We start from the raw sequence: 57,671 nt of genomic DNA on the forward strand, positions 1-57,671 counted from the left end.
GGGGTGCGCGGCGTGCGCCGCCTGGAGGTCCGGGTCGGACTTGTACAGCGCGTAGCGCAGCCGGTAGTCCTCCAGGGTGACGGTCTCGCGGTTGAAGTGGGCGGGCACCTGCCGGTCGGTGTAGCGGCGGTGCCCGCCCGCCGCGTCGACCGGGTACTCGTAGATGTAGTCCCCGAGGTGGAGCACGAAGTCCACCGCCTCACCGGCGACGTGCCGATACGCCGTGTAGTACCCGTCGAAGTACGCCTGGCACGCGACCGCCGCGAACGACAGCTGGGAGCTGTAGACCCCCGGCGCGGTACGGGTCCGGCCCACGGGGCTGACCCAGGTGCCGGTGCGGAACCGGTAGTAGTAGGGGCGCTCGGTGAGGAGGCCGGGCACCTCCACGTGGACGGTGTGGTGGAACTCGGGGTGAGCCGTCGCCGTGCCGCGCCTGACGACGAAGAGGAACCGCTCGTCGTGGGCGACCTCCCATTCCACCTCCACCCGTTCCGCCGGCAGCCCGCCGTCCGGTTCGTACGGACTCGGCGCGAGGCGCGTCCACAGCAGGACCGACTCGGGCAACGGGTCACCGGAGGCCACGCCCAGGGTGAAGGGGTTTCCGGGGATCCTCCTGGCCTCCAGCTGCGCGGCGGCCGCGGCGCCCGAGGCGGGCAGGTGAGTGGTGAAGGCCAGTGTTGCGGCGGCGCCCGCGACGGTGAGGAACCGGCGGCGGCCGATGCGCTGGGCGGCGGCCCGGAGCTCGGGCAGGTGAGTGCTCATATGGGGCGTCATATGCCCGCTCCAGCGGTGTTCTTGGCCGCCCCGTCCGGGTGGTGTCGGGGACGCTGCCCCGGTCGCCTGACGCCGCTCCACCATCACGCCGGTGGCGGCCTGCGGGGGTGGTGAAGTTCGCTAGGTTGGGCGCCATGAGCAATCTCGATCGTCAGGCCGTTCCCTCGGTCTGCGGTGGCCGCGGATTCGTCGTCGCCGAGCCGGTACGGGAGCTGCTGAGCCCCCGCCACGTCCGGCTCGGCGAGTCCACGGAAGTGCGCCGGCTGCTCCCGAACCTCGGCCGCCGCATGGTGGGCGCGTGGGCCTTCGTCGACCACTACGGCCCCGACGACATCGCCGACGAGCCCGGCATGCAGGTGCCGCCGCACCCGCACATGGGGCTGCAGACGGTCAGCTGGCTGCACGACGGCGAGGTGCTGCACCGCGACAGCACCGGCAGCCTGCAGACGATCCGCCCCCGTGAGCTGGGCCTGATGACCTCGGGCCGGGCCATCTCCCACTCGGAGGAGAGCCCGCGTCCCCACGCCCGCTACCTGCACGGCGCCCAGCTGTGGGTGGCCCTGCCCGACGCCCACCGCCACGTCGAACCGCACTTCCAGTACCACGCCGCACTGCCCTCGGTCACGGGGCCCGGCCTCACGGCCACGGTGATCCTGGGCGAACTCGACGGTGCCCGCTCGCCGGGCACCACGTACAGCCCCCTGGTCGGCGCGGACCTGGCCATGACGCGGGGCGCGGAAACGAACCTGCCGCTCGAACCGGACTTCGAGTACGCGGTCCTCTCCATGTCGGGCGAGGCACATGTCGACGGCGTCCCCGTCCTCCCGGGGTCGATGCTCTACCTCGGCTGCGGCCGCACCGGACTTCCGCTGCGCGCGGAGTCGGACGCGGGCCTGATGCTGCTGGGCGGTGAGCCGTTCGAGGAGGAGATCGTCATGTGGTGGAACTTCGTCGGGCGGTCCCACGAGGAGGTCGCACAGGCGCGCGATGAGTGGATGAACGGCACTCGCTTCGGTCAGGTGGAGGGCTACGCAGGGGGTCGGCTGCCTGCGCCCGAACTCCCGCCCGTGGCGCTGAAGCCACGGGGGAGGGTTCGCTGACCTGCGCTGATACGACATGCTGACGACTGGCAGCCGTCGTGTCCGGCGCGAGCTCCGTGGCATGCGCCGGCCCGGCCCGGACCGAACGGTCCTGGGACGGGCGCGTTTCGCCTGCCGGTCAGCTCGACGTACTGGCGAACATGCCGGGCTTGTACGAGCCCCCCGGGTTGTGCACGATCACGTTCATCCGGGTGGCCGCGTTGATCAGGGACACCAGGCAGACCAGCGCACCGACTTGGTCGTCGTCGTAGTGCTTGCGCACCTCGGCCCAGGTCTCGTCGGACACGCCGTGGTCGCCGAGCCGGGTGCCTTCCTCGGAAAGCGCCAGCGCGGCCCGCTCGGCCTCGGTGAACACGGTGCTGTGCCGCCAGGCGGCGACCAGGTTCAGTCGGAGCGCGGTTTCACCGGCGGCTGCGGCCTCCTTGGTGTGGACGTCGACGCAGAAGCCGCAGCCATTGATCTGGCCGACCCGCAGCTCCACCAGTTCCCGCAGGGCCTTCGGCAGCGTCGACCCGTCCAGGGCCGATGAGGTGTTGTAGAAGCGCTTGGCGACCTTCGCGGCGGTCGGGCTGTCGAACAGGTTGAAACGAGGTTCCATGACGTCGTCCTCACTCGTGGTGGTGCGTGATTGCTGCACTGGACGAACACAAGATGCCGACGGTCCGATCCTTGTGACGGCGCGGTGATGTGGCGTGCGTCACCCGTCGTGGGTGTCACAAAGCGGTGGGGGCCGGCATCTGGTGTACGGCGCAGTCGAGAGCGAACGGGCAGGAGCCGACGATGACCGACGGAACCATGAGCGACCGGACAGGGGACACATCCGAACCGGTCGCTCGTGGCGACCGCATGGACAGCATCACCGAGGCCTTCGTCGCGTACCGCAACCTGCTGTTCACCGTCGCCTACGAGATGCTCGGCTCGGCCACCGACGCCGAGGATGTCCTGCAGGAGACCTGGTTGCGGTGGGTGGGCGTCGATCTCGACACCGTGCGGGATCAGCGTGCGTACCTGGTCCGGATCACCACGCGCCAGGCGCTGAGCCATCTGCGCACGGTCGGCCGGCGCAAGGAGTCCTACCTCGGCCCCTGGCTGCCCGAGCCGCTGCTGACCGCGCCCGACGTGGCCGAGGACATCGAGTTGGCCGACAGCGTCTCGATGGCGATGCTGCTGGTGCTGGAGACCCTCACCCCGACCGAGCGGGCGGTGTTCGTACTGCGAGAGGTGTTCGACCTGGCCTACGACGAGATCGCCGAAGCCGTCGACAAGAGCCCGGCCGCAGTCCGCCAGATCGCCCACCGGGCACGGACCCACGTCGCCGCGCGCCGACCGCGCGGGGTCGCTTCCGCTGCCGAGACCCGCCGCACCGTCGAGGCGTTCCAACGGGCGGTCGAAACGGGCGACCTGCAACGCCTGCTCGACATCCTCGCGCCGGACGTCGTCCTGCTGACCGACGGCGGCGGAGTCGTGCAGGCCGCACCGGCGCCCGTCGTGGGGGCCGACCAGGTGGCCCACGTGCTGGGCAGGATCGCCGCCGTGATGTCGCTGCAGCCGGCACAGGTCAACGGCGACCCGGCGCTGATCGTCCGGCTGGACGGCGAGATCGACACCGTCATGGCGATGTGTATCGCCGACGGCCTCATCACCGGGCTCTACGCCGTGCGCAACCCCGAGAAGCTGTCGCATCTGGAGCGGGAGACCATCTTGCGCCGCTAAGCCCGAGGTCTTCCTGAGGGCAGCAGGAGGTCGGTGTGCCGGCCCTCGCGGCCAAGATCCCCGACGAGCGAGGCTCTGCGGCCAAGGGTGAACTGGCCCGTCATGCGCCCCTGTAACCGCTGCCCGGCGGGCATTCAGGGCAGGAGTCGAACGGGATGACTCCCAGCAACATCAGGAGCAGGAGGACGAGTGCCGTGACCAGCCCCAGGATGGCCAACAGCCCCAGCGCCGGCCCCAGCAGGGACCACAGGCGACTGCCCGGCCGCTCGGGTTCGGGCAGTTGACCGGCTTCCTTGTCATGGCCTGTCGCCACCAGGGCCCTCCCTTTTCGCCGGCACGCAGCGCAGAACAGGAAGCGTAATGTCACGCGGCACGCTGAAGGTAGGTCGTCACGCTGGAACAATCCCCTCATGACCACCAACGGGGTTCGCATCCGGGCGGGACGGCCACAGGAGGCCGCTGCGCTGAGTGCGCTCGCGCTGCGCTCCAAGGCTCACTGGGGGTACGACGACGCGTATCTGGCGGCCTGTGCGGACGATCTCCGGCTGGCGCCGGGAGACATGGCTGACCGCAGGGTGAGGGTGGCCGAGGCGGGCGGCCGGATCCTGGGGCTGGCCACGTTGGACGGGGAGCCGCCCCGCGCGGAGCTCGGCATGCTCTTCGTCGATCCGCCGTCGATCGGCCGGGGAGTGGGCCGGCTGCTCTACCGGCACGTGCTCACGGAGGCCGGGCGGATCGGCTGCGACCGGGTGACCATCACCGCCGACTCGCACGCCGTGCCCTTCTACGTCGCGATGGGCGCGTGGCGCGCCGACGCCTCGCCGTCCTCCGGACAGCTGGTCAGGATGGAGGCGTGTCCGGCTGGGGCGGATCCCTCGTGGGTGCGGGCGTGGACGGGGGGCCGACGGTCCGTCCACCTTGGCAATGTCGCGGAGTTCCACGCCCAGTTCCCCGGCGTTGCGCCCACGGACGGCGTCCCGCACTACGCCTGCCTGTCGGCCTTCGCAGGCCCGCATCCGGCCCTGGTGGTCCTCCCGCTGCCCGTCGAAGCGGCCTGGATGCGCGGCCTGGCCCGGCAGCTGGAGTGGGACGAGGTGGAGGTGCACTGCGTCGACGCCCCTGGCGGCGCCTTGACTCAGGCCCTTCTGGACCGGCCGGCGCTGACGCGGCGCATCCGGAACTCCGGTCTGCCGGTGCTGCCCTGGGGACGCACCGAGGCGTCCGAACGGCTCACCTCGGGGCCGCCCCTCCGGCTCGGCCACGAGTCGAAGGCCGCCTCCCACCGGCTCTTCAGCGCACTCGCCGCCGCTCACCCCGGCATCCGGGTGCCCGCTCAGGAGCCGGTCCACTCACGGCGCGAGCTGGCGGGGGCGCTGGCGACCCGGGCGTCGGCCGGGCTGACGAGCGTGGTCAAGGGCGAGTACGGCGTCGGTGGTTCGGCCACCTTCGTGCTCACGCCCGAGGACGTGCTGTCGGGCGGCGGCACGCGGGCTGTCACGCGGCGGCTCTTCGGCGAGGGCCTGCTGGTGGAGGAGTATGTGCCCGGCGCCGACCTTTACCGCAACCCGACGTTCGACGGGGTGATCGCCGAGGACGGGACCGTCCACGTCGTCGGCACGGGACTGATGGAGGTCTCCGGTACGGCCTACCGGGGGGTCACCGTCGGCCCGGGTGTCCTGCCCGCGGAACTGACCGCGACCGCGGCCGCGTTCGGTACGGCCGTGGGGGAGGCCCTGTCGGCGGAGGGCTACCAGGGCTGGTACGACGTGGACTTCGTCACCGACACGGCCGGACGGCTGGCGCCCACCGAGATCAATCTGCGGCTCACCGGCCCCGCCGCCGCCTTCGTTCTCCAGACCCGTCTGGACAGCGTGCGGGGAGGCCGTCACCTGGTGCGTACCCTGGACTGTCTCCCCCTGGGCGCGCGGCTGCCCGCTCCCGCCCTGCTGGAGCACTGCGACGGCCTGGTCCGCCGGTGCAGATCCCTGGGTGCCGTGCTGCTCACCACCATCCCCACGGCAAGTCTGGAACCCGTGCCGTACGTGGGGGTGGCCCTCGCGGCACGTTCGCGTCAGGCGCTCGACGAGGCCGAGGCGCTGGTCCGGTTCGGTCATGGCGCGCTGGGAGACTTGTTCACCGGCCCAGCCTCCGGCGCCACTTGGGCGTCACGGCGGCGAACGCGGCGACAACGGCTGCGGCGATCATGAGCGACACGTTGAACGTGTAGACGAGGGCTGCCTGTGCCGGCCAGTCCGTCTTGGCGGTGAGCCGGTAGAAGTTGTCCTGCGGCCACCACGCCACCAGAAGCCAGACCGCGGACAGGTGCGCGGCCGTGGTGAACCAGCCCGTGTGCCCGACCCGTGCCATGCCCGGCCGCCCCACCAGCAGGAAGGCCATGCCCGCGCCGAAAGAGACGTTCTCGCAGAAGTAGAGGACGCGGAAGTACTCCGCGTAGGGACTGGGCACCTCCGAGACATCCGTCGAGTACGGCCACAGGAGGTCGGTGAACAACCATGCCAGCAGCGCGAAGAACGCGGCGAGGACCAGCACGCCGACCGACATGCACCCTGTCGCCCGCTCCGGCGACGCAGGGCCGCGCACGATCCCTCCCTTGCTGCTGAGGGCCGTGCCTGCGTCGACCGGCAGGGGAAGGTTCTTGCGGTCCACCTTGTCGGCCCGGGTGCGGGGCAGCGACGGGACGGGCACCACCGCATGCGGCTGCGCGTCACCGGGGAGGGTGCGGCACACGTGCCGGTGGACGTCCACCGGGTCCAGTCCGCGGCCCTCGACGGGGACCACGTAGGCCACGACCTTGATGTCTCGAGGGTCCTTGGTCTCGACCTCGGCCACCAGGCCGGCGCGTACGTCCGGGTGGCCGTGCAGCGCGCGCTCGGCGGAGGCGTACGTGCCCTGTCGGCCCAGGAACTCCAGCAGGCCGTCCTCCCGGACACGTCCGTCGTCGCCGGTGTGGACGCCGTTCAGGACGATGGGCCCACGCGCGCCGGGAACGGGCCCCCGGACGGTGAGGTAGGTCTCGGGCAGCGGCACGCCGATCAGCGAGACCGGTTCGCTCCCGTGCTCCGACGGCTGCCGTCGCTCCGGCAGTTCGAAGTAGGTGCCGGCGCCGAACGCCTCGGTGACGGTGTAGGTGTTGACCACGCGCACGTCGCCGCCGAGCGCCTCCTTCAGGGCACGCTGTTCGTCGAGATACCAGACGTCGCCCGTGACGGTCACCAGGCGCAGCCGCGTCTTGTGGGGCGGCCTCTGGACCGTCAGCACCCGCGCGGTCGGCACACCGCAGGCCAGCACGGTCGCCTCCTCGTCGGCGATGAGCCGCCGCAGAGCCGTTGCCCGGGCGCCGGGGTCATGGGGTTCGTCGCCCTCGGGGAGGACCAGGGTGCCGCCGGAGCCCAGGGCACGCACCCAGTTGGCCGTGAACTCCGCGGACTCGGGCGGGGCGGTGTGCACGTGACGGTCGCGGGCGTCGAAGCCGTAGACCTGCTGCCAGGCGCTTCGAGCCACGGCGAGGTCGTGGTGGCTGACCGGGACGATTTTGGGCGACCCCGTCGTCCCGGCCGTGAGCAGCAGGCATGCGGTGGCGCCGCGGACGGATGGCGCGTCCGGTGCGTCGTGCGCGTGCGGCTGTGTCCCGCCCTCGTCCGTCGGCCCCGTTTCGGCGTCGACGCACACCACCCGCCGGTGCGGCCGGTCGCCGACCGCCATCCGGTACAGCTCGCGGGTGAGCACGACGTAGGGATCGGCGTCCGCCAGGACGCGGTGCAGTTCCTCCCTGGGCGTGGCCGGGTCGAGCGGCAGGTAGGCGCCTCCGACCCTGAGGACGCCCAGCATGGCGGCCAGAGCGGTGACGGGGTTGTCCAGCACGACAGCGGCCAGTCCGCCGTCCCCCAGGCCCGCGGATTGCAGGCGTTCGGCCTCGGTGTCCACGAGACGGCCCAGTTCCCCGTAGGTGATCCGTTCGACACCGCACACGATCGCCTCGGCCGACGGCGTCGTGTTCGCCCACCTGGTCACCAGCTCGTCCACGCGCTGACCGCCGACCGGCACATGTTCCACCGACATCAAGCCCCCCTGTCGCTCCGTGTGCTGGCAGAAGTATGCCCACGCGTCGTCCGCTTGGTGCGATTGCTCGGACATCGACGGGTGGCCAGAGGAGTCGGTGGTGAGGGCCACCGCGGTCACCCGTCGGGCCCGGACTCCCCGTAGTCTTCTGCGCGCCCGCAAGGAGACGGGCGAGGGGGAGGGCAGGACAGGTGGAGGCACTGGAACGTACGGATCCTGCTTCGGTCGGCGGCTACCCGCTGCTGGCCCGGCTCGGCGCGGGCGGCATGGGCCAGGTGTATCTGTCGCGCACACTCGCAGCGCGGCCACTGGCGCTGAAGACGATCCGGCCGGACCTGGCCGCGGTGCCGGACTTCGAGCCGCGCTTCGCCCGTGAGATCCGCAACAGCGACCGCGTTCGCTCGCCGTGGGCCGTGTCCGTGGTGGACTTCAGCCAGCCCGGCCACAGCCCGCAGTGGCTGGCCACGGAGTACGTCGCCGCCCCCTCCCTGGCCGACTGGGTCGCCGTCCACGGCCCGCTTCAACCGCGTACCCAGCGTGTGCTGGCGGCCGAACTCGCCGCCGCCGTGGCCGCCATGCACGCGTGCGGTCTGGCTCACCGGGACATCAAGCCGTCGAACATCCTGCTGGCCCGCGAACACCCCAAGGTCATCGACTTCGGCATCGCCCGTGCCGCGGACGACTCCCGTCACACCAGCACCGGCGGCGTCATCGGCTCTCCCGGTTACCTCGCACCCGAGCAGGCCACCGGGGGAATCACCACCGAGGCGGCGGATGTGTTTGCGCTGGGCGCGGTTCTCGCCTTCGCGGCGCTTGGACGCAGCCCGTTCCAGTACCCGGGTGAAGAGGTCTCCGCGGCGTCCCTGCTGTACCGGATCGTCCATGAGAACCCCTGCCTGGACGGGATACCAGAGGATCTGCTGAGCGTTGTGGCGCGCTGTCTGGCCAAGCAGCCCGAACAGCGGCCCACCGCCGCCGAACTGAGCGTGTCGCTGCGGGAGGCGCAGGTGTCCGGTGACTGGGAGAAGGCCCTGCCGCCGGAACTCAGTGCGGAACTCGCGGCCCGCGCGGCCGAGGTCGCACGCCTCTGCGCGGTGGCCCCCGCGGATGCCCCGCCGATCCCCTCGGCGGTTCCGTCGTCCGCCACGGAGCCCAGCCCTCCGGGGGCAGCGAGACACCTGCCCCTGGCCCGGCCGGGAGAATCGGCATTCGCCGCTCCCCCGGGCCGCATCCCCGCGAGCCTGCCCTACCCGCCTCCCCCCGGTGCCGGTGAAGCCGCTCCCCAGGCCGGCGAGGGGGGCACGCCCGGCGCCCGCACCTGGCAGCGGAGCCCTTGGGTGATCGCCGCGGCAGCAGGTGCCGTCGCGGCTGTGGTGGTCGCGCTCCTGCTGTCCCTGACCGACCGCGAGGGCGGCGGGACGAACGCCGGAACGGACAGTGGCGCCGGCACGACCGCCTCCGCGTCCGCCTCCGCGACTGCCGTCGGCCTGCCCGGGGAGTGGACCGGTGTCTGGACCGGCCAGGGGCCGGGCAACCCCGATGCCGACGGCCGGCTCTCTCCGCGTACCGATTCCTTCCGGGTGACCCTGAGCCTGCGCCACGCCAACCGGGGAGAGATCGCCGGCAAGCAGGTCAGCAACGTCACCGAGGTGGGCACCGGGCGCGAGGTGGGCTGTACGGAGGCCCTTGAACTGCGCGAGGTGCGGGGCGACACGGCGATGTTCCAGGCAGTGACCAGTCATCCCACGGACCGTGCGAACACCACACTGACCTGTGAGAAGGGACGCTTGTACGTGGTCCAGCTGACGGACGGCGTCCTCGTCCTCGGCGAGGAAGGCGCCCAGTCGGCCGGCGCGCCCTCCCGGCTGCGCCGGGACCCGGAAGGTTCCTGAGGGGCGCCCGGGGGAATCTCACCCTGGGGCCGGAGCCGCATGGCATGGCGTGACGTGGCGGGAGAAACGGGGGCTGGGGGTGGCGGAGAGCGGGGCGGCGCGCGAGCCGGAGGAGACCTGGCTCACGCAGGCAGAGGTCGAGCACTGGTGGCCACAAATCAGGCCGAGTGCATCGGGGACGTCGCCCGGGCGAACGGCGTACGAACCCGGTAGTGGGACTCCCGCTTCGCCTATCACGCCGACGACGTAGACCACCTCGCGTCCGCACTCGCCCGTGGTGGGGCCGAGGTGGAGCCGTGGCAGCGTGCGGATGCGGAGGAGAAGCCCGAGGTCTTCCTGACGGCAGCAGGAGGTCGGCGTGTCGGCTCGCGCGGGCATCCGACTGCCGATGGCCTGAACCGCGACGGGAGACGATCCCCATCGGTGCACGTTCCGGCATCCGAGCCTTGATCTCCAGGCGTCGCACGGCACCGCGTCGCCGGGCTCGGCTCCGCTCGTAGTGCCGCTCGAATCCACCGAAGTCGTCCACCACGGCCGCGGGCACTCCCAGGTCGCCGGCCTGTACCCGAAGGGCCTGCGCCCTCCTGTGCAGGGCGGGTGTGAGCTGATCGCCGAGCCGCGCGGCGACGGCGTCGGCCAACATGACCACCAACGACGCCGAGTCGAACGGGTGACGGGGCAGGGCTCTCATCACTCCAAGAGCATCCTGTGGCGGGCTTCCGGTCCATCCGGGGCATGCCCCTTGTTCTGAGGGAGTGCCGTGATCGGCTTCGCCGGGGTGTAGGCGAGCTGTTTGACGATGGTGGGGTCCTTCGCGGTGGGACTGGGGTCGGCGTGGCCGAAGACGACCGATACGACCGAGAGGCCTTTCGGGGCCTGGTAGGTGAGCTGTGTCGCGGCGCCGGGCCGGGACCGGCCCTCGGTGCGGGCCTTGCTGCCGTCGGAGAGCTGGACTTCCAAGGCGTAACCGGCGCCCCTGCCGGCGAAGGAGAGGCGCACGGTGTCCACGGGTGCGGTGAACTCGAACTGGAGGGGGATGGTGTTGCAGAGGTCGACGCCTTGAGGGCGGGCGCTGGTGAGGAAGCTGCCCAGCCCGGTCACCGTGCGCAAGGCCAGTGCCGTGGCGTCGGCGCACTCCGGGGGTGCCTGCTCAAGGACGGTGAAGACGGTGACACCGTCCTTGAGGTAACGGTCGGGCGAGACGAGCTGGTCTCCGCGCTGCCTGCTGAAGTCGATGATTCTCGCCCGGGGGGCGGGCCCCGATGCGGGAGCCTTCGTGGTCGGCGGGGTGCCGGGCGTGGACGGCGGTGTGCCTCCTCGCACCAGGAGTGCGGCGCCGAGCACGGCGCCGGCCATGATCAGGACGCCGAGGGCCACACCGGCGGCGGTGAGCAGCCCGGCGTTGACCCTGGCGTTCTGTACGAAGACGGCCTGCCGCTCCGCGGTCGCCTGCCCTGCCGCCGCGGTCACCTTGATGGTCCGGCGCACTTGGGGGCCGGAGAGGGGCGCGGTGGCCTGTGCGGTCAACTCCGCCGAGGCCGTGGCGCCCGGCGCCACGGTGAGGGTGCGGGGCGTGAAGGCGAAGGAGACCTTGTTCTCCGGGTCGCTCGCCCGCAGGGTGACGGGCAGGGTGACGTTGCCCGTATTGCCGACCTCCACCGCGTACCGTGCGGAGGGACCGCCCTCGGCGACCTCGGGACGCACGGCGGTGGTCGGTGTCGTCACCGGAGGCACGGTGAGCGCCAGCTCTTCGCAGCGTGATGCGGGGTGTTCCCCGGTCTTTCGTACGAGGACGCCCAGTACATGGCGCCCGGCGTACGGCTCCCCTTGGGCCGGGACGGAGACGCGCACGGTGACGACGCCGGTCTGGTGGGGGTTGAGCTCCACGGTGGGCGGGTCGGCGCGGAAACAGTCCGGATCGGGCAGGCCGACGACCGTGGTCTCGTAGTGGCTGACCAGAGTGCCGGTGTTCACGACGGTGACCGAGACGTCGGCGGACTGTCCGGGGCCCACCGTGATCTCCTCCGGGGTCACGGTCACCGTGAGCGTGCTGGTCATCTGTAGGGCGTCTCCCTCTCCGTGGGGTGCCGGCTCCGGGCCTGCGTGCATCACCGGTCGGTGCCTTCCGGACCAGCCGGGCGGGCAGTTCCGAAAGACACCGCCCTATCCCTCGATCCTGGGGTTCACCCAGGAGCACCAGTCCTGCGCCGACGAACCGGTCGCTTCGGCGCGCAGCCGGATCCCGGTGGCGCCGACGGCCGCGGCGAGATCGACGTCCAGCTGGTACATCACTCCGTCCCTGCCGACGTCGTGGGTACGGCTGAGCTCCACGGTGGAACCGTTGGCGAAGACCGCCGACACCACGAAGTCGGCCTCGCCCGCCGACGGTGGCTCGGCCACCGCCATGAAGCCGATCCTGGCCTTGAAGCGGTCGCCCGGGACGACCGGCACGGGCAGCGTGAAGTCGCCCTCGATCCAGCCGTTGTCCACCCACTGGGGGTGGGTCTCCAGGTATTCGGGGGAGGTGTTGTCCTCCAGCAGGAAGCTGCCGGCCGGCCGGAGCAGGGCGAAGCCGCGAGTGTGCTCGTCGACACCGCCGTTGTGGTCCGAGGTGCCGCTCCAGGGGATGGGGCCGGCGCCGGTGCGCCATGCGGCGGAGGGCGCCAGCGGGATCAGTGGCGTCGAGTCGCGGCTGAACCGGACCGTGACGGTCTTGTTCGCGTTCATCGTCACGGCACAGGTCGGTGTCGTGCCCGCGCAGTCGCCGCCCCAGCCGCCCATCCGGAATCCGGGGGCCGGCTCGGCGGTGAGGGTGATGGTCTCCCCGGCGTCGGCCGTGTAGGAGCAGGTGGGTGGACAGCTGACCGGGCCGCCCGTGACCTTGCCGCCTGCCGGCGTCTGCACGGTCAGCACCGGCCTCTCCGTGATGTCGATCGAGGCGCCTGCCACGGCCTTGCGGCCGTCGGCGAACGTCGCGGTGACATTGATCTGGAACGTGCCGGCGGTGCCCCATGGGTGGCTGGTGACCAGGCCGGTGCCGGTCATGCCGTCACCGAAGTTCCAGTCGGCGGTGGTCGGTGCAGGGCTGCCTGCCGGGGAGCTGACCTGGAGCGCCACCTGCTCGCCCACGTCGGCGGTCTGCTTGGACAGGGTGATGGAGACGGTCGGGGAGCCCGTCTGCGGCGGTGTGGAGGGTGGTGACGTGACGGGCGGGGGAGGGGAGTTCGGCCGGCCCGGGGATGCGGGGGGCGTCGGCCGGGGCAGTGTGGTGGGTTGTGAGCCGGGCGGTGGGGCGGGTGGGGAGTGGGGTGGTGCGGTGGGTGGAGGAGCCGGATTCGGCGCCCCGGTGGCCTGGGGCGGCGGCGCGCCGCCGGGCGGTGCGGTGGCGTCCTGTGACGGTGGTGCGCTCGGGTCGGGTGATGACGGTGTGTCCGGCGGGCGGGGGGACGGCGGGGTTCCGGCCGGTCGATCGTCACGAGGCTGCCGGGTGAGTCCCTTGTCCTGGTTGTCGGGGTCGTACTTGGGCACCTTGAGGACGTCGCCGTCGAGCCGGATGATGCCTGCCCGTTCGCTGGCGGGGTCGTTGAAGAACACCACACCGTCGCGGCTGAGCAGTTGGAACGGTGACGGCGGGTCGAGGACGCGCGGCTGCGCCACGACCCTGGACGCGGCGAGGTCGACGATCCACACCGCACCGGCGACGAAGTCGGGGACGAACAGCCGCCCGCCGCTCTCCACCGCGGCACCGAACCCCGCGCCGGAGCGGCCCAGGGTGACGGCCCGGCCGCAGCCGGACGCCGCCAGCTCACAGACCGTCAGTACGCCCCGGGACACCACGTAGATGCGTGGCGCGCTGGGCGAACCGCTGACCACCACTTCGTCCCCACCGCGTAGTTCGAGCGGCACGGTCCTGACCGGCTCGTCCGCGTGCCGGTCCAGCAGTGAGGCGCTCCGTCCCGCCACGTCCACCAGCACCGGGGAGCCCCCGGCCAGCACCAGCAGGCCGGGGCCCGGCTTCTTCACCCCACGCCGGGTCTCCCGTTCACCGCCCCTGACGATGTTCAGGTCGCCCGCCTTGACGTCCAGGGCCCACAGCGCGCCGTCCGGGTCCAGCAGGGTCGCTTCGCGTGGCGCGTCCGACGCCAGGGGCTGGAGGTCACCACGCCGGGCCAGCGTCGCCGGATCCGCCTCGGCCAGCACACCACGCGCGGTGTCGACCGCGTACAGCACATCGTCACCGGCGAAGACCCGCAGTCCCTCGGCGGCACCGGGTACCGGCCTGGCGCCGAGCGCACCGCCGGAGAGCGACGGGGTCACCTTCAGCGTGGCGCCGTCGACCCGGCGCACGGATCCCCGTACCGCGTCGACGGCATAGGCGTCCGCCCCGTGCTGCACCACCTCCAGCTCGCCGCCGCCGGTGGCGACCTTCACCTGTGCGGCCACCTCGGCCGTCGATCCGTCGAGCAGCGCGAGCTGGCCGGCCTTGGAAGAGGGCAGCCAGGCCGCGCCGGACAACAGCCGTGGACGCTCGGCCGTGTAGCCGTCGTCGGCGCTCATGACGGCGACCGTGCCCACTCCGACCGCCCCGATGACCGTCCAGACGATCCCGGCGGCCCATCGGCCGCCCAGCAGTGACCGTACGCCGGCCGCCAGCCCCACCCGCGCCATGGCTCAGCCTCCTCGCAGTTTCTCGATGGTCCGCCGTTCCTGCCTGTCCTGCCGCCAGCCGGTGATCAGCGGGCGCGGGTCGAACCAGCCCGCGACCGTCGCCGCCGGACCTCGTCCGCGCCGGAGCGCCTCACGGAGTGCGGCGTCGGCCTGCCAGGCCTGAGCGGCTGCCTCCGGCGACGGTTCTGCCGGGCTGAACACGGCCTCGGTGACGAGGGGCGCGAGCACGGCGACCGGTGCGGCCGTGTCGCCGAGCCTGTGCTCCGCCCGGCCTGCCACCTCGGCGGCGGTCAGTGAGCGGGGCAGCCTCATGCCGGTCTCCAGCAACTGGTCGGTGCTGCTCCGCCAGGCGCCGATGATCTGCCGCGACGGTGGACCGGTACGCCGGCTCCGGCGCCTTCGCCACTTCTCCAGGGCGATGGCCGTCGGCGAGGCGATCGCCAGCGCGACCAGTACCCCGAGGACGATCAGCGCCCAGTCCCGTGCGGACCGCCCGCCGCCGGCGGCGGGCAGGTCCGGAATCGCCCCGCCGGTGTTCGCCGGATTCTTCGACGGGTCGGGGGTCTGGCCACCGGCTCGATCGGGCTTCTTCGTGTCCGGTTTGTCGGTGGGTTTGCGGTTGGGGTCGGTCGGGTCGAAGGCCATCCACCCATAGCCGGTCATGGAGACCTCGGCCCAGGCGTAGGCGTCGCTGGTGCGGACCGTGTACGTGCTGCCCTTGCGCGACTCGGGCCGCAGTACGTAGCCGGTGGCCACCCGGGCGGGGAAGCCCTGCGAGCGGGCCAGGACCACGAACGCCGAGACGTACTGCTCGGTGTGACCGATGGCGTCCTTCCGCTCGGTGCCGAACAGTCTGCGCAGGGCGTCCAGCGAGTGCCCTGGGCGGGCGGACAGGCTGTACGGGGCGGCGCGCAGCTGCTTCTCCAGTGCCACCAGTTTGGCGTAGGGCTCGGCGGCGCCGCCCATGATCTCGTGCGCCGCGCGGGACAGCTCGGGGGGCAGCTCGGCGGGCAGGGCGGTGTACCGCTTGGTGTCCGGGGACAGGTCGGGCAGCGCCACCTTGGCCCGGGCGTCCCGGGGCCGCACGGCGCCGACCACGTCGTACCGGAGGTTCCGGCGTTCCGGGACTCCCGCCGCGAGCACACCGGACGAGGAGCTGAAGCCGATGCCGCCGGCGGTGACCTGCTCCGGCCGGCCGACGGCCGGCAGGTAGGGGTGGTCGAGCTGTTTGATCTCGACGTGGAGCCGGACCCGCGCCGTGGGGGTCAGGCGGGGGTCGGCCGCCAGGGTGTGCCCGGCGACCAGGAACCGGTCGGTCGACGTCCACAGGGCGCCGTCATAGGTGTCGAGGGACGCGGTGCGCACCCGGTCGAGCCGGCCGCCGAGGGGGTTGCCGTCCACGCGCACGGTGAAGAGCTCGCGGGGCTTCCTCTCCAGCAGCTGGCTCTTGACGGTGGCCAGTGGGGTGAGCGTGTCCTCCACCTCGACCGGTACCTCCACGACGTCGCGCAGGTCGAACCGGTCGTGCCCGGTCGCCAGTGGGACCGCGTGCGCCAGCGCGACGCCGGTCACCGCGACGACCGCCACCACGGGCAGCCCGAACAGGGCGCGTCCGGCGGTTCCGCGGGTCCGGGTGCCGCCCGTGGCGGTACCGGTGCCGGCCACGGTGTCCGTCCGGTCCAGGCGTACGGCGCGGATCAGGGTGAGCACCAGCAGGACCAGGAGCAGCACCCCCGTGAGGGGCAGCTCGTCGGTGGTGCGTGCCGCCGTCAGCAGCAGCGCGACGACGAGGGACGCCACCGGTGCGATCAGCGGACCGAGCAGCGACCGGCTGCGGAGCGCCGCGCCCACCGCGGTGAACGCCGCAGCGAAGAGTACGAGCGCCGGGGTCACCAGCAACTCACCGCTGACGTCCGCGGGCAGTCCGGCGCTGAGGATCCGCGCCCAGCCGCGTGCCACTCCGGATCCCAGTGTGCTCATGGTGTCCAGCGTGGGGATGCCGTGCCGCAGGGTGGGGGTCAGCACCGCGTAGACGGTCACCGCCACGAACCCGGCGACCGCCAGGAGCGAGGTCGCGGGGGCCCGCAGGCTCAGCAGGGCGGCGACGGTGGCCAGGACCGCCCCGCCGGCCGTGGTGGCGAGCAGCGGGGCCAGGTGGCCCGTGGTGGCGAACAAATCGCCGTAGACCAGTGCGGTGGCGGCCACGGACACGGTGGCCAGGGCGACTTCGGCATAGTGCAGCGGGGTGACCGGTGCGCCGGGCTCGGAGGTGGCGGTCATCGTCGCACCCGTTCGTTCCAGGTCGCGGCGAACTCCTCGCGGCTGCGGACGGTCATGGAGACCACGCCGTGGAGTGCGCTCGGCGGCGCCGCGTACGTATCGGCGAACTGCACGAGGCTGATCATCATGAACCGGGAGCGGACCTGCGGCAGCGCGGTCAGCATCGTGGGCTCGGGCTGGCCCGTGATGACGCCGAGCGATACGGCGCCCTGGTCGGGCACCATCGCGGGCAGCGCGCCCAGGCCGGGGTCCTGCGTGTCGCGCTCGACGCCGGCGAGGAGGTCCAGGACCGCTGTCAGTCCCTCGCCGGTCTGGTCGGCGACCATCATCGCGCCGTTGGTGGTGCGCAGTTCGAGGGGGTGGCCGGCGCGGATCGCCGCCAGGCACAGCGAGGCGGCCGCGCTCACGGCGTCCTCGAAGGACCTGTCGGTGTACGGGCTCCGGCTGGTGTCCAGGACGATCATCAGCCGTGGTTCGTTCGGAATGACGTTGTGACGTACCATCAGCTGCCCGGTGCGCGCGCTGGACTTCCAGTGGATCAGCCGCCAGTCGTCGCCGGAGACGTAGTCCCGCAGGCTGTGGAAGGCGATGCCGCCCTGCGGGGCGAGGCTGGAGGTGGGACCGTCCTGGTCACGGCTCCGGCCGGTGGGTACGGGGTGGACCAGGTCGGTGTGCGGATGCACGTACAGCGTCGACTCCCTGCGGTATTCCTTGGCGATCGCCATGAGCCGGAGCGGATCGGTGTGGCCGATGGTCAGCGGGCCGACGCTGTAGACCCCGCGCCGCGACGTGGGCAGGGTGTACGTCATGGAGTGGCTCGCCCTGGGTGCGAGGCTCGGGACCGGCACGCCGACCTTCGTGCCGGCCACGGACTCGGCCGCCGTGATCGGAGGGCAGCGACGGGACATCCGGCTGGTGACGGTGATGACCCCGACCGCGGCCTCGCCCTCGGTCACCCGGTTGGGGCGGATCTCACGGTGCACCACCAGGTCCGGTCTGGCGAGCATCCACAGCGCGGCCGCCAGGAGCGCGATGAGGCAGGCGAAGCCGAGCAGCACCAGTTCGGGATAGTCCAGCAGGGCGCCCGAGGCGAGGAGAAGGACGGCCGCGACGGCGACGGCGATGCCGGAGCGGGTCAGCATCGCCGCTCACAGACCTGCCGGTGACTGGGGCACCGGAACCGAGGCGAGGATCTCGTCCACGACGGCGGTCGCGGTCACTCCCTTGATGGAGGCCTCCGGGGTGAGGATGATGCGATGGCACAGCACCGGATGGGCCATCGCCTTGACGTCGTCGGCGGTGACATAGGACCGTCCGGCCACGGTGGCCCTGGCCTGGCTGGCCATGGCGAGCGCGTTGCTGGCGCGCGGACTCGCGCCGAGGCGCACCTTCTCCTTCAGCGCGCGGGTGCCGCCGACGACGGTGACGATGTAGGAGCGCACCACGTCCGCGACATGCGCGCTGCGGGCCACCTGGATCATCTTCGAAAGCTCGGCGATGCTGGTCACGGCGGTGAGCTGCTCGGGCAGTCGCCGTGCGATGGCGTCCCCGATCACCCGGGCCTCCTGTTCCGGGGAGGGGTATCCCAGCCGCAACTGCATCATAAAGCGGTCGAGCTGGGCCTCGGGCAGCGTGTAGGTGCCCTGGTGGTCGTAGGGATTCTGGGTGGCGATCACGAAATGCGGGGGCTGGAGATCGTAGGTCTCACCGTCGACCGTGACCTGGTGTTCGCCCATCGCCTCCAGCAATGCCGACTGGGTCTTCGGCGAAGCCCGGTTGATCTCGTCGCCGAGCACGATGTTCGCGAAGACGGGCCCCTTGTGGAATTCGAACTGCCTTTTGCCGTTGTCGAAGATATTCACGCCGACGACGTCCGAGGGCAGTAGGTCGGGAGTGAACTGGATGCGGCGCAACCTGCCGCTGATCGAATGCGCGATCGCTTTGGCCAGGGTGGTCTTGGCGACGCCGGGCACACCCTCGATGAGAAGGTGCCCCTCGGCCAGCAGACACACCACGGCGTTGCGTACCACCTGCGAATTCCCGTGGACAACCTGTTCGATATTGTGGATCAGGCTGTCGACTCGGCGCTGCACCCAGGACGCGTCGATCGTCCCGGGGTCGGCGGGCATCGCCATGTGAACCCCTCGTACCTCGCCAGTGACGTTGTTTTCAGGCAGTCGTGCGGCAGTCATGCGGTGCGGCAGTCGTGCGGGCAGAACTGATCAGCGTTTCGCGGCTACCTGAGAGTCTCTGCCGTCATGAACCCGGCTCTGGTGCGCCCCCCACGCTCACGACAAGATGATGCCACTCCAGCAGGCATACTGGGCCAACTTCCGGTTTTTTTCGGTCCGATGAAAGGGCGGAATGTTTCCTCTGGGGATTGATCTCGGGACCACCTTCACCGGCGCCGCCTTGTGGCGGAACGGCCGTGCGGAGACGGTGCCGCTCGGGCAGCAGCACCGATCCGACCTCGTCCCCTCGGTGCTGTACTGGGAAAGGGACGGAACGCTGCTGGTCGGGGACAACGCCTGGCTCAGGGGTGCCACCGATCCGGCGCGCATGGCCCAGCGGTTCAAGCCCTTGATGGGCCAATCCTCTCCGGTGATCACGGGGGGGACGAATCACGAGCCCCACGAGCTCACCGGCCATCTGCTGCGCTGGGTTCTGGACACCGTCTCCGATCTCGAAGGCGCCCGGCCCGGCCACGTCGTCCTCACCCACCCGGCCGGCTGGGAGGACCACCGTCGGCAGGCCCTGATCCAGGCGGCCTCCATCGCGGGACTCGGTGACGTCGGCCTCCTGCCCGAACCCATCGCCGCGGGCACGTTCTACGTGTCCCAGCAGCGCATCGTGCCGGTGCGCCCCGGTGCGTTGATCGGCATCTACGACCTCGGGGGCGGCACCTTCGACGCCACCGTCGTGCGCAAGTCGGAGACCGGCGTGGAGATCTACGGCGAGCCGGACGGCAACGACCTGGTGGGAGGCATCCACTTCGACGATCTGCTCATGGAGCACGTCCAGGAGGCGGCCGGCGTCACGGACCGGTTCGACCTTGACGACCCCACGGACGAGGCCGACCGGCTACGGCTGATGGACGATGTGATCAGGGCCAAGGAGGCCCTCTCCAGCCTCTCGGACGTGGTCGTCCCGGTCCGGCTGCCGGGGGTCACCCGGCAGGTGGACATCACCCGAGCCGGCTTCGAAGCGCTCATCCAGCCGATGATCATGGACACCATCGGTGTGTTCGCCGATGTGCTCGACCGGGCGGGCGTCAGCCCGGCCCAGCTCGACGCCGTGCTGCTGGTCGGCGGGTCCAGCCGGATTCCCCTGGTGACCCGCCTGCTGGAGGGCGAGCTGGGAATCTCCGTCAGGACCGATGCGCACAGCAAGCACGTGGTCAGTCTCGGCGCCGCGATAGCCGCGGCACCCCGGCACCGCGAGGCGGAGGTGCGGAGGACCCCGTACGCGCCTGCGCCCACCCCCGCCATGGCCCCCGAAGAAGGCCCGGAGCTGTCGGTCGTCGCCGACCTGGAGCGCACCGGCCTCACGGCGGCCACCGACACCAGGGTGCACATCGTCATCGAGGGCCAGACGGTCACCGTCGACACCCTGAGGGACGGCGGGACCCGCCGCGGCGGGCTGGGCGCGCTCGTCGTGGTGGGGCTGGTACTGGCCGTGCTGGCGCTGGTCGTGGTGGTCGCCTTCCAGAACCGCACGACATGAGCGATCGGCTCGCCCGTCACCACCCTCCCGGCGCTCCCGCACGACTACGAGGAGAAGCCCGTCACCTGGTGCCGGGCGGCGAGGACCTCGCAGCTGCGCAGCGCCACCGTGGCCGCACGGGCGAGGTCGGGCCTGGTGAGCGGGTGGCGGGCCAGGCGGCCCCAGTAGGCGTGTTCGGCATCGAGCGCCTCGCGGACCCGGGCGGGCGAGGCGGTGACCGGCAGGTTCAGACGCGTGGTGACATCGGTGCCCTCGCCACCCAGGACCCTTTCGATCCTGGCGAGTTGTGCCTTCGCCCGGATGCGGGCGGTACGGAGATCCGACAGGATCCGGATCTCCGTGAACTCGTGGGCGTTGACGCGGATCTCCTCCATACGCCGCCGGAGCGCGCCCGCTGCGGGGATGCCGTCCGAGCCTGTCACCGCGTCGATCACCCGCAGCGCGGATTCGGCCTTGAGTACATCACGGCGCTCGGCGAACTGGGAGGTCAGCAGCGTGCGCAGCCGGGTGAGTCCGCTGTGCTCGGCGAGCGCGCCGCACAACTGCTCCTGAGTGAGGCGGGGGTCGTCCCGCAGCAGACGGAGGCTGAAGCGGATCCCGTACAGGCCGAGCCTGCGCAGGAGCGCCTCCCGTCCGGCGGTGGTGACGACGGTGCGCCGTGCGGGGTCGAGGAAACGCGAGGTGGACACCATCAAGGGCGCGGTGGCGGCGTGGCCCGCCCCGGCCAGTGCGCGCAGACCGGCGAACTCGTCCGGGTCCATCGTCCCGGACGCCTCGGCCAGCAGTCCCGCCAACGGCACCACGGTGTGCACCAGTGAGCGGATCCGGCTGTTGCGGCGGTAGTCGGCCGCGATGCGGTCGGCGTGGTCCAGCGCCTCGTCGGTCCCACCGCCCATCTCGTCGGCCCTGGACAGGATGCCGAGCGCGGTGACGAGGCTGCCGCCGTGGGCGGTCGCGTCGGCCGTCATACGCAGGAAGTCGACGTCCGAGGAATGAAGTTGACGCATCAGATACAGCACGGCGTCGACGGTGCCCCCGTCGGACTGCTGGGCGAAGAACCGCTCGGTGCGGGCTCCGGCCGTGAACGCCAGCGAACCCGTTCCGGGCGTGTCGATCAGCGTCATCGAGGCCAGCCACGGGGCGGGCAGTTCCATCCGGAGCCGGGCCAGGTCCGCGACCGGTGCCCCAGGGGGCAGTACGACGGGCACCGTGGCCTTCAGCGGGATCGGCTCACCCGTCGTCGGGTCGGCCCAGGCGGCAGTGTGGTCGCCATAGCCGTACCAGGTGACGATGCGGGTGCACTCACCCGCGTCGGTCGCCGCCACCTGCTGCCCGACCAGGGCGTTGAGCAGCGTCGACTTGCCCGCTTTGACCCGGCCGGCGATCGCCACCTTCAAGGGTTCCGCCAGGTGCGCCGTCACCGCCCGGACCGCCTGCTCACCGGGGCGGCCCCGGTAGGCGCGGGCCGCCTCGCCGAGCAGGTCGTGTACTCGCGCCGTCAGGTTCACGCGCGCTGCCTCCCCACGTATCCGGAGCGGGCGGCCACCGTCTGCGCCGATTCGAGCAGCGTCCGGACGCGGTCCAGCCCCTCCGCCGTCGTCGCCGGGGAACCGGAGGCGGCTGCCAGCACACTCCGCTCGGCGGTCTCCCGCAGTTCGGCGGCACGGTCCAGGTAGTAGTCGCGCAGGCGGGTCTGGCATCTGCGGATCAGGTCCGCCGCGGCGTTGCCGGCGCAGGCGTGCTGCTGGCGGAGGTAGGTGGCCACGGCGGTGGCGCCTTCCCGCCGGGACTGCTCCACCCTGGCCGCCTTCTGGTCGCGCACCGACTTCACGGCGAAGACCGTTCCGAACACGGCGGTGACCGGCAGCAGCACCCACAGCGCCGGGTGCAGCGTGGTGATCAGCAGGGTGGTCACCACCGAGCTGCTCAGCGACCAGCCGCGAGCGGCCTGCATCCCCACTTCCATCCGGCCCGCCGCCTTGGTGGTCGGTGTGCCGAGCCGGACGCTCTCCCCGACTCCGGCCGGTCCCGCGCCGCCGGCGCCCCGCAGGACCTCCCCGGACTCGTCGGAGAACGCCTTCGCCACCTCGGCGGCCACCTCGTCGATCGCCGCGAGAGTGCGGTGGTGGCAGTCGGTCAGTTCCTCGTTCGTACGCTGATAGAGCCAGGGCACGAACGCGTCCCACTGGGTGATGGGGTCGAGGGTGTTGACCCGCGCCACCGCCTCCTGTTCGAGCCGCAGCATCCGGTCCTGGAGTTCGTTGCGGGCGCGGGAGCCGATGTCGGCGAACCGGTCGTTGACCATGTTCATCCACCGTGCGGTCGGTGCGCCCAGCTGTGCGGCGCGCCGTCGGGCCTGCTCGGTGCGGAGACGGTCCTCGGGCTGCCCGGCAGCCGACAGCGTGCGCGCGATCTGGCCGATGGTGTCGGTCACCGCCGCTGCCGCCCGGCCGGACGCCGAGGCCCGGCTGCCGGCCAGCCGCGAGCGCAGCCGGTCGATCAGGACGGGGAACCCCGATTCGGCGTTGAGCCCGGCGTCCTGCGCGTCCAGGGCGAGCTCCCGCAGCCGGGCGGACACCGGCACGATCTCCACGCTCAGTCCGGCCGTCGCGACATGGCGGCGGTTGATCTCCAGGATGCGCCGCCAGTCCAGGTAAAGGTCCGTCTTGGTGAGCACGCACAGCGTGTTCGGACAGGTGCGGATCACATGCCGGAGGAAGTCGATCTCGGCCGCCGTGTACTCCTGGCTCGCGTCGGAGACGACCAGCACGGCGTCGGCCAGTGAGACCGCCCGCATGGCGGCGGCCGCCTGTGCCGAGGAGAACCCGCCGCCCAGGCCGGGGCTGTCCACCAGGACGAGTCCGGTGGACAGGAGCGTGCGCGGCAGGCCGACCTCGATCGCCGCGAGCTTGCGTCCGGCGCCGTCGGCCCCCTGGGTGGAGAAGGCGGCGACCTCGCGGGGATCGGCCGGCGTGGTCGCCTCGCCCTCCACCGAGGTGATCAGGGCGGCGCGCGGGGTGGTGGCATGGCCGACCAGAATGGGAACGGTGGTGAACCCGGTCGGGTCGGTGCCGCAGACCGGTACCCCGACCAGTCCGTTGACCAGGCTGCTCTTGCCCTTCTTGAACTCTCCGGCCACCAGTACCTGGAAAGGGCCCGAGCTCAGCTGCTGTGCCTCGGCGGCGAGCCGCGCCGCGAGGTCGGGCCTGCCGTTGCGGTGTGCCTCGCCGATGGCCGCGGCCAGCAGCCGGCGCGCCTGCTGATCGGTTGTCACCACGGTGTGTCAGTGCCCTCCGTGTACCGCGTCGTGGCCGCCGTCCGTGTCGGGCCCGGGGTGGGCACCGAGGTCGACCGGGACGACGGTGGCGTGCAGGCCGTCGTCGAACCCGTGTGTGCCGGGGTCTCCCGTGAACGCGTGGTCCGCCGCTTCGGGCGCGTACGGCTCCCCGGCTCGCTCCGCCGCGTCCTGTGCCGGGATGATCGGCGCGGTCGGACCGGTGAACTCCAGGCTGGCCGCCAGCGTGTCCTGGTCCAGTCGGTCGGGGTCCGAGGCCAGGCGCCTGCCGAAGTCGTCGGCCCCGGCGGGGGCCGGGGCGGTGGGAGGTGGTTCGGTGGGGGCCGGCACGGTCGGCGCCGGGGCGGTGGGCGCCGGTTCGGTCGGGGCCGGGGCGGTAGGGGGCTGTTGACCGTCGTTCCGCGCGGGTGCCGGCTCCTGGGCGGCGGCAGCCGCGGCGGAGTCCGCAGCGGGTGCGGCCGGAGCCATGCCACTGCCCCCGCTACTGCCACTGCCACCGCCGGTGCCAGTGCCAGGGATCATCGCGGCGTAGTTGAAGCGGCGAGTGCTGGCCTCGAAGACGCCCACCCCGGCACGGGAGTTGAGCGCTTCGATGGTGTGCCCGTCGCCGAGACTGATCGCGACGTGCTGACCGGTGGGCTCACCGGTGACCGGATCGCTGGAGAAGCTGAACAGCAGGGCTCCTCGGGTGCGGACGGCCTCCTCGACCGACATGGTGGTGCCGGCATCGTGCAGTTGCCGGAACTGCCCCAGCGCGCCGTCGGTGATGGACAGCCCGGCCTGGTGCGCGGCCCACTCCACCAGTTCGGAGCAGTCGAACGCGGTCGGGTCCTCCGCGTCGAGGCGAGCCTCGGCCCCGTAGACGTACCGGTCCCCGTTCTGCGCGAGCGCCGCCTCGACGAACCGGGCCACCTTGTCGCCGTCCACCGCTTGTGCCGGGGCCACCGTTCCGGTCTCCGGCTCGGCCGGGGAGCCGTCCGGTGGTTCTCCGCCGGCGGGCCCGCCGGGCTGACCGGGGCCGGCGCCGGTCTCCACGGGCAGCCCGTACTCCCTGCCCGCCGCCGGATCCCCGTTCTCCAGCGGGATGCCGTACTCGGCGCCCCGGCGGTCGGGAGTCGCGGCCTGCTGGGCCGCCGGACCGGTGCTCGCCGTGGTGCCCTCGGCGACGGCAGGGGTCGGCGCCGGCTGCCCGGAGGAGGAGCCGGGGCCGGACGGTGCCGGCTGTCCGGGGTCAGCGCCGGGCACGGCCGTTGACGACTGCCCCCCGCCGTCGTCGCCGGCACTGCGGCGGTCGCCGTACCCGGTGGTGCCCGTCCACACGCCACGACCCGCTCCGTCCCCGTGCGCCACGGCCGCCGCCTGGGCCTCCTCCTGGAACCGGAGGTACCGCGCGGAGGGTCCGTGGTGCGTGGTGGTCCACGGGGAGAAGTCGTCGCCCTGGTGGGACACGAGGAACGCCGCTCTGGCGTTGTCCACCGGGTCGTACAGGTCGAACCGCTGGGCCAGGTCCGGGTGTGCCCGGGCGTTGATCTGCCAGAGCCCTCTGCTGTCCTCCCCGACCGGGTTGTGGGCGCGGCTGTCGCCGCCGGACTCGGCCAGCGCGACGGCGGTCATGGTGGTGGCCTGGTCGGGTGAGAAACCTGCTTGCCGGGCGAAAGCGTAGATCTGCTCTGCAGAGAAGCGAGGCATGCCGCCAGGGTAGGGCCGCGAGGGGTCCCGGATCCCCCGGTAGCGCATATCCGTTCTTCTCCGGTGTCCGCCCCTGGTCAAGCGCTACGATGACGCCGACGTTGGTCGGGGGCGGGCTGCAGGGGAGTGGTTCCGGCGGACGAGTCTGTGGGTGCGCCGCCTTGGCAGGTGCTGGCCGACACGCTTCTGCAGCGTGAAGCACTGGTCTGCCGTGTCGGTGAAGGGCTCGTGCCCCGCGATTTCGCCGGGCTCTACGTCGCACACGAGGACCTGGACCGGGTGCTGCGCACGCTTCCCGGGCTCAACGGCCCCGACGCCTCAGTCTCGCGTGAGGTGCGTGAGAAGCTCGCGCCCGAACTCGCCGCCGCCAGGGCGCTGTTCACCGAGTCGCTGACCGGTGACGACGCGTTCGCCGTGCTCGTACGCCGGGCGGGACTGACGCCGGGCGAAGCGGAGTTGCTCGCGGTGGTGTGTGCGGTGGACATGTCCCCGGCGCGGATGAAACTGGTGTCCTACGTACAGGACAGTGTGCAGTTGCCGCGGCTGACCCTGTCGACGGTGGCCCGCATGTTCGGCTCGGTGGACGCGGCGGCGCACGGCTCCCGTCCGGTCACCGCGTTCCTCGTCGACATCGGTGCGGAGGGGCCGTGGGGCAACCGGATGCTCGCTCCCGCCGGCCGGGTGATCTGGGCGCTGACCGGTGACGGCACGGCCGATCCCGGACTGCCGCCCGGAACGCGTCGTGTACCGGGCGGCGCTCTCCCGGCGGCCGCGCCCGAGCTGCTGCTGGTGTCCGGACCGGACGAGGCCAGCCGGTTACGCGCGGTCGCCGGCCACCGACCGGGACAGGGCATGCTGATCAGCTCTGTGCCGTCCGGCCCGACGGCCTGGCAGGCGCTGGTACGGGAGGCCACCGTCGAGGGACTGGCCGTCGTGCTGGAACTGGCCGGGCCACCGGACGGGGAGGTACGCGACCGCGTCGACCGTGCCGACCACCTGACCTGGGTGCTGAGTTCCGGCACGGAGCTGCCCCTGGACCTGCTGCCGCGCCGAGGCTTCACCGAGCTGCGCGTCGACTCGGGGATGGCGGACGCGCCGGACTGGGCGGCCGCGTTCGGAACCGGACCGGCCACGGGTGTACGGCTGACCCGCGACCAGCTCGACCTGGTGGCCGCCGCGGCCGGAGGGCGGATCTCGCACCTGTCGGCCGGCATCCGCCGTCTCGCCGGCGGTCATCTGGACCGGCTCGCGGTCCGGGTGAGCCCGCAGCGCGGGTGGGCGGATCTCGTGCTGCCGGCCGACCAGACCAGCAGGCTGCGCGAGATCGTGACACGGCACCGGCAGCGGTCCCTCGTCTACCAGGAGTGGGGTTTCTCGCCGCTCCCGTCCACGGGCGTGGTCGCCCTGTTCTCCGGACCGTCCGGCACCGGAAAGACGCTGGCCGCCGAGATCATCGCGGGTGAGCTGCAGCTGGATCTGTACAAGGTCAACCTGTCCTCGGTGGTCAGCAAGTACATCGGGGAGACCGAGAAGAACCTGGAGCGCATCTTCGGCGCGGCGGCCGCGGGGGACCTGGTCCTGTTCTTCGACGAGGCCGACGCACTGTTCGGCAAGCGGTCCGAGGTGAGCGACTCGCACGATCGCTACGCGAACATCGAGGTGGCCTACCTGCTGCAGCGGCTTGAGTCGTACGACGGCATCGTCGTCCTGGCGACGAATCTGCAGCGCAACATCGACGACGCCTTCCTGCGGCGCATCTCGGTGGCGGTCGGCTTCGAAGCACCCGACGAGGTCGACCGCCGGCGCATCTGGGAACGGGCGTTCCCGGGCCCGGCCCCGGTCTCGGAGCTGGACCTGGACTTCCTGGCGAGGCAGTTCCGGATCACCGGTGGCATCATCCGCAACGCCGCACTGGGAGCCGCGTTCCGGGCGGCGGGCGACGACGGACCGATCACGATGGAGCGGGTCGTCCTCGCACTCCGCAGGGAGTTCCAGAAGATCGGCCGGTTGTGCACCGAGGCGGAGTTCGGACAGTACTTCGACCTGGTGGGCGCCGAACACGAGTGAGGGGCGGGAATTCCGTTGCTTGACCTTCTCGACAGGGCCCTGGAGTCGTTCCTCCGGGCCGAGGTGCCCCTCGGCAGGGACATCGCGATCGCGTTCGACGCGCCGGACCGTGACTGGGCGGCGCGGACGTCGGGGAGACCGACGGTCAACCTCTATCTGTGGGACGTACGCCGCAACCTCGAGCAGCGTGAGGGCGGGATGGACATGGTGGTCGACGCCGAGGGGCGCAAGCACCGGCGCCGCCCGCTGCCGAGGGTCGACTGCCGATATCTGATCACGGCCTTCACCAGTGATGTGCGCGACGAACACTCCCTGCTCGGACGGGTGTTGTCGGCGCTGCTGCTGCACGGCGAGATCGGCGCCGGTCATCTGCCCGACGGGCTGTCGGAGCTGCGACCGCTTCCGTCCGTGCAGGTCGCGGCCGGCGACGGACGTGACAACTCGGACTTCTGGTCCGCCCTCGGAGGCCAGCTCAAGCCCGGACTCGATGTGCTGGTCACCGCCACCGTCGACGCCGCCGTGCTGGTGGAGGCCGCTCATGACGTACACCGTTACGTGATGCGCACCCACACGATGCCGGACCGCGCACTGGTCGGTGAACGCGAACTGGCCGCCGGGCATGCGGAGGAGGCCGGCGCGCAAGGGGAGTGATCAGGCACCCCTGGGGCGCGTGGCGGTGCGGATGCGCAACTTTCGTGGATCCGGCCACCAGAACCTCTGCGAAGCGGATGTGATGACGGTCATACTGACCCGGTGCCGGTTGGTCGCCGCTTGTCGTCAGCGCCTGAGCGTGTCGCAGATGTGCGACCGACAGGTGCCGACGTGCGTGCCACCGCCGCGCCGGTCGTCTCGATGCGGGCGGTGAGCGGCCTGTTCACGCGCGGTGCGTCCGCTCAGCCGGCCGGGGCCGTGCTGCCGGCCGCCGGCGGCAACGCCATGTTCGCGCGGCTGCTGGCAACCGCGGACACGGCGCCGCAGACAGGAGCCGACGTCGCGGAGCGGATCAACGCCCTCAGGGGTGGCGGCAATCCGCTGCCCGCCGCATTACGGGCCGATGTGGAGGGCCGGTTCGGGCAGCCGTTGGGAGACGTGCGGGTGCACGACGACGGCGAGGCGGCCGCGTTGGCGACGCGGTTGGGGGCCCGTGCGTTCACCAGCGGTCAGGACATCTTCTTCAACACCGGCGAGTACCGACCGTCTACGCCCGACGGGTACGAGCTTCTGACACATGAACTGACGCATACGCTGCAGCAGTCCACGGGGGCGGTGCAGGGGCGGGCGGCCGCGCCGGGGCTGCTGGTCAGCGAACCGCAGGACCGTGACGAGCAGGTCGCGTACGCCACTGCGCGCCGGTTGCGGGCCGAGTGGGAGTCGGGGGACGCAGGTCCACGGCCGCATGGAGCGCCGGGTCACCACGCCACCGCGGCCGGCCGGGCCGATCCCCCGGGTCCGGCGGCTCCCGTGGTCCAGCGGGCGGCCGAAAGTCCGGTGGAGGCGGCACGGGACGGCGCGGGCGAGACGTCCCTCCTCGACGACCTGGTACCGGACTTCATCCTGGACGGTGTGAAGGCGGCGGTGTCCGCGATCCCCGGCTACACGATGCTCACCCAGGTCATCGGCACGGACCCGATCACCCACCGTCCCGTGCGGGCAGGCGCCGAGGAACTGGTCGAGTCGGTACTGACCTTCGGCCCCTTCGGTGAGGCGACCGGGCGGCTGCTGCGCGGCATCGACGTCATCGACGATGTGCTCGACGCCGTGCAGACGCGGCTCACGGCGCACCATCTGACGCTGAACAGAATCGTCGACGAGATCGGGAAGGCCTGGGACGAACTGTCGGTCACAGCCGGCATCGACGGCAACGTGGCGACCGTTCGGCGGCACGTCGACGCCCTTCTCGCCGATGCGCGTGCCGCGGTCTCCGAACTGGTCGACCAGGTCATCCAGGTGGTGCGATCGGTCGTCGCCGAGGTGGCCGAACCACTGCTGCAGCGGCCGGAGGTACGGCCGGTGTGGGAGCTGGCCAAGAAGGTGTTGCACCACGACCCGTTGCACGGAACCCCGGTCACGGCCCCGACCGTGGAGATCCTGGCCGACTTCCTGAAGCTCATCGGCAGGGAACAGACGCTCGAGCAGCTGCGCGAGCGTGGCACCCTGCAGCAGGCGGCCGACTGGCTCGACACACAGTTCGCCACGTTCGCCGGTGTCAAGGACGAGCTGGTCCAGCTGTTCACCGACGCCTGGCAAGCGATCCAGCCGCAGAATCTGCCGCGGCTCCTGGACACACTGCCGGGTCTGGCCGCGCGGGCCGTCGCGCTGGTGCGGCGGATCGCGGCCTTCGCCGCCACGATCATGGGCAAGGCCCTGGAGCTGGTGAAGCAGTCGCTGCTCGGACCGCTGAGCGAGCGGGCCCGGCACATCACGGGATTCCCGCTGCTCACCGTGGTCATCGGCCAGGACCCGTTCACCGGGCAGCGGGTCCCGCGTACCGCGGAGAACCTGATCCGTGGCTTCGTGACGCTGCTGCCGGGCGGCGACGCCACCTACGACCAGCTCGCCGAATCGGGGGTCATCGGCCAGGCGGCGGCCCGGATCGAGGGCGAGATGGGCAGGCTCGGCATCTCCGCCGACCTGGTCGTCACCACCTTCCGCGGCATCTGGGACAGCCTGTCACTGGACGACCTGCTCGACCCGGTCGGCGCGTTCCAGCGGATCCTGCGGCAGTTCGGCGAGCCGGTGTCCCGTCTCGTCGAGTTCGCCGGTGTGGTGCTCGAAGTCGTGGTGACGCTGATCATCAAACTGATGAACTTCCCGTCCGACCTGGTCGGCGACATCATCGGCAATGCCATGTCCGCCATCGAGGACATCAAGCGCGACCCGGTGCGGTTCCTGCTGAACATGCTCCAGGCATTGAAGACCGGGTTCCTGGGCTTCCTCGACGGCATCGGCACGTATCTGCTCCAGGGCCTGAGCAGCTGGCTGCTGCGGGGCCTGGGGCAGCTGGGCATCACCCTGCCGAGGGAGCTCACCCCGGGGGCTGTCCTGGACCTGGCGATGCAGGTGCTCGGCGTCGGGGCGGAGACGCTGTGGCAGAAGCTGGGCGAGCGCATCGGCCCGGAGCGGGTGGCCCAGCTGCGCGCCGGCATCGACCACCTCACCGGGGCGTGGGCGTTCCTCAAGGACGTCCGCGAGCGCGGTGTGGCGGCGGTCTACGAGTACGTCGCCGACAAGCTCAGCGGCCTGTGGGACACGGTGCTGCGGATGGCGACCGACTGGATCATGACCCAGGTCGTCCAGCGCGCCACCGCCAAGCTGGTCTCCATGCTGGACCCGACCGGCGTGATGGCGGTCGTCAACAGCTGCGTCGCTTTCTTCAACGCGGTCCAGTCGGCGATCGAGTACGTCCGTGACATCCTCCGGATCGTCGAGCAGTACACCCGGACCATCGCCCAGGTGGCCCGCGGCGACATCCAGCCCGGCGCGGACAGGGTCACCCGCGGCCTGGCGGACGCGGTCCCGATCGCCATCGGCTTCCTGGCCAACCAGGTCGGCATCGGCAACGTCCCGGAGAAGGTCGTCGACATCATCAAGGGCCTCCGGGAACTGGTGGACCAGGCGCTGGACTGGCTGTTCGACCAGGCGATGCGGCTGGGGGCGGCGGCGCTGAACGCGTTGGGCGGCAGCGGTGCGCAGCCCACGGACCAGGCGGATGCCGCCGGCCCGGCCGACATTCCCGAACAGACGTTCCACTTCGAACTGGAGGGGCACCAGCACACCCTTTTCGGCCGGGTAACCAACGGCAGGCTCATCCTGGAGATGTCCTCCCCCACCCGGGAAACGCTCCTGGCGAAGATCGATGCCGGCGTCCAGCACCCCCACATCGCCGGGAACCAGCGGGTGCAAAACAAGCTGAAGGAGATCCGCAAGCACGTCGACGCCCAGGAAGGAGCCGAGCTCGATGCCCGCCGGTCGATCGACCACGGCGACGAAGGCGCCATACGGCGCGGTCACGAAGACATGGCTCGCGTGCGAAGGCGCCTGGAGGCCGTGGCCGCCGAACTCAAAAAGATCGGCAAGGAGTTCGACGTCCGCGTGTTGCGGGACGATCCGGAAGTGGTCAACGGGAAAATCCCGGACGATATCGACATCCGCGCGTACTACTACGGCCGCGTCAACCGATACGAGTCGCGACGTGCTGACTACACCGACCAGATGGTGGAGTGGAAGAAGGTCTACACCAAGGAAGCGGCCGAGGATCCCGTGCTTGCCAGCCACCGCAACTCGTACATGTGCCTGGGGATGGACCACGAGAAACCGATCCCGCACCTGGTCAGCGGCGCGACTTTCACCGACCCCGAGAGCAAGCGGAAGTACGTCGCGGTCGAGATCCAGGTCGAGCACAAGTACGAGGTGGTCGAGCACTGGAACAACGGTGACCCATCGCACACCGCCAACACTAACGCGGGCAGGAACTCCAACCAGCAGGCCCGCACGCAATGGAACAACTGGGATGACAACCTGACCGGCATGTGCCGGGAGTGCAACAGCAAGAAGGAAAAGGCACGCCAGGCAGCCGGTGGCCTGGGTTACCAACGTGATGTCCTCACCGGCTTCTTCGGCCGGTCGTAGCCAGGACCGAGAACAGGAGCAAACGTATGGTAGTGGGGGGTGCCCCCGGCGTTTACGTCGAGGAGCAGGTCAGCGGCTCCATGCCGCTACAAGGCGTCGGCACCGCCGTCGCCGCGTTCGTCGGGTTCACCGAGAAGTACGACAGGAAGAACGGTGATTCCACCGATCCCGAGGGCGTCAAGCCGCAGCTGGTGACCAGCTGGCCGCAGTACGAGCGGGTCTATGGGAGCTTCGCGCCGGACATCGTGCTGCCGCACGCCGTGAAGGGCTTCTTCGAGAACGGCGGGAGCAGCTGCTACATCGTCCGTATCCCCACCGGCGCCGACACCCCCGCCCCGCGTCGCGCGTTGCCTGCCGTCGGGCGTCCGGAGGCGGAGTCGTTGGTGGTGGAGGCACTGGACGCCACCGCCGCCCTGGAAGTCGTCGTGGAGACCGAGCCCCCGGCCGAGGGCGCGGCGCAGGAGTTCACCGTCAAGGTGGTGCGTGGCGGCACGATCGAGGAGCACTTCCCCAACCTCAGCCTCGGCAAGGGCAACCAGAACGCCGGCAGGGTCATCAACGACGGGTCCGAACTCATTCGCGTCGAGACACGCAGCATCCCCGGCCTCTCCTCCGCCGAGCGCATCCCGGCCCCGGGTGTGTACGTCATCGAGCCGAGCGCGTCCGCCGCTCCCGCCGCCATCACCGCCACCCCCGCGGATCTCGCGGGTTCGGAGACGACGCGTACCGGGTACGAGGGCCTCGCCATCGCCGAGGACGTGTCCATCGTGGCGATCCCCGACCTCATCACGGTGTGCCGCCGGCCCGACGGAACCGTCGACGAAGAGAAGTATCTCGCCGCGCAGCGCAAGCTGGTCGACTGGTGCGAGCTGCGGCGGAGCATGATGGCGATCCTCGACTCGCCCCCCGGCCTCAACGCCCAACAGGCGCTGGGGTGGCGTGAACGGCTGGGTGTGGACAGCGCGTTCGGAGCCGCCTACTACCCGCACGTCGTCGTGGCCAACCCCAAGGCGCGGCCCGGCGCCACCAACGGTGAGCGATTCCTCACGCTCCCGCCGAGCGGCCACATCGCCGGCGTCTGGGCACGCACCGACGGCGCCCGGGGCGTGTGGAAGGCCCCCGCCAACGAGGTCATCCGGGGCATCGCCCGGCTGGAGACCGAGGTGACGACGGGTGAGCAGGACAAACTGAACCCGAAGCAGGTCAACTGCCTGCGTTCGTTCGGCGCCAACGGCCTGCGCATCTGGGGCGCCCGCACCCTGGCCTCGCAGGACCAGAGCTGGCGCTACATCAATGTGCGACGGCTCTTCATCTACATCGAGGAGACCATCCGCCTGGGGACCCAGTGGGTGGTGTTCGAGCCCAACGACGCCGACCTGTGGGGCCGGGTCAACCGCACCATCGGCGCGTTCCTGCACAACCTCTGGATGCGCGGCGCACTCGTCGGCTCCACCCCGGAGCAGGCCTTCTTCGTCCTGTGCAACGACACCAACAACCCGCAGAGCTCCATCGACGAGGGCAAGCTGATCGTCGACGTGGGAGTCGCGCCGGTCAAGCCCGCCGAGTACGTGATCTTCCGGATCAGCCAGTGGCAGGGCGGCGCCACCACCAGTGAATGACATGACCGGCAGGCGGTTCCCAGTGGATGGAGGAAGAAGACATGCCTGATCTGCTCACCACGTTCACGTTCGTCCTTGAGATCGACAGCGTCGAGGTCGGCAGCTTCCGCAAGGTCTCCGGCATCGAGTCCGAGACCGAGACCATCGAGTACAAGGAGGTCAACCAGGACGGCAAGATGATCATCCGGAAGCACCCGGGCGCGATGAAGTGGTCCGACATCACCCTGGAGCGGCGGATCGACGTCTCCCAGGTGCTGTGGAACTGGCGCAAGGAGATCATCCAGGGCGACGTCGACAAGGGCCGCCGCAACGGCGCCATCCTCGCGAAGGACTCCAAGGGCGAGACCGTCGCCCGCTGGGAGTTCGTCGCGGGCTGGCCGTCGAAGTGGACCGGCGCCGACTTCGACGCGGGCGCCAACGACATCGCCACCGAGAAGGTCGTCATCACCCACGAAGGCCTGGTCCGCGTCAAATGAGCCTGCACACCGAGTACCCCTTCACGCTGCCCAAGGGCTACGTCGACGAGGAAGGCACGCTGCACCGCACCGGCGTCATGCGGCTTGCCTGCGCCCGTGACGAGATCGAGCCGCTGCGCGACCCGCGCGTGAAGGAGAACGAGTCCTACGGCACTGTGATCGTGCTCGCCCGCGTGATCACCGAACTGGGCACGCTGCCCCGGGTGAACACAAGCGTGGTGGAGCGCATGTTCGCCAGCGACTTCGCCTACCTCCAGGACTTCTACCGTGTGATCAATTTCGGTGACGCATCGGTACTGGAAGAGCTGGAGCCGGGCGCCCCTTTCCCCCGGGCATTGCTGGAGGCGGGCTAGGCAGGTACGCGGAGGACGAGCTCTGGCAGGAGATCACCTACCTGGCGTACCACCTGCACTGGAGCCTCGATGAGCTGCTCGCACTCGAACACGGCGACCGGATCCGGTTCCTCCGGCAGGTCGCCGCGCTCAACGAAAGGTCTTGGGAGGGGGTCATGAATGGGTAGCCAGGACCGGTCCATGGACCCGCCCTGGGCCGGCCGGTTCGTCTTCACCGTCGACGGGCTGGAGATCGGCGCCTTCACCGAGGTCGGCGGGCTGACCGTGTCGATCGAGGTCGAGGAGTACGCGGAGGGCGGACAGAACCAGTACACGCACCGACTGCCGGGGCGGATGAAGTGGCCCAATCTGGTGCTCAAGCGGGGGATGACGAACGCGGACAACCTGTTCGCATGGTTCGCGGCCAGCTCCGGTGAGGGTTTCGCCAAGGCGGACAACAAGATCCAGCGACGCAGCGGCGCGATCACCCTGCAGAACTCGCAGGGACGGCCGGTGCAGACCTGGAAGTTCGTCGACGCCTACCCGGTGAAGTGGACCGGCCCCCGCTTGGCCGCGACGTCCAGGGACCTCGCCGTCGAGGAACTGGAGGTGTGTCACTGTGGCTTCACCATGGAGGGGCACCGTTGAGGGCATTCCCCGGCGAAGGTCCTCACTGGCCCGGCGGCCGCTGCGTCCCGGCCTGGCCCCGGTCGAGGTCCGTCGGACCTTGCCCGGGGCGACGGGACTCGGCGTCTCGGGCTTCCGGGTGCGTGCCCCTTGGTGGGTGCTGGTCCGGCGCCTGTTCCTGAGCCGCCGGCACATCGGCTTCAGGGCAGCCGCCGTGGCTCGTTCGACGGTCTCGTCCCCGACCCCCTCACGGGAATTGCTCCGGCCCGGGGACGCCGCTCGAGGGGGCCTGCTCACCACGCGTCGCAGACCGCCGGTGCCGCCGAACCAGGTGGCCCAGGCGGCCTCGGCCCGGAGTTCCCCCGCCAGGGAACCGCTCACCCGGAGGGCGACGGCCGACGCGGGACCGGTGGTCGGGGGCGTGAGTGGCGTGGAGCACCTGCGGGTACTCGGCGGAGCCTCCGTCGCGCGCACCGGTGACGACTTCTCGCCCGAGATCGTGCCGACACCACCACAGCGAGGACCGATCCGGCCCCGGCCGGGCCCAGGATCACCCGCGAGCACTGTTCCCGCATCGGCCCCCTTCACCGGTCCTGTGGCTTCGGCCGGTCCGGTGGCGGTCGGGCGGCTGCCCTTGACCTCCCACCGACGGCGCACCGTCATCGGCCGGCGACCGGGCGCGGCTCCTGCTGACGAGGGCGCGCCACAGTGGCGGGCGGAGGCGGGGCGGCCCGGTGGTCGGCGCGGTGCCGCCGTGGGGGCTGGGCTCGTGTCCGATGCGCGGGTGGGTGCGGGGCGCGGGAGGGCTCCGGCCGCACCGGATGCCGGTATGTCCTCCGAAGTGCGGGGCGTGGCCCGGAGTTCGGCCCCCGGGCGGGCTCCAGCGGGACCGGGGCCGGGGCCGGGACCGGGGTCCGTGCCGGTGCCGGGACTTCAGGGAACGGCTTCGCCGACGACGTACGCGGTAGCCGCCTTCCTCCGGGCAGCGGCGGCCCCAAGCACGAGGAGCGCCGCCGGCGAGGAGCGGCTGGCGCGGGTGAGCAGCCCGGAGGCCCGCTGGCGGGCGGCGGTGGCGCGTTCGCCGCTGGAGTCCCCCCGCGCCTTCCCCGGCCGGCTCCTCCCGCTGGTCCGCGCGCTCACCGGGGGCACGTCCGCCACGTACACCAGCGGTCCCGCGACCCGGTCGGCCCTGGCGGCAGCCGGCGCGCGGGGCGCGACCACGCGGACGACCGTGCACCTGTCGGCCGAACCGGACCGATCGGATGTCGGCGTGCTCGCCCATGAGCTGAGCCACGCACGCAGTCCTGTGCTCCGGCCACGGTTCTCCCTGCGGGTGCCCGGCGGCGCGCCGGACACCGACGAACGGGTGGCGCAGGCCACGGGGGCAGCGATGCGTCGAGCGATCACCGACGGCTCCGGTGATCTGAGGGGCCTCAGCGGCTTCAGTGGCCTCGCGAGCAGTCTGCCGGTCGGTGGCGCGACCGCGGGCGCCACGGCGCTGGTGGACGCCGCCACCCGCGCAGCTCGTGACGTGGTGCGCGACGAGGTGGAACGCGCGCTGGCCACCATGGACAGGACGGCGGCGCGTGGCGCGGCCGACCTGCCCTCGCCGGGAGGCGACCACGCGTTCCAGGGCGGGGCTCCCACGGAACGGTCGTTGCTCCCGGCCGAGTCGGGAACCGCCACGGCATCGGGCGTTGCGGCCGCGCCCGGGGGACAGGCTCCTGGCGGACACCCTCCCGGCGGACCCGTCCAGACGGACCGGCAACCCTCGACGGAGCAGATCGTGCGCGCGATCGAGGAGCGAGTGCTGCACCAGCTCGAACGGCGTGGTGGCCGGTACGCGGGAATCTTCTGAGGTCCGAACGGTCTGAAGGGAAGTCGATGAACCAGCCTTCCAAGGCATTTCTCGAGGTCGAGGGCAGCAGCGAGAGGATCGAGTGCCTGTTCAACCCCGCGGAGCTGACGATCAGCAAGTCCAACTCATGGCAGGCGGGCGACGCCAAGGGCGTCAACGCACCGGCCCTCCGCTTCCAGGCGGGGCAGTCGGCCACGCTGACCCTCACCCTGATGTTCGACACCACCCGCACCGGGACCGACGTCACGCGTTACACCTCCAGGCTGCTCGACCTGCTCAAGGTCGACCCGGACCTGCCGTCGTCCGACCGTGGCCGCCAGTCCGGGCGGCCGCCCTGGGTCAAGTTCCACTGGGGCGACCTGCATTCGTTCCGAGCCGTCGTCGACCGGCTCCAGGTGCGGTTCACGTACTTCGCGAGCACGGGCAAACCCTTGCGGGCGAAGGCCGACATGACTCTCAAGCAGTGGCAGGACGAGGGGCTCCACCCGTTGCAGAACCCCACGTCGTCCACGCCGACGCTGCACTCGGTCCACGTCGTGCGTACGGGTGAGACCCTGGACCGGATTGCCGCCGCACGGTACCGCGATCCGGCGCGGTGGCGGTTGATCGCGGAGGCCAACGGCATCCACGACCCGCTCGCGGTGGCCGCGGGCACCACTCTGGTGATCCCCGAGCAGCCGGTGCGTCGCCGTGCCTGAGCAGCGCAGCCTCGACAGTGTCGTGATCACGGTGGACGGTGCGCCGCTCGCGGCGGCGCTCTACCCCAGGATCACCCGGGTACTGGTGGAGGAGTCGGTGCACCTCCCCGACGCGTTCACCGTCCGGTTCGACGACGCCCACTTCGAGCTGTTCGACGAGGACCGCTTCCGGCCGGGCACGCACATCGAGATCGCCTTCCGCGCCGACGGCGACCCGGTCATGGTGACCGCGGGCGAGGTGACATCGGTATCGGTGACGCCTGGTGTGTCCGGGCGTCACGAACTGGTCCTCGGGGGACTCGATCTGACGCATCGTCTGACGCGCGGGCCGAAGACCCGCAGCTTCACCCGGATGTCCGACGCGGACATCGCCTCGCGCATCGCCGGCGAGTACGGGCTGGACACCGACATCGACGCCACGGACGAGACCCGGGAGTACGTGTTGCAGGCCGGGGAGACGGACTACGGCTTCCTGCGCCGGCTGGCCGACCGGATCGGGTTCGACCTGTGGGTCGGTGACCGGACGCTGCACTTCAAGCGCCGCCCGTCCGCCCGGTCCACGGCGCCGTCGTTGCGCTGGGGCGACAACCTGCTCGACTTCACCGTCCGGTGCGCCTCGGCCGAACACTGTGACGAGGTCGTCGTCACGGCCTGGGACCCGGTGGACAAGCGGACCATCACCGGCCGTGCCACGGACCCGGACCACGGCACCGACGCACCTGTCGCCGCCGATATGGCCGACGCGGCGCGGAGGGCCTTCGGGCGGGTGTCCCGGCGAGCCGGACACGTCCCGGTGGCGAGCCAGGCGGAGGCCGACGCGTTCGCCCGGTCACTGCTGTGGCGTGCGTCCGGGGCGGAGGTGGTGCTGCGCGGCGAGGCGGTCGGCAACCCGCTGATCGCGGCGGGAGCGCAGGTGAAACTGGAGCGGGTGGGCAACCGGCTGTCCGGAACGTACCGCGTGACGGGCGTGGAACACGACTACGGCAGCGGCCGCCCGTACACCACGCGCTTCACGTGCGGGGCGAAGGACGCGGGCGAACTGGCCGATCTGCTCGGCGGCAACAGCGGGAGCGGCGGGGACGGCGCCGGAGCGGTCGGGGGGCGGCACGACGGCAAGGGGCTGACCGTCGGAGTGGTCACCAACAACGACGATCCGGAGCACCTGGGCCGGGTGAAGGTGAAGTTCCCGACGCTGTCCGGTGAGGACGAGAGCAACTGGGCCCGGGTCGCCGCCCCGGGCGCGGGCGGGCAGCGCGGTATGCAATGGCTGCCTGAGGTGGACGACGAGGTGCTGATCGGCTTCGAGTCGGGTGACAGGAATCGTCCGTTCGTGCTGGGTGGCCTGTGGAACCGCGGCGATGTGCCACCCGTACCCGCACCGACCCGGGACGGGAAGGTCACCGAGCGGCTGCTGGTCAGCCGTAAGGACCACCGTCTGGTGTTCACCGACGATCCGGCCGGCTCCGTCCGGCTGTCCCTGGGCGACGGCGACTGTGCCTTGACGCTGGAGAAGTCGGAGTCCTCCCTGGAGGCGGAGCAGACGCTGACGATCAGTGCTCGGCGGATCGAGATCAAGGCGGGGGAGAAGCTGGTACTCGGCGCACCGGAGGTCGAGGTCTCCGCACGGTCCGAGCTCAAGGCCACCGGCAACCCGATCCGGCTCAACTAGGACTCGTCAACCAGGACTCGTCAACCAGGACTCGTCAACCAGGACTCGTCAACCAGGTCTCTACCAGAAGGGCACGACCCATGCCACAGCCCGCCGCCCGGGAGGGCGATCCGGTGACCGGGCAGGACACGCACATCGTGCTGGTGCCGGCGCCCGGCGGGGGCACGGCCCCGGTTCCGCAGCTGCTCGCGTTCTCCGGCACGCTCGTGTCGGGCCTGTCCCCCGACGTGCTCGTCAACGGCCGTGCGGCGGCCACGGTGGGCAGTACCGCCCGGAACACCCTGCCGCACCAGCCGCTGCCGCCGGGCCTGAGGTTCGTGAAACAGCCGGCCGACGAGGGCCGGGTGCAGACCGGCTCGCCCACGGTGCTCGTGAACGGCAAGCCGCTGGCCAGGGGGCAGGACCAGGTGGTGACCTGTTTCGACGTTCCGGGCCCGCCGTCGCTGATCACCGGCGGCTCGCCGAACGTGGTGGTCGCATGACCGATCTGATCGGATCCGGCTGGGCGTTCCCCGCGGCCCTCACCCCGGCCGGTACGGTCCGGCTGGTCGCGGGCGGCGAGGAGATCGACGCGGCGGTCCGCATGATCCTCTCCACCGCACCCGGGGAGCGGGTGATGCGGCCGGACTTCGGCTGTGCCATGTGGGAGCAGGTGTTCGCTCCGATGAACTCCGGCACGCTCGGCCTGATCGAGCAGTGCGTGCGGGAGGCCCTGGCCCGCTGGGAGCCGCGCATCGTTCTCGAGGACGTGGCGGCCGTGAGCGACGGCGAGTCCATGGTCCGCATCGAGGTGTCGTACCGGGTGCGGGCGACCAACGACCACCGCAACCTGGTCCATCCCTTCTACGTGATTCCCGGTGAGGAGCCGACCTCGTGACCCTGCCCGCGCCCCACCTCGACGACCGGACCTTCCAGGACATCGTCGACGAGGCGAAACGGCGGATCGCCCTGCGCTGTCCCGAATGGACCGACCACAATGTGTCGGACCCCGGTGTGGCCCTGATCGAGCTGTTCGCCTGGATGACCGAGATGATCATCTACCGGCTCAATCAGGTGCCGGACCGCCTGTACGTGAAGTTCCTCGAACTCGTGGGCATCTCCCTGTACTCGGCCACTCCCGCCCGCACCGGCCTGCTGTTCGAACTGACCGGTCCGGCGAAGGACACCATCGTGGTGCGCAAGGGCACCCGGGTCGGCACCCAGCGGGACACCGCCGGCGATCAGATCGTCTTCATGACCGAATCGGATCTGAGGATCGTCGCCCCGGAGCTCGTCGCCTGCAGGACCCGGAGCGGGGGCGGCGACGAGGACCGCACCTCGGCGCTGGCCGCCGGCGCCGCGAGGATCGCGGTCTTCCCGTCGGCGGCCGAGGGCGACGCGCTGTATCTGGGTTTCCGGCAGGGCCTGGCCGGCAATCTGCTGCGCCTCGATGTGACGGTGGCGGACGCCCGGGGCGCGGGTGTCGACCCGAAAAGTCCGCCGCGGGTGTGGCAGAGCTGGGACGGCCGGCAATGGCAGGAGGCACGCGTGCTCGCCGACACCAGCGGCGGGTTCAACACCACGGGTCGGGTGAGCCTGCTGCTGGCCCCTGCCCACGAGCAGCTGACGGTCGGCGCGGTGACGGCGTACTGGGTCCGGTGCGTGCTGCGGCGGTCGTCCGAAAAGCAACCGACGTACGAGTCCTCGCCGCTGCTGCAGGCGCTGACGGTCACCAGTCGCGGTGGCGTGGTCAAGGCGCACCACGCGGAGGCGGCGCCCGCGGAGCTGCTGGGTACCAGCAGCGGCCGGCCGGGGCAGAGCTTCGTCGTCCGCCGGGCGCCGGTCCTGCCGCGTACCCCCGACGAGACGGTGCAGGTGGTGACGGGCCGGACCGGTGGAACGGCGGAGAGTTGGTACGAGGTCAGGGACTTCACCCGCGCCGGCCCTGAGGACAGGATCTTCACCTGGTCCGGCGCCACGGGCGAGATCCGGTTCGGTCCGAGGGTCACCGCCAGGAACGGTGAGACCCGTCAGCACGGCGCGATCCCTCCGGAGAACGCGCAGATCATGGTCACCGGCTACCGCTACGGCGGAGGCAGCCGGGGCAACGTCGGCGCCGGCAAGCTGACCGTGCTGTTGACCTCGGTCCCCCAGGTCGGTTCCGTACGCAATCTCGACCCCGCGACCGGCGGCGTCGACGCCGAGACCGTGGAGAACGCGAAGATCCGTGGACCGCTGGAGCTGCGCGGCGGCCGGCGTGCGGTCACCGCGAGGGACTTCGAGCGGCTCACCCTCGAAGGTGCGCCGGGTGTGGCGCGGGCCCGGTGCCTGCCGCCCGAGAAGCCGGGCGGGCCGGTGCGGCTGCTGGTCGTGCCGAAGGTCTTCGGTTCCCCCCGGTCCCTGGACATCGACCAGCTGAAGCCGGGACTGGACGTCGTCGAGGACATCCAGCGCCATCTCGGCGGCAGGCGGCTGCTGACCACGCAGGTGCGCGTCATGGAGCCGTACTACCAGGGCATTTCGATCAGGACTGTTGTGCGGGCGGCCTCGACGGTGCAGACGGACATGGTCCGCTCGGAGGCGGAGGAGGCGCTGTACGCGTTCATCAACCCCGTCACCGGCGGTCCGGACGGCCGTGGCTGGCCGTTCGGCCACGGGCTGTCCATCGGTGACGTGTACGCGGTCCTCAACGCGGTTCCGGGCGTCGCGGGCGTGCGGTCCGTGGAGGTGTTCAAGACCGACCTGCGAGGCGAGCGGGCTCAGGTGAACGCCCGGCAGGAAGCCCAACTCCCCGCCGGGGCACTGTTCATGTCCGACCGGCACACGGTGGAGGTGAGCCAGTGAGCGGCTGGCTGCTGGCCCAGCTCCCGCAGGTGATGGTCCGTGATCCGCTGCTCGCCGCGTTCGTCCTCGGGTGCGAGGAGACGGTGGACTCGGTCGGGCACCACCTCGACGACCTCGAGTACATGCTGGACATGGAGCTGGCGTCACCCGAGATGCTCGCCTACCTGGCGAGCTGGCTGGGCATCGAGCTCCAGGCGCTGACCGTCGCCGACAGCGAGGAGGGCCGGGCCGCCCAGCGGCGGCTGATCCGCGCGGTCGGCGAGAACCTCGGCAGGCGGGGCACGGCCGTCGGTCTTGAGACACTGCTCGGCGCCCTGACCGGAAGCCGTGCCGAAGTGTCCGACTCGGGCGGGGTGTTCGGACCCGACGACCGCATTCCCGCGGCGGACAACACGGTGCGCGTCGTGCTGGACCACACGGGCCGGCTGTCCGAACGGCAGATCAAGGCCGTCATCGAGGAAGAGCTGCCGATCGGCGTGGGGTACACGCTGACCATCCGGAGCGGAGGTTCATGATGGACGAGTCGTTGTCCTACGACGGCGCGCTGCGCAGGCCCGGTGGTGACGAGGACGGCGCCCCCGACGGTGGTGATGATGCGCAGCCGCCCCCGAGGAAGCGGGTTCCCGGTCCCCGCTGCCCCGCATGCCACCACGGCAACCCCGCTTCCCGGGTACGCTGCGAGATCTGCGGCGAGGAGCTGTGGCCGGGCGGGGCCGCCGTCCTCGCCCCGGCGCCGCCCGCTCTCCCACTCCCGCCGGAACCGCCCGCACGCGGTGGCTCGGGGCGCGTCCTGGCGCTCGTCCTGGTCCCCGTCATCGTGATCACAGCAGTGTTCGTGCTGGCCGCGCTGCTGGACTGACTGACGCGGCCTGTGTCATCCGGTTGAGGCACATGGGCGCCGTCCGTATCGAATGCCGATCGATACGGACGGCGCCCATGTGCCTTCTGTGTGAGGCGCTCACCCTGACGGTGCGGTCGCGTCGTCAGGGTCGCGCCCGGTCCACGACTTTCCCGGCGACCGGACCTGGCTGGTGATCAGCGGCACGTCGGTGTCGCGCGGATGCTTTCCGGACGACGGAGTCCCTTATCCGGCCGTGATCGTCCTTTCACGGTGCGGCCCCGGCCTCCCCGAGCGGCACACGGAGGGCAGACCGGGCCCCGGCCTCCCCGAGCGGCACACGCTCAGGGCGGACCGGGCCCCTCACGGGGGACCAGCGGCCCTTCGGCGGACGTCCCGCAGACAGCAGGCTGAAGGGCAACACCACCCCCTGCATCCGGAGGTCCGCCGATGTCCCGCACGCTCACCGTTGGTCTCGACGGAACCCGAGTATGCCTGTCGGCGGTCCAATGGGCCGCCGCAGAGGCAGTGCGCCGCGGAGTGGGGCTGAGACTGCTGCACGTATGGGACCTGGGGCCGGACGTGCACACTCCGCTCTTCGTCCGGGGGAACGGGCACGACCGGACCGCGTGGATCCCCCGCCGCGTCGCGGGCCAGGTGCGTTCCGCACACCCCGGTTTGGAGGTGACCATCTCGCACGTCTGTGGCGATCCGGTCGATGTGCTGCGTGCTGCCGCGGCGGAGGACGAACTGCTGGTTCTCGGGTCGCGGGGGCTCGGACCCATGGCCGGATACGTCCTCGGCTCCGTGTCCCTGGCTGTCGCCGCCCGTGCGCCTCGCCCGGTCGTGCTCGTCCGCGGGGCGGAGGAGAGCAAGGGACCCCCCGGAACGCCCGCCCTCCGCGCGCCCGGCGCGACCGTCCTCGTCGGGGTCGACCTCACCGGCGGGAACGAAGCGGTGCTGGCCTTCTCCTTCGCACACGCCGACCGGCACGGCGGCTCGGTGCAGGCCCTCCACAGCTGGAGCCCCCCGCCCTTCCACGGAGCCGAGTCGACCCCGGCCGGGCACGCCTTGTCGGCCGAGGTGGCGGCTGCCAAGGAAGACGCTCTGGCAGAGGTGCTGGAGCCCTGGCGGCGGACGTTCCCCCGGGTCCCGGTCACCGCGCGCTGCACCCTCGGACGCCCGGCGCATGATCTGGTCGACGCGTCACGGGGTGCGGGGCTGGTCGTCGTCGGCCGCCGCGAACGCCGATCACCAGTAGGCGTCCACCTGGGTGCCGTCACGCACGCCGTGCTGCACCACTGTCTGCCACCGGTGGCCGTGGTGCCGCACGAAGAGGCGTGAACGGCCGGTTCCGCCCGGGTCGCCGCGCATGATCCCCGACCGCTGCCCAGCAGGGCCGAAGGGCCCTGTGTGCCGAGCGAACGGGCCATCCCCAAGGGTGCTGCCCGGCCCGTGACCAGGGACTGTCGCCGCCGGGTGAGTGGGGACCCGAGTGCCAGAGTTCAAGTGCTGTTCGAGGGGCCCAGCGGCCCCGACCGGCGGCAGTCCCTGTGCTGCGCCACCTGCGCGCACGTTCCTTTCCCACCCTTGGGGGATCCCCATGCCCTTTCACGTCGACTCCGAGACCGGCCGGCTGAAGCAGGTCATCCTGCACCGGCCGGACCTCGAACTGAAACGCCTCACGCCCACCAACAAGGACGCGCTCCTCTTCGACGACGTGCTGTGGGTCAAACGTGCCCGTGAGGAGCATGACGCCTTCGCCGATGTTCTGCGGGACCGGGGAGTCGGCGTGCACCTTCTCGCCGACCTGCTCACGGAGACCCTGTCCGCAATCGACGCGCGGCAGCTGGTGCTGGAGCGGGTCTTCGACGAGCGGGAGTTCGGCGTCCTCGGAACCGACCGGCTGCGTGCGCATTTCGACTCCCTGGAACCGGCCGAGCTGACCGCCTCCCTCATCGGCGGCGTCACCAAGGCCGAACTGCTCGACCGCGTGGGCGCCGTACCGAGCGTACGGCTGCACGCCATGGCACCCGACGACTTCCTCCTCGAACCCTTGCCCAACCATCTGTTCACCCGCGACACCTCCTGCTGGGTGTACGACGGCGTGAGCGTCAATCCGATGAACAAGCGCGCCCGACGCCGGGAAACGGTCCACTTCGAAGCCATATACCGGCACCACCCCTTGTTCGAGAAGGGCGAGTTCCACCGGTGGACCGACGGCGAGGGCGCCTACCCCGCCACCATCGAGGGTGGTGACGTCCTGGTCATCGGCAACGGTGCGGTGCTCGTCGGCATGAGCGAGCGCACCACGCCGCAGGCCGTGGAGAACCTCGCACTGCGGATGTTCGCGGCGGGTTCCGCCCGGCGGGTCGTGGCCGTCAGCCTGCCGAAGAGCCGCAGCTTCATGCACCTCGACACCGTCATGACCATGGTGAGCGCTGACACCTTCACCCGCTACGCCGGCCTCGGCATGCTTCCCTCCTCCACGATCGAACCGGGCACCGGAGGACAGGGACTGAAGGTCACCGACCACGCGCCCGGCCGGATGGACCAGGTCATCGCCGAAGCCCTGGGTCTGCCGTCCATCAACGTTCTCACCCCCAGTCAGGACGTGCGTTCCGCCGAGCGGGAGCAGTGGGACGACGGCTGCAACGTGCTGGCTGTGGAGCCCGGTGTGGTCGTGGCGTACGAACGCAACGTGACCACCAACACCTACCTGCGCAAGAGCGGGATCGAGGTCATCACGGTGCGCGGAAGTGAGCTCGGCCGCGGTCGCGGCGGTCCGCGGTGCATGAGCTGCCCCATCGAACGAGAAGCCGCCTGATCCCGCGCCCGGTCCGACCACCTCGCCTTCCTCCACCCTGCACGCAGCAAGGAGCCCGACCATGTCCGTCGCCCTGCGCCACCGCCCGTTCCTGAAGGAACTGGACTTCACTCCTGAGGAGTTCCGCCACCTGCTGGACCTTTCCGCCTCCATCAAGGCCGCCCGTCGCGAAGGGAGGGAGGAGCAGCGGCTGCGCGGCAAGAACATCGCCGTCATCTTCGAGAAGACGTCGACCAGGACCCGGTGCGCGTTCGAAGTGGCCGCCCACCAGCAAGGTGCGCATGTGACCTACCTCGACCCGGCCGGCTCGCAGCTCGGGCACAAGGACTCCATCAAGGACACCGCCCGCGTCCTCGGCCGCTACTACGACGGGATCGAATACCGGGGCAGCGACCAGCGGCTGGTGGAGGAACTGGCCCGGCACGCCGGCGTGCCGGTCTGGAACGGCCTGACGGATCAGTGGCACCCCACGCAGTCGCTCGCCGACGTGCTCACCATGTGGGAGCACACCGACAAGCCGCTGAACCAGGTCTCCTTCGCCTACCTGGGGGACGCCAGGAACAACGTCGGCAACTCGCTGCTCGTCACCGCGGCGATGCTCGGCATGGACGTACGCATGGTCGGGCCGCGTTCCCTGCACAACGCCCCCGGGATCGTCGACGAGGCGCGGCGGGCGGGCGCAGTCAGCGGCGCGCGGATCACCCTGACGGAGGACGTGACCGAAGGGGTCGCGGGCGTCGACTTCCTCTACACGGACGTATGGCTCTCCATGGGGGAGCCGCCGGAGATGTGGGACGAGCGCATCGCCCTGCTCAAGCCGTACCAGGTGACCACCAGGACCCTGGCGGCGACGGGCAACCCGAAGGTCAAGTTCATGCACTGCCTGCCGGCCTTCCACAACAGCGACACCACCGTCGGCGCCAGGATCGCGGCGCGGACGGGCATGACCGCGCTGGAGGTCACCGACGAGGTCTTCGAGTCCTCGCACTCCATCGTGTTCGACCAAGCCGAAAACCGGCTCCACACCATCAAGGCGGTTCTCGTCGCCACCCTCGGCGACTGAGAACGGCATCACCTCGACCCCGGAGAAGAACACCATGCGTGTAGTCGTCGCACTGGGCGGCAACGCCCTGCTCCGCCGTCAGGAACGGCCGGACGCCGCCGTCCAGCTCACCAACGTCCGTGCCGCCGTGGCCGCCCTCGCCCCCCTCGCGGATGAGCACGAACTGGTCATCACCCACGGGAACGGCCCGCAGGTCGGCGTGCTCGCCCTGCAAAGCGCCGCCGACAAGTCCCTCAGCAGTCCCTACCCCTTCGACGTCCTGGGCGCGGAGACCCAGGGCATGATCGGCTACTGGCTGCTCCAGTCGCTGCAGAACGCCTTGCCCGCACGGCAGGTCTGCGCCCTGCTGAACCAGACCCTGGTCTCCGCGGCCGACCCTGCCTTCGCCGACCCGGCCAAGTTCGTGGGCCCCGTCTACGGCCGGGCCGAAGCCCGGCGACTGGCCGCCGAACGTGGCTGGACCGTCAAGCAGGACGGCACCCACTGGCGGCGCGTCGTTCCCTCCCCGCGTCCGCAGCGCGTCGTGGAGACCCGGCTGATCCGGCTGCTGCTGGATTCGGGGGCGGTGGCCGTGTGTGCCGGGGGCGGTGGCGTACCGGTGATCCGTGACGAACAGGGGCAGCTGACCGGCGTCGAAGCCGTGGTGGACAAGGACCTCACCGCCGCCCTTCTGGCCGAGGCGCTCGACGCCGACGCGCTCCTGCTGCTCACGGACGTTCCTCATGTCTCGCTCGGCTACGGCACCCCCGACGCCGAGCCCATCGGACGGACCACGCCCGCGGCCCTGAGAGCCCAGCGGTTCCCGGCCGGATCCATGGGACCCAAGGTCGACGCCGTATGCCGATTCGTCGAACTCACGGGCGGCATGGCCGCCATCGGCGCCCTCGAAGACGCCCGAGCCATCCTCGACGGCGCTGCCGGGACCGTCGTCACACCCAGCGGCCGCGAGGCCGACCACGACGCACCCAGGACCTGACATGACTGTCGACAGCGCACCCACGTCCCCGCAGCCGGCCGGAGAGAGGACCGACTCCGGCATACCCGGCGGTACCCCACGGCGGTTCCGGTTCCCCTCCGCCTTCACCGTCCTGGTCGGCGTGACCGTGGCGGTCTGGGCCCTGACCTTCGTGATCCCCGCCGGCCGCTACGACATGAAGGACGGCAGTCCCGTCCCGGGTACGTACCATCCCGTGGAATCGGCCACCGGTTTCCAGGACCGGCTCAAGGACCTGTTCCTCTCCCCGGTCAACGGTCTGTACGGGGTCACCGACGCCGAGACCGGTCTCACCACGCCCGGGGGGACCGGCTCCTTCGCGGGGGCCGCCGGAGTGTTCCTCTTCATCCTGGCCGTGGGCGCGTTCATCACCGTGACGATGCGCACCGGCGCCCTGACCACTGGAGTGGCACGGCTCGCGCAGCGCCTCCGTCACCACAGGACCCTGCTCCTCGTCGTTCTCCTGACGGTGTTCTCCCTCGGCGGGACCACCTATGGCATGGCCGAGGAAACCCTCGGCTTCTACGGGCTCATGATCCCGCTGATGCTCGGCCTGGGGTACGACCGCATGGTCGCCGCGACGGTCATCATGGTGGGCGCCGGGGTCGGAACCCTCGCCTCAACAGTCAATCCCTTCGCCACCGGAGTGGCGTCCGACAGCGCCGGCATCGGCACCGGAGAGGGAATCATCCTGCGACTGTCGATGTGGGCCTGCCTGACCGCTCTGGCAGCCGTCCACGTCGTGCGCTACGCCCGCCGTGTCACCGCAGACCCCACGCGCTCCCTGACGCCGCTCACCGAGGACGACCGCCGTATCAAGAACGAGGGCAGGGACACGGTGGAGCTCACGCGCCGCCAGCGCACCGTCCTGTGCCTCTTCGCGGCCACCTTCCTCTTCATGATCTTCGCCGTGGTCCCCTGGTCCGGCCTGCACATCACCTTCCTGCCCACACTCGGCTGGTACTTCCCCGAACTCGCCGCCCTGTTCATCGTCGCGGCGGTCTTCGTCGGGCTGGTCGGTGGACTGGGGGAGAAGGGGACGGCGAACGCCGTCACCGCCGGTGCCGGGGACTTCATCGGAGCGGCGATGATCGTCATGCTGGCCCGGGGAGTCACGGTGATCATGAACAACGCCAGTGTCACCGACACCATCCTCGACGCCCTGCGGAGTGCCGTGACCGGCACGTCCTCCGGAGTGTTCGCCGTCCTGATGTTCCTGGTGAACCTTCCGCTGGCCTTCTTCGTCCCTTCCTCGTCCGGTCACGCGGCCCTCGCCATGCCCATCCTCGCTCCCCTGGCCGACTTCGCCGGTGTGAGCCGGGCCCTGGTGGTGACCGCCTACCAGTCGGCTTCCGGATGGGTGAACCTCATCACGCCGACGTCGGCCGTCGTCATGGGTGGCCTGTCCCTTGCCAAGGTCCGCTACGACCAGTACCTGCGCTTCATGGCCCCACTGATGGGTGCCCTGCTGGTGGCCGTCGCCGGGTTCCTGGCGGTCGGTGCGGCAATGAGCTGAGGCCGGTCGGCCTCCCTGGCCGGCGGGCCGAGTCACTCGGTTCCGCCGGCCCCTTGCTGTGCCCGGGGCGACCTCGGGCCTCATGGCGCTGCCGGACGGGACCAACAGGCCCCTGGGAGAGGCGCCGTTGACCGGCGACAGTGGGAATCGGCGGGGCAGGGTGCCCATGGGCCGCTCGAGGAGGTGGGCCACGTGCCCGGATTGCTTGCCATCGGAGCCATCACGTCGATCGGGTTCGGTGCGATTCTGGTGTTCGCCGTCGACTGGCAGTGGGACGGAGCCGACAGGCCACTTGTCGGTCTCATCATGATGGCGGTCGGGATGCTCGCACTGGTCGCCGCAACGAGCATGTACGGCCGTACTTCCCACTCCGGCAAGATGCCGTGAGCCCGGCGACCGCGCACGGGGCCGGGGCGGACCCGTGGACGGCACGCGCCCCGCCGGGTCACGGCCTTCACTGCGGAGCCCGGTTCCGGCCGAAGGGATTCCGGGGCCGGCTCGTGCGTCGGAGGTTCCCCGGCGTGGTCGGCTACTCCTCGAACGCCTCCAACGCCCGCGTCGCCGATGGCGAACGAGGGTGTCGGAGGCGTTCGAGGGCGTTGTGAAGGACGGAGACGTGACCGTCACCACGGCACGCCAAGCCGGGCCGTCGGGTGCGGCCGCCCGTGCAGGCTGTCGCTCCCTGGAGCAGTGGCATCGCCGGCCTGCTCGTTTCGGGGGGGCGTACCCACGTCGAGCTGGTTCACCGAGTCGTGCACCGGCTCCCCCCGCACCGACATGCCGGGGCCGGGTGTCGCCGCTTCCAGGGAAGCGGCGACACCCGGCCCCGGGCATCATTCGGTCCACGTCGGTGGTGCGACCGTACGGTCAGAGGTGTGGGACCACCGCCACCGGCGCCGTTGCGTGGTGCAGCACCGCGTGTGCGACCGGGCCGATGTGCGCGCCGATCGCCCCGCGGCGTATACGCCGCCCCACCACCAGCAGCGAGGCGTCCCTGGAGGCTTCCACGAGGTGGTCCGCGGCCCGGCCGACCACGCACTGCTCCGTGACCTCGACATCCGGGAACTTGCCACGCCACGGCCGCAGTACGTCCGTGAGCGCACTCGCTTCGCGCAACGACCTCGCGACACCGTGGCCGGGGTCGGCGGCCGCGGGGTCGTATCCGAGGACGACCGGAGCGGTCCAGCCGTGGACCACCCGCAGCCGGGCCGACCTCGCAGCGGCGGCTTCGAAGGCGTACGCGATCAACTCGTCACACGGCCGGGAGAGGTCGAGGCCGAGCACCACGTCGAGGTACGCGCCCTCACCGGTGACGTTGCCACCGGCCTCGGAACGCAGTTCGTCCTCGGCCCGCTCGCGGGCGCGTACGACGACGACCGGGCGCTCGGCATGCGCGATGACGGGCAGGGACACCGAGCCGGCCAGGAAGCCACCGAGGACACCCAGCCCTCGCGATCCCAGGACCAGAACCTCCGCCTTCTCCGCCGCGGAGAGCAACACCTCGGCGGGACGCCCGAAGATCTGCTCGATACCGACGTTCAGGCCGGGATGACCCTCCCGCAGCCGATCAACCACTTCACGAGGGACGCGTTCCGCCCAGTGCTGGGTGATGGTCGTTCCGCCGGGCGTTGTGTGCGTGCCCACGAACGGGGCGTGGGCGAAGGCCGGCGACCAGTCCTGCCAGGCGTGGAGGATGTGCAGCGGTAGGCCGCGCAGGCGGGCCTCCCGGGCGGCCCACTCCGCTGCGGCGAGCGACTCGGCCGAGCCGTCCACAGCGGCGATGACGGTACGTCGTGACATGGATTCCTCCGAATGCTGGGGGGACGTTCGTGCGGGGAGCGGTGGCGTAGCAGGGGGCGGGGCGTCGGCCCGCACGCGGCACATGACGGCGGCGAACGGGCCGGACCGAGCGAAGTCCGTCCGAGCGACCGGGAGTGTTCCGGAGCGCCGTCAGCGGCCGGTGCGGTCCTGGGACGGGCACTACATGGCCGGGGTGATCAGTCCGTAGTGGCCGTCGTAGCGGTGGTAGAGCACGCTGCCCCGGCCGGTGGCGGTGTCGTGGAAGAAGACGAAGGGCAGACCGGTCAGGTGCAGCCGTTGCACGGCCTCGTCCACACGGCTCGTGGGGACGGGAATCGTGCTGACGCTCAGCACTCCCTCGATCTCCCGTTCCGGGCCCATGGGCCCGAGGGACGCCATGCGGTGCCGGCCGGTACGGGGGTCGCGGTAGACCACGCTGTCGTACCCGGAGGCCAGGTCGGTGAAGACCCAGAAGCCGTAGTCCATGGCTTCCAGGTCGATCAGGGCGTCCTCGGGCGTCTGCCGGGCCAGGCTGAACGACTTGTGCCGTACGACGCGGCGCTCCTCGGCCGGCATGTGATGGCGGTGGGGGCGGTGTTCGTGACCCGGGCCGTCCCACGATGCCCGGTCGTCCGGGCCGCTGCCGCGTGGACCGCGGCTCCCGTACCGCCGTGCCCGGGCGAGCCGCGCCGTCAGGCGCTCCTGCAGGAGGTCGACGGCCTCGAACATGGTGCTCGCCGCGACGTGGGCCCGTACCGGCCGGCCGTTGACGTCCACCACGGCCTGAGCAGTAGCCGGACGGACCGTCGAAGCGTTGACGGCTTGGGTGAGCTTCACCCGGACCGACAGCACCGGTTCGCTCACATGGCTGATCAGCGCGAGCACCTTCTCCCGGGCATAGGTGTCCGCGCCGTTCGGCACCTGTCCGCGGTTCCGCACCTCGACGCCGATTTCCGTGCTGGTCTTGAGACCGCTCATGGGAACTCCTTCCTTGGACGCTCCCAGCCTGTCCGCCGCCGGCCTGCCCGGGCAGAGCCGACAGGGCCCGGGCCGCGGTGCCGCCCGTACCGGCATCACGGGCGTACGCGGGGACTTCCGGACGCCTGTGAAGGCCGTTCGGCCCGCAGCCACCGGTCCCGTGAACGACAGAGGCCCCGGCTTGTCCGATCGGTGCACCAAGAGAGCGCAGGGGTGGCCCATCCGGCCCTTCTTGTCGTCATGCCGCCTGTGTCACGGTGCCGTGAGGCGGCACGCGCACGACCATGGAGCGCGTGCGTCGAAGAGCTGAGACAGACGGCGCCCGGGCTGCGGCGAGGCGTCTCCGGTACGACGGGCGCGGGGGCACACGTTCCGCAATGCCACACGGGGAGGTCCGGCGGACGCCGCTCCCGCACTCACACGACGGAGGAAGACATGGGTAAGGACGAGGACTCGGGCGGCGTGCCCCTGACCGACGAAGAACTCGACGTGCTCGACGCCCACTGGAGGGCGGCCAACTACCTGTCGGTCGGGCAGATCTACCTGATGGACAACCCGCTGCTGCGCAAGCCGCTGGAGCCGGAGCACATCAAGCCGCGGCTGCTCGGGCACTGGGGCACGTCCCCGGGCCTCAACCTCGTGCACACCCACCTCAACCGGGTGATCCGGCGTCGTGGCCTCGACGCGCTGTGCGTCTGGGGGCCCGGGCACGGCGGCCCGGCCGTGCTCGCCAACGCGTGGCTGGAAGGCAGTTACAGCGAGGTCTACCCCGACGTGAGCCGGGACGAGGAAGGCATGGCCCGGCTGTTCCGCCAGTTCTCCTTCCCCGGCGGCGTGCCGAGCCACGTCGCCCCGGAGACGCCCGGCTCCCTCCACGAGGGCGGGGAGCTGGGCTACTCCTTGTCGCACGCCTACGGGGCCGCGCTGGACAACCCGGGCCTCCTCGTCGCGTGCGTCATCGGTGACGGCGAGGCGGAGACCGGACCGCTCGCCGCGTCCTGGCACTCCAACAAGTTCCTCGACCCGGTCCACGACGGGGCCGTCCTGCCGATCCTCCACCTCAACGGCTACAAGATCGCCAATCCCACCGTCCTCGCGCGTCTGCCGGAGGCGGAACTCGACGAGCTGCTGCGGGGCTACGGTCACGACCCCCTCCACGTCACCGGCGACGACCCGCACCAGGTCCACCGGGCGATGGCGGCCGCGATGGACACGGCCGTCGACCGCATCCGGCACATCCAGCAGGAAGCACGCGCCGGCGAGCAGACCGACCGGCCGCGCTGGCCGGTGATCGTCCTGCGTACGCCCAAGGGCTGGACCGGCCCCGCGGAGGTGGACGGCCTCCCCGTGGAAGGCACCTGGCGCTCCCACCAGGTTCCGCTGGCCGCGGTGCGGGACGATCCCGCGCACCGTGAACAGCTGGAGGCGTGGCTGCGCTCCTACCGTCCCGACGAGCTGTTCGACGAGCAGGGTGGGCCGCGGGAGCGGGTGCTCGCCTGCGTGCCGGACGGCGAGCGCCGGCTGGGCGCCACCCGGCACGCCAACGGCGGCTTGCTGCTGCGGAAGCTGCCTCTCCCGCCCCTGGAGCACTTCGCCGTCGCCGTGGAACGGCCGGGCGGCGCCCGGCACGAGCCGACCGGGGTCCTCGGCGGACTGCTGGAGGCCGTCATGGCCGCCACCGCCGACCGCCGCGACTTCCGGCTCGTCGGCCCCGACGAGACCGCCTCGAACCGCCTCCAGGCCGTGTACGGAGCCAGCGGCAAGGCCTGGCAGGAACCGCTCCTGGACACCGACGAACACCTCGACCGGCACGGCCGGGTGATGGAGATCCTCTCCGAACACACCTGCCAGGGCTGGCTGGAGGGCTACCTCCTCACCGGCCGCCACGGACTGTTCTCCTGCTACGAGGCGTTCGTCCACATCGTCGACTCCATGGTCAACCAGCACATCAAGTGGCTGAGGACCGCCCGTACGCTCCCGTGGCGGGCCCCCGTCGCCTCCCTCAACTACCTGCTGACATCGCATGTGTGGCGTCAGGACCACAACGGCTTCTCGCACCAGGACCCCGGCTTCGTCGACCACGTGCTCAACAAGAGCCCCGAGGTGGTCCGCGTCTACCTGCCGCCGGACACCAACACCCTGCTGACCGTCGCCGACCACGCACTGCGCAGCCGCGACCAGGTCAACGTGATCGTCGCCGGCAAGCAGCCCTGCTTCGACTGGCTCTCCCTGGACGACGCCCGCGCCCACTGCGCCCGCGGCGCCGGGGTGTGGGAGTGGGCCGGTACCGAGGACGGCACGCGGGAGCCCGACGTGGTCCTCGCCTGCGCCGGTGACGTACCCACCGAGGAGGTGCTCGCGGCGGCGGCACTGCTGCGGCGCCACCTGCCCGGCCTCGTGGTCCGGGTGGTGAACGTCGTCGACATGACCCGGCTGATGCCCCACGAGGAGCACCCGCACGGCATGACCGACGGTGAGTACGACGCGCTGTTCACCCGCGACAAGCCGGTGATCTTCGCCTACCACGGCTACCCGTGGCTGGTGCACCGCCTGGCCTACCGCCGCGCCGGGCACCCGAACCTCCACGTACGGGGCTACAAGGAGGTCGGCACCACCACGACCCCGTTCGACATGGTCGTGCGCAACGACCTCGACCGCTACCGGCTCGTCATGGACGTGATCGACCGCGTACCCGGCCTCGCCGTACGGGCCGTGGGCGTACGGCAGGCCATGGCGGACGCGCGCACCCGCCACCACGCCTGGATCCGCGAACACGGCAGCGACATGCCCGAAATCACCGACTGGACGTGGACCGGCTGAGCCGCGCCGCGGTGCCACGGACATCCGGGGCACCGCACCAGCACCCTGTATGTCCGTTTCTCGGCATCGGGCAAGCCGAGGCCGACGGCCGTCGCCGCCACGGAGACGATCGAATGGGACGCGGCCGCGACGAGGGCAGTTCATCGACGCCCCCGACCGGCCGCTGCGCCGAAGAAGAAGCGCCGACCGCTTGCGCCCGTCGCGGCCGGCTCCTTCGGGTTGCCCACCGCTGAGGCGGCACCGGACCCGTTCACCATTCGGGCGTGGCCGACCGTCGTGGGGCCCGCTGCCGTCATCCGTGCGCCGGTCCTGACTTCCCTGGGCAGCGGCCGGGTTGTCCGCTGTCAGCCGGCGGAATGCAGCAGGGGTGTCCCGCCCTGGTCGGCATGGTCGGCTCCGCGACCGTTCGCCAGCCGGTTCACCACACCCACCACCCCGTCCACCCGCCATGCCGCTCGGACCAGTACCGACGCATCGGCATCGGGCCGGAGCCGGCCCGCCATGGTGACCACACCGTCGCGTACATCGACACGCACGTGACCGGCGCCGTGCGCCGGCACGTGGACCGAGACAGCGTCGCCGACGTCCGACCGGATCTCCTCGTCGGTGCGCAGGAAGACGCGCAGGAGGTCGCGGCGCGTGGTGATGCCGATGAGGCGATCCTCCTCGTCCACCACGGGCAGCCGGTCGATGTGACGGCGTTCCATGATGCGCGCCGCGTCGACCACGCGCTGTTCGGGATGCACGGTGACCGCTGGACTGGTCATCAGCTCGCGGGCTGTCACGGCAGGGACGCGGGCGGGGCGGGCGCGGGCCAGCCGCCGCACCGTCCGCAGGATCCGCTGCCGGGCGGACCCGGGCGGGTGAGCGGCCTGCCGCTCGGTGAGGTCGGTCCGGGACACCACGCCCATGACCTTGTCGTCGTGGTCCACCACCGGCAGCCCACCGATCCGGTGTGAGGTGAACAGCCGGGCCAGCTCCTTGAAGGGAGTGTCCGGGTGTGCCTGCACCACCTCGCTGGTCATCACTTCTCCCACGGTCCGGTTCCTGACCACGGTCTCATCTCCAGTCGTTCGCAGGTGTCACGGCAGTCGCCGGGGCGGCCGCTCGGGCTTCGCTCCGAGAGGCGGGGCAAGGGGGCGACCTCCTTCCCCGCCGGTGATGTCCTGCCTCCAGGGTGGTGCGAGGCACGGACAGGGGACAGAACCGGTCAGGACCCGTGCAGCGGGCCATAGGGCCCGCAGCCGACCGGGCCGCCCGGAGCACGGGAGATGAGGGCCCAATGGCCCGGGGACACTCCCGTTCGACCCCTGCCGGGGGTGCGCATGAGCCCGCACGCTGGCACCACCTGCATCGGCATCCTCGGGAGGGCGGCGGACATGACCGTACGCATAGGCATCAACGGCTTCGGGCGCATCGGGCGCGACTACCTGCGCTGTGTCATGGAACGTATGGAGGCGAGCAGCGGCACCCCGGTGGAAGTGGTCGCCGTCAACGACCTCGCCTCCCCGCACGTGCTGGCCCATCTGCTCACCTACGACTCGACCTACGGCCGGCTCGGCCGCACCGTCGAGCACGACGACGAGTCCATCACGGTCGACGGGCACCGCATCGCCGTCACGTCCGAGCGTGACCCCGCCGACCTGCGCTGGGGGGCCCTGGGGGTGGACGTGGTCATCGAGGCCACCGGCCGCTTCCGCACCAGGGAGGACGCCGGCCGGCACCTGAAGGCGGGAGCGCGCAAGGTACTGCTCTCGGTGCCCGGCAAGGGCGTGGACGCCACCATCGTCATGGGTGTCAACGAGTACACCTACGACCCGCGGCTCGACCACGTGATCTCCAACGCGTCCTGCACCACCAACTGCGTGGCCCCGATGGTGAAGGTCCTCGACGGGCGCTTCGGGATCGTCAAGGGCTTGATGACCACCATCCACGGCTACACCAACGACCAGGTCGTGCTCGACGGCCCGCACAAGGACCTGCGCCGGGGCCGTACGGCAGCGGTCAACATCATCCCGACCAGCACCGGCGCGGCCCGGGCCGTCGGGCTGGTCCTTCCTGAACTCGCGGGCACCCTGGACGGCATCGCCGTGCGCGTGCCGGTCGAGGACGGCTCGCTGAGCGACCTCACCCTGGTACTGGACCGGCCGGTCACGGCGCAGGACGTCAACGACGCCCTCCGAGAGGCGGCCGAGGGACCGCTGAAGGGCATCCTGCGGGTGAGCGACGCCCCCATCGTCTCGCGTGACATCGTCGGCGACCCGGCCTCCTGCATCGTGGACGCCCCACTGACGCAGGCGCACGGGAATCTCGTCAAGGTCTTCGGCTGGTACGACAACGAGTGGGGCTACACCAACCGTCTCGTCGACATGACCCAGTACGTCGCGGCCCTTCTCGACCCCCGATGAGCACCGGGCGCCCGGCCGGCCGGGAAGAGGAAGGTGCCACGGCGCGCGTCAGGAGGGTGCGGCTGTGGCGGTGGCGCCGTAACGAGCTCCGTCACCGTTCCCACGCGGTGGAGGGCTGGATCCTCCTGGTCCTGGGCGTGACCGGGTTCATCGGTGCGCCACTGGGCGGCGCGTCGGCCTGGGAGGCCGTGCTGGAGGGGCGGGCCCAACAGCAGGCCCAGCGCCACCTCACCGATGCGGTGCTGGTGGAGGATCCCGCCCCCGCGGCCAGGGGCAGCACGCGCACCCGGGCCACCGTCGGCTGGACCGCGCCCGACGGCACCACGCACACGGGCCGGGTGCCGGTCGGGAGCCACCTGGAGCGCGGAGCGCGTGTCCCGGTGTGGACGGACAACGACGGGGAGATGACGTCGGC

The 57,671-nt window shown here is 71.2% G+C and carries 45 protein-coding genes (1 of these 45 running past the window's edge); 30 read left to right on the forward strand and 15 right to left on the reverse strand.

What is annotated here, in order from left to right:
• Positions 1 to 774: alkaline phosphatase D family protein (locus tag IH00_RS0126230; protein ID WP_031077755.1), on the reverse strand; the 774-nt coding region annotated here is incomplete at its 3' end.
• A 134-nt stretch (positions 775 to 908) separates the two neighbouring features.
• Between IH00_RS0126230 and IH00_RS0126235 the strand changes: the two genes are divergently transcribed.
• Entirely contained in the window at positions 909 to 1,874 is a 966-nt protein-coding gene (locus IH00_RS0126235) for a pirin family protein (protein WP_031077758.1), read from the forward strand.
• A gap of 118 nt (positions 1,875 to 1,992) precedes the next feature.
• On the opposite strand, the gene IH00_RS0126240 is transcribed toward IH00_RS0126235, so the two are convergent.
• The gene (locus IH00_RS0126240) at positions 1,993 to 2,472 is read right to left on the reverse strand and encodes a carboxymuconolactone decarboxylase family protein (RefSeq protein WP_031077760.1); all 480 of its coding nucleotides are present in this window, start codon (positions 2,470 to 2,472) and stop codon (positions 1,993 to 1,995) included.
• Between the two features lie 197 nt (positions 2,473 to 2,669).
• Between IH00_RS0126240 and IH00_RS0126245 the strand changes: the two genes are divergently transcribed.
• Entirely contained in the window at positions 2,670 to 3,587 is a 918-nt protein-coding gene (locus IH00_RS0126245) for an RNA polymerase sigma-70 factor (protein ID WP_031077762.1), read from the forward strand.
• A 100-nt stretch (positions 3,588 to 3,687) separates the two neighbouring features.
• On the opposite strand, the gene IH00_RS0126250 is transcribed toward IH00_RS0126245, so the two are convergent.
• Positions 3,688 to 3,900: a hypothetical protein gene (locus IH00_RS0126250; RefSeq protein WP_031077763.1), complete on the reverse strand. Its 213-nt coding sequence runs from the start codon at positions 3,898 to 3,900 to the stop codon at positions 3,688 to 3,690.
• A 97-nt stretch (positions 3,901 to 3,997) separates the two neighbouring features.
• Here IH00_RS0126250 and IH00_RS45285 point away from each other — a divergent pair, with 97 nt between their 5' ends.
• Positions 3,998 to 5,794 (forward strand): GNAT family N-acetyltransferase, encoded by a 1,797-nt coding sequence (locus IH00_RS45285; RefSeq protein WP_063835442.1) that lies wholly within the window; start codon positions 3,998 to 4,000, stop codon positions 5,792 to 5,794.
• Here IH00_RS45285 and IH00_RS0126260 read toward each other — a convergent pair.
• Positions 5,721 to 7,667, reverse strand: a complete 1,947-nt coding sequence (locus tag IH00_RS0126260) for a class I adenylate-forming enzyme family protein (protein WP_031077767.1) — start codon at positions 7,665 to 7,667, stop codon at positions 5,721 to 5,723. The genes IH00_RS45285 and IH00_RS0126260 overlap by 74 nt on opposite strands.
• Before the next feature lie 191 nt (positions 7,668 to 7,858).
• On the opposite strand from IH00_RS0126260, the gene IH00_RS37690 reads away from it, so the two are divergent.
• Positions 7,859 to 9,559: a serine/threonine-protein kinase gene (locus IH00_RS37690; protein WP_052411647.1), complete on the forward strand. Its 1,701-nt coding sequence runs from the start codon at positions 7,859 to 7,861 to the stop codon at positions 9,557 to 9,559.
• A gap of 690 nt (positions 9,560 to 10,249) precedes the next feature.
• Here IH00_RS37690 and IH00_RS0126270 read toward each other — a convergent pair.
• The 5 genes from IH00_RS0126270 to IH00_RS0126290 form a co-directional block, all read right to left on the reverse strand.
• Entirely contained in the window at positions 10,250 to 11,617 is a 1,368-nt protein-coding gene (locus IH00_RS0126270; RefSeq protein ID WP_031077771.1) for a COG1470 family protein, read from the reverse strand.
• A 105-nt stretch (positions 11,618 to 11,722) separates the two neighbouring features.
• Positions 11,723 to 14,227 carry an InlB B-repeat-containing protein gene (locus IH00_RS45100; RefSeq protein ID WP_031077772.1) on the reverse strand — a complete coding sequence of 835 codons (2,505 nt, stop codon included), beginning with the start codon at positions 14,225 to 14,227 and terminating at the stop codon, positions 11,723 to 11,725.
• 3 nt (positions 14,228 to 14,230) lie between these two features.
• Positions 14,231 to 16,507: a transglutaminase TgpA family protein gene (locus IH00_RS0126280; RefSeq protein WP_031077774.1), complete on the reverse strand. Its 2,277-nt coding sequence runs from the start codon at positions 16,505 to 16,507 to the stop codon at positions 14,231 to 14,233.
• The gene (locus IH00_RS0126285) at positions 16,504 to 17,649 is read right to left on the reverse strand and encodes a DUF58 domain-containing protein (protein ID WP_031077776.1); all 1,146 of its coding nucleotides are present in this window, start codon (positions 17,647 to 17,649) and stop codon (positions 16,504 to 16,506) included. Before IH00_RS0126285 ends, IH00_RS0126280 begins: the two co-directional genes overlap by 4 nt.
• Before the next feature lie 6 nt (positions 17,650 to 17,655).
• Positions 17,656 to 18,642, reverse strand: coding sequence for an AAA family ATPase (locus IH00_RS0126290; protein ID WP_039947439.1), 987 nt, complete (start codon positions 18,640 to 18,642; stop codon positions 17,656 to 17,658).
• Positions 18,643 to 18,871: 229 nt separating this feature from the next.
• On the opposite strand from IH00_RS0126290, the gene IH00_RS0126295 reads away from it, so the two are divergent.
• Positions 18,872 to 20,230 (forward strand): Hsp70 family protein, encoded by a 1,359-nt coding sequence (locus IH00_RS0126295; RefSeq protein WP_052411648.1) that lies wholly within the window; start codon positions 18,872 to 18,874, stop codon positions 20,228 to 20,230.
• 44 nt (positions 20,231 to 20,274) lie between these two features.
• On the opposite strand, the gene IH00_RS0126300 is transcribed toward IH00_RS0126295, so the two are convergent.
• From IH00_RS0126300 to IH00_RS43455, 3 genes are read right to left on the reverse strand one after another with little or no spacing between them, the layout of a single operon-like run.
• Positions 20,275 to 21,738 carry a dynamin family protein gene (locus tag IH00_RS0126300; protein WP_052411649.1) on the reverse strand — a complete coding sequence of 488 codons (1,464 nt, stop codon included), beginning with the start codon at positions 21,736 to 21,738 and terminating at the stop codon, positions 20,275 to 20,277.
• Positions 21,735 to 23,507, reverse strand: coding sequence for a dynamin family protein (locus IH00_RS0126305; protein WP_031077783.1), 1,773 nt, complete (start codon positions 23,505 to 23,507; stop codon positions 21,735 to 21,737). The genes IH00_RS0126300 and IH00_RS0126305 overlap by 4 nt, the downstream gene beginning before the upstream one ends.
• 6 nt (positions 23,508 to 23,513) lie before the next feature.
• On the reverse strand, positions 23,514 to 25,214 hold the full coding sequence (locus IH00_RS43455; protein ID WP_199819812.1) for an NlpC/P60 family protein: 1,701 nt from the start codon (positions 25,212 to 25,214) through the stop codon (positions 23,514 to 23,516).
• A gap of 228 nt (positions 25,215 to 25,442) precedes the next feature.
• On the opposite strand from IH00_RS43455, the gene IH00_RS0126315 reads away from it, so the two are divergent.
• From IH00_RS0126315 to IH00_RS0126420, 22 genes are all read left to right on the forward strand, one after another.
• Positions 25,443 to 27,281, forward strand: a complete 1,839-nt coding sequence (locus tag IH00_RS0126315) for an ATP-binding protein (RefSeq protein ID WP_199819813.1) — start codon at positions 25,443 to 25,445, stop codon at positions 27,279 to 27,281.
• A 15-nt stretch (positions 27,282 to 27,296) separates the two neighbouring features.
• Positions 27,297 to 27,932 carry a Pvc16 family protein gene (locus IH00_RS0126320; RefSeq protein WP_063835443.1) on the forward strand — a complete coding sequence of 212 codons (636 nt, stop codon included), beginning with the start codon at positions 27,297 to 27,299 and terminating at the stop codon, positions 27,930 to 27,932.
• Positions 27,933 to 28,103: 171 nt separating this feature from the next.
• Positions 28,104 to 31,910, forward strand: a complete 3,807-nt coding sequence (locus tag IH00_RS39050; RefSeq protein WP_052411651.1) for an eCIS core domain-containing protein — start codon at positions 28,104 to 28,106, stop codon at positions 31,908 to 31,910.
• Positions 31,911 to 31,936: 26 nt separating this feature from the next.
• Positions 31,937 to 33,529 carry a phage tail sheath family protein gene (locus tag IH00_RS0126330; RefSeq protein ID WP_031077795.1) on the forward strand — a complete coding sequence of 531 codons (1,593 nt, stop codon included), beginning with the start codon at positions 31,937 to 31,939 and terminating at the stop codon, positions 33,527 to 33,529.
• A 41-nt stretch (positions 33,530 to 33,570) separates the two neighbouring features.
• Positions 33,571 to 34,005 (forward strand): phage tail protein, encoded by a 435-nt coding sequence (locus IH00_RS0126335; protein ID WP_031077797.1) that lies wholly within the window; start codon positions 33,571 to 33,573, stop codon positions 34,003 to 34,005.
• Positions 34,002 to 34,358, forward strand: coding sequence for a hypothetical protein (locus tag IH00_RS37700; RefSeq protein ID WP_039947441.1), 357 nt, complete (start codon positions 34,002 to 34,004; stop codon positions 34,356 to 34,358). Before IH00_RS0126335 ends, IH00_RS37700 begins: the two co-directional genes overlap by 4 nt.
• Positions 34,340 to 34,525 carry a DUF6760 family protein gene (locus IH00_RS44285; protein ID WP_078887986.1) on the forward strand — a complete coding sequence of 62 codons (186 nt, stop codon included), beginning with the start codon at positions 34,340 to 34,342 and terminating at the stop codon, positions 34,523 to 34,525. Before IH00_RS37700 ends, IH00_RS44285 begins: the two co-directional genes overlap by 19 nt.
• A 13-nt stretch (positions 34,526 to 34,538) precedes the next feature.
• Positions 34,539 to 34,985 (forward strand): phage tail protein, encoded by a 447-nt coding sequence (locus IH00_RS0126350; RefSeq protein ID WP_199819814.1) that lies wholly within the window; start codon positions 34,539 to 34,541, stop codon positions 34,983 to 34,985.
• A gap of 1,015 nt (positions 34,986 to 36,000) precedes the next feature.
• Entirely contained in the window at positions 36,001 to 36,822 is an 822-nt protein-coding gene (locus tag IH00_RS0126355) for a DUF4157 domain-containing protein (RefSeq protein ID WP_031077804.1), read from the forward strand.
• Positions 36,823 to 36,848: 26 nt separating this feature from the next.
• Complete coding sequence (locus IH00_RS0126360; RefSeq protein WP_031077805.1) at positions 36,849 to 37,520, forward strand: CIS tube protein; 672 nt, start codon at positions 36,849 to 36,851, stop codon at positions 37,518 to 37,520.
• Positions 37,513 to 39,189 (forward strand): VgrG-related protein, encoded by a 1,677-nt coding sequence (locus IH00_RS0126365; protein WP_031077808.1) that lies wholly within the window; start codon positions 37,513 to 37,515, stop codon positions 39,187 to 39,189. The genes IH00_RS0126360 and IH00_RS0126365 overlap by 8 nt, the downstream gene beginning before the upstream one ends.
• Positions 39,190 to 39,269: 80 nt before the next feature.
• Complete coding sequence (locus IH00_RS0126370; protein WP_031077810.1) at positions 39,270 to 39,671, forward strand: PAAR domain-containing protein; 402 nt, start codon at positions 39,270 to 39,272, stop codon at positions 39,669 to 39,671.
• Entirely contained in the window at positions 39,668 to 40,066 is a 399-nt protein-coding gene (locus IH00_RS0126375) for a GPW/gp25 family protein (RefSeq protein ID WP_031077812.1), read from the forward strand. The genes IH00_RS0126370 and IH00_RS0126375 overlap by 4 nt, the downstream gene beginning before the upstream one ends.
• Positions 40,063 to 42,012, forward strand: a complete 1,950-nt coding sequence (locus IH00_RS0126380) for a putative baseplate assembly protein (RefSeq protein ID WP_031077814.1) — start codon at positions 40,063 to 40,065, stop codon at positions 42,010 to 42,012. Before IH00_RS0126375 ends, IH00_RS0126380 begins: the two co-directional genes overlap by 4 nt.
• Positions 42,009 to 42,527 carry a hypothetical protein gene (locus IH00_RS0126385; protein ID WP_031077816.1) on the forward strand — a complete coding sequence of 173 codons (519 nt, stop codon included), beginning with the start codon at positions 42,009 to 42,011 and terminating at the stop codon, positions 42,525 to 42,527. Before IH00_RS0126380 ends, IH00_RS0126385 begins: the two co-directional genes overlap by 4 nt.
• Complete coding sequence (locus IH00_RS0126390; RefSeq protein ID WP_158827937.1) at positions 42,524 to 42,871, forward strand: zinc finger Ran-binding domain-containing protein; 348 nt, start codon at positions 42,524 to 42,526, stop codon at positions 42,869 to 42,871. The genes IH00_RS0126385 and IH00_RS0126390 overlap by 4 nt, the downstream gene beginning before the upstream one ends.
• Positions 42,872 to 43,300: 429 nt before the next feature.
• Positions 43,301 to 44,194, forward strand: coding sequence for a universal stress protein (locus IH00_RS0126395; protein ID WP_031077819.1), 894 nt, complete (start codon positions 43,301 to 43,303; stop codon positions 44,192 to 44,194).
• A gap of 259 nt (positions 44,195 to 44,453) precedes the next feature.
• Complete coding sequence (locus tag IH00_RS0126400) at positions 44,454 to 45,677, forward strand: arginine deiminase (RefSeq protein ID WP_031077821.1); 1,224 nt, start codon at positions 44,454 to 44,456, stop codon at positions 45,675 to 45,677.
• 61 nt (positions 45,678 to 45,738) lie between these two features.
• A complete protein-coding gene (gene argF / locus IH00_RS0126405; protein ID WP_031077824.1) occupies positions 45,739 to 46,740 on the forward strand; it encodes an ornithine carbamoyltransferase in 1,002 nt (333 codons plus the stop codon).
• A gap of 34 nt (positions 46,741 to 46,774) precedes the next feature.
• Complete coding sequence (gene arcC, locus IH00_RS0126410; protein WP_031077825.1) at positions 46,775 to 47,716, forward strand: carbamate kinase; 942 nt, start codon at positions 46,775 to 46,777, stop codon at positions 47,714 to 47,716.
• A gap of 1 nt (position 47,717) precedes the next feature.
• A complete protein-coding gene (locus IH00_RS0126415; protein WP_078887982.1) occupies positions 47,718 to 49,250 on the forward strand; it encodes a YfcC family protein in 1,533 nt (510 codons plus the stop codon).
• Positions 49,251 to 49,442: 192 nt separating this feature from the next.
• Complete coding sequence (locus IH00_RS0126420) at positions 49,443 to 49,637, forward strand: hypothetical protein (RefSeq protein ID WP_031077829.1); 195 nt, start codon at positions 49,443 to 49,445, stop codon at positions 49,635 to 49,637.
• 480 nt (positions 49,638 to 50,117) lie between these two features.
• On the opposite strand, the gene IH00_RS0126425 is transcribed toward IH00_RS0126420, so the two are convergent.
• Positions 50,118 to 51,050, reverse strand: coding sequence for a universal stress protein (locus IH00_RS0126425; protein WP_031077831.1), 933 nt, complete (start codon positions 51,048 to 51,050; stop codon positions 50,118 to 50,120).
• Between the two features lie 180 nt (positions 51,051 to 51,230).
• On the reverse strand, positions 51,231 to 52,028 hold the full coding sequence (locus IH00_RS0126430; protein ID WP_031077833.1) for an HPF/RaiA family ribosome-associated protein: 798 nt from the start codon (positions 52,026 to 52,028) through the stop codon (positions 51,231 to 51,233).
• A gap of 435 nt (positions 52,029 to 52,463) precedes the next feature.
• On the opposite strand from IH00_RS0126430, the gene IH00_RS0126435 reads away from it, so the two are divergent.
• Positions 52,464 to 54,848 carry a phosphoketolase family protein gene (locus tag IH00_RS0126435; protein ID WP_031077836.1) on the forward strand — a complete coding sequence of 795 codons (2,385 nt, stop codon included), beginning with the start codon at positions 52,464 to 52,466 and terminating at the stop codon, positions 54,846 to 54,848.
• Between the two features lie 344 nt (positions 54,849 to 55,192).
• Here IH00_RS0126435 and IH00_RS0126440 read toward each other — a convergent pair whose 3' ends face one another.
• The gene (locus tag IH00_RS0126440; RefSeq protein WP_052411653.1) at positions 55,193 to 55,873 is read right to left on the reverse strand and encodes a CBS domain-containing protein; all 681 of its coding nucleotides are present in this window, start codon (positions 55,871 to 55,873) and stop codon (positions 55,193 to 55,195) included.
• Positions 55,874 to 56,227: 354 nt separating this feature from the next.
• Here IH00_RS0126440 and gap point away from each other — a divergent pair, with 354 nt between their 5' ends.
• Both gap and IH00_RS0126450 read left to right on the forward strand, forming a co-directional pair.
• Complete coding sequence (gene gap / locus IH00_RS0126445) at positions 56,228 to 57,256, forward strand: type I glyceraldehyde-3-phosphate dehydrogenase (RefSeq protein ID WP_031077840.1); 1,029 nt, start codon at positions 56,228 to 56,230, stop codon at positions 57,254 to 57,256.
• A 107-nt stretch (positions 57,257 to 57,363) separates the two neighbouring features.
• On the forward strand, positions 57,364 to 57,671 hold the 5' portion of the coding sequence (locus tag IH00_RS0126450) for an Rv1733c family protein (protein ID WP_234334968.1). It continues 187 nt past the right edge of the window; the window shows 308 of its 495 coding nt (coding positions 1-308); it begins with the start codon at positions 57,364 to 57,366; the stop codon falls past the right edge of the window.

The sequence above is a fragment of the Streptomyces sp. NRRL S-118 genome (assembly GCF_000716335.1).
Taxonomy (GTDB): domain Bacteria; phylum Actinomycetota; class Actinomycetes; order Streptomycetales; family Streptomycetaceae; genus Streptomyces.

What these genes read in the sequence shown, in the direction of transcription:
- IH00_RS43455 (WP_199819812.1), bottom strand. Translation starts at nt 25,214, where the DNA reads ATGCCTCGCTTCTCTGCAGAGCAGATCTACGCTTTCGCCCGGCAAGCA.
- IH00_RS0126390 (WP_158827937.1), top strand. Translation starts at nt 42,524, where the DNA reads ATGATGGACGAGTCGTTGTCCTACGACGGCGCGCTGCGCAGGCCCGGT.
- IH00_RS45100 (WP_031077772.1), bottom strand. Translation starts at nt 14,227, where the DNA reads ATGGCGCGGGTGGGGCTGGCGGCCGGCGTACGGTCACTGCTGGGCGGC.
- IH00_RS0126370 (WP_031077810.1), top strand. Translation starts at nt 39,270, where the DNA reads ATGCCACAGCCCGCCGCCCGGGAGGGCGATCCGGTGACCGGGCAGGAC.
- IH00_RS0126285 (WP_031077776.1), bottom strand. Translation starts at nt 17,649, where the DNA reads ATGCTGACCCGCTCCGGCATCGCCGTCGCCGTCGCGGCCGTCCTTCTC.
- IH00_RS0126245 (WP_031077762.1), top strand. Translation starts at nt 2,670, where the DNA reads ATGAGCGACCGGACAGGGGACACATCCGAACCGGTCGCTCGTGGCGAC.
- IH00_RS0126260 (WP_031077767.1), bottom strand. Translation starts at nt 7,667, where the DNA reads ATGTCGGTGGAACATGTGCCGGTCGGCGGTCAGCGCGTGGACGAGCTG.
- IH00_RS0126280 (WP_031077774.1), bottom strand. Translation starts at nt 16,507, where the DNA reads ATGACCGCCACCTCCGAGCCCGGCGCACCGGTCACCCCGCTGCACTAT.
- IH00_RS0126240 (WP_031077760.1), bottom strand. Translation starts at nt 2,472, where the DNA reads ATGGAACCTCGTTTCAACCTGTTCGACAGCCCGACCGCCGCGAAGGTC.
- IH00_RS0126360 (WP_031077805.1), top strand. Translation starts at nt 36,849, where the DNA reads ATGAACCAGCCTTCCAAGGCATTTCTCGAGGTCGAGGGCAGCAGCGAG.
- IH00_RS0126440 (WP_052411653.1), bottom strand. Translation starts at nt 55,873, where the DNA reads ATGACCAGCGAGGTGGTGCAGGCACACCCGGACACTCCCTTCAAGGAG.
- IH00_RS0126435 (WP_031077836.1), top strand. Translation starts at nt 52,464, where the DNA reads ATGGGTAAGGACGAGGACTCGGGCGGCGTGCCCCTGACCGACGAAGAA.
- IH00_RS37700 (WP_039947441.1), top strand. Translation starts at nt 34,002, where the DNA reads ATGAGCCTGCACACCGAGTACCCCTTCACGCTGCCCAAGGGCTACGTC.
- gap (WP_031077840.1), top strand. Translation starts at nt 56,228, where the DNA reads ATGACCGTACGCATAGGCATCAACGGCTTCGGGCGCATCGGGCGCGAC.
- IH00_RS0126290 (WP_039947439.1), bottom strand. Translation starts at nt 18,642, where the DNA reads ATGGCGATGCCCGCCGACCCCGGGACGATCGACGCGTCCTGGGTGCAG.
- IH00_RS0126400 (WP_031077821.1), top strand. Translation starts at nt 44,454, where the DNA reads ATGCCCTTTCACGTCGACTCCGAGACCGGCCGGCTGAAGCAGGTCATC.
- IH00_RS0126235 (WP_031077758.1), top strand. Translation starts at nt 909, where the DNA reads ATGAGCAATCTCGATCGTCAGGCCGTTCCCTCGGTCTGCGGTGGCCGC.
- IH00_RS0126395 (WP_031077819.1), top strand. Translation starts at nt 43,301, where the DNA reads ATGTCCCGCACGCTCACCGTTGGTCTCGACGGAACCCGAGTATGCCTG.
- IH00_RS0126270 (WP_031077771.1), bottom strand. Translation starts at nt 11,617, where the DNA reads ATGACCAGCACGCTCACGGTGACCGTGACCCCGGAGGAGATCACGGTG.
- IH00_RS0126330 (WP_031077795.1), top strand. Translation starts at nt 31,937, where the DNA reads ATGGTAGTGGGGGGTGCCCCCGGCGTTTACGTCGAGGAGCAGGTCAGC.
- IH00_RS45285 (WP_063835442.1), top strand. Translation starts at nt 3,998, where the DNA reads ATGACCACCAACGGGGTTCGCATCCGGGCGGGACGGCCACAGGAGGCC.
- argF (WP_031077824.1), top strand. Translation starts at nt 45,739, where the DNA reads ATGTCCGTCGCCCTGCGCCACCGCCCGTTCCTGAAGGAACTGGACTTC.
- IH00_RS0126430 (WP_031077833.1), bottom strand. Translation starts at nt 52,028, where the DNA reads ATGAGCGGTCTCAAGACCAGCACGGAAATCGGCGTCGAGGTGCGGAAC.
- IH00_RS0126415 (WP_078887982.1), top strand. Translation starts at nt 47,718, where the DNA reads ATGACTGTCGACAGCGCACCCACGTCCCCGCAGCCGGCCGGAGAGAGG.
- arcC (WP_031077825.1), top strand. Translation starts at nt 46,775, where the DNA reads ATGCGTGTAGTCGTCGCACTGGGCGGCAACGCCCTGCTCCGCCGTCAG.
- IH00_RS0126350 (WP_199819814.1), top strand. Translation starts at nt 34,539, where the DNA reads ATGGACCCGCCCTGGGCCGGCCGGTTCGTCTTCACCGTCGACGGGCTG.
- IH00_RS0126375 (WP_031077812.1), top strand. Translation starts at nt 39,668, where the DNA reads ATGACCGATCTGATCGGATCCGGCTGGGCGTTCCCCGCGGCCCTCACC.
- IH00_RS0126295 (WP_052411648.1), top strand. Translation starts at nt 18,872, where the DNA reads ATGTTTCCTCTGGGGATTGATCTCGGGACCACCTTCACCGGCGCCGCC.
- IH00_RS0126425 (WP_031077831.1), bottom strand. Translation starts at nt 51,050, where the DNA reads ATGTCACGACGTACCGTCATCGCCGCTGTGGACGGCTCGGCCGAGTCG.
- IH00_RS0126335 (WP_031077797.1), top strand. Translation starts at nt 33,571, where the DNA reads ATGCCTGATCTGCTCACCACGTTCACGTTCGTCCTTGAGATCGACAGC.